The following is a 57,671-nucleotide window of genomic DNA, read 5'->3' as shown; positions in this document are numbered from 1 at the left end:
TGGATGGAATTTATCTGTCAGACGTCCCTTACCCGGGAGGCGTTCGCGCGATCTCCCTGTTAAAAGAAGAACTGCCAGACTTACTGGCGCTGTACAGCATCCCCGGATCTTTGCAAAATCGGCGGCTCAGCATCCGATTGAATCAGTATTATCGCTATCCGCGAGAAGGAGTCTTGCACTTCTTCCGACTGCACGAGAGAACATTCGGCCGATGGTTTCCAGGCGGTTTCCTTAATCAGCTTGCTATATCCGCCGAATTAATGCGTAAAATCATTCTAAAGGTGCTTGTCGCTCAGATGGGGACACAACCTCTGCAAGAGCAGCTCGCCTCCTTACAGACTCTCCTGCAGGATTTGGAGGAGACTGAATGGCGAATTGCCGATTCCCTACGCTGCATTCACCGATCCATTCCATAGCAGGCCAGCCGTTGGCCGTATAAAATACGACTCCCGCGATGCGAGGAGTCGTATTTTATACGGCTATGGACGGGAGATTGGCCTGACTTGGGGGAAGAGATATTCGTCATGGTCCCGGACTAATGTATATTGGCCGCCCCATACCATAACTTCCCGAGGCAATCGATGGCTCAAGAATAGAACCGGACTAGCGGTCAAACCATAAGCGCCTGCTCTGCGAATACGAACAAGGTCTCCCTTCTGAAGTCGTGGCATCTCGACCTGTCTCCCCAGTAAGTCTTCAGGTGTACATAACGGTCCTGCCAGCATTTGAAGCGCTAATTCACGCCGCTCTTCAACTACGGCATCAATCGGGAAATTTTTTTTCAGAAGACTGCCCGCTCCCCCTCCTGCAGCAAAATGATGCGTCCCTCCGTCCAGAATCACGTAATGCGCGCCTTTGGACGTCTTCGTACTCACCACTTTAGCAATATACTCTCCTGCCTCTGCAACCAAGAAGCGGCCTGATTCCATCATAAATTTGATCGGCCCGAACGACGCGATAAAACGGGATACTCGTTCATTGATGCCAGCAACCAGCTTCCGGCTGTCCAGCTTCTGCTCGGCTGCAAAGTATGGGACACCCATTCCTCCTCCGATTCCGAGGTATTGCAGTCTGATCCCGTACTTACGCATGAAGCGACCCGCTATGTCGAGCACGCTCTCTGTGTTGCTTATAATCACGTCTGCATCCAGTATCCGTGTTCCGTAATAGACATGCAGCCCGTATATGTGTACTCTCCCAGTACACTGCGCTCGTTCAACTGCCTTGTCTAGTACGTCTTCATCTATACCGAACTGCCTGGAGATTCCGCCCATCTTCAGCTTCGATCCCTGAATCGTTTGGCTCGGATTTACACGCAAGCCTATGCCCACCTGCTTCCCCGTAGCTGCTGACCATTCATTCACGACATCAAGCTCGTCAAGTGATTCCACGATAAAATACCCGACTCCCCCATCCAGTGCTTCCACTATATCCTCAGTGCGCTTGCCTGGACCCAAATACATCATCTCCCCGGGCTTGGCCCCGCACCTAATGGCTGTCCGATATTCGTATGGAGAACACACTTCAAGCTGCACGCCGCTCTTATGTATCTCATGCACAAGCGTCGCATTCGGATTCGCTTTCAACGAATAAAAGAGTTGAATGGCAGCGTGTAAGTGGGAGACCAGATCCCGAATCCGCTCGTGCACGACAGTCAGATCGTATACAAACAGGGGGGTATCGTATTTACTGACCAGATCCCGGATGAGCATGTTGTTATCCATTGTACTCCTCCCCCCTATGCATGTCTGTCGACTTCATGCATACCGCACAACCGGCGATGCCTTTCGAACCCAGACATAAAAGAATGTATTTATCGTTTGGCTTCAGAAGCCCCTTGCGATTTGCCGATACATAATTCACAACGATATCATTGACGAACTGGTGGCCAACTTCGTCCTCCCCGCTATAAAATAGCTGCTCGGAAACCCGGAGAAGCTTGGCCAGAAACCCCCACACATTGGATGGAGTACGATTCACGATAATAAGCTTGATTTCCCCGATGCTGCTGCCCGATTCCCTCAGTACATGGTCAATCACCTTTTTCATGGAGACAAGATAGGATATATCCCAGGGATCCGAGGTTTGATTCGGAAGAACACGGGTATCCATACTATTTCGAACAGATAGTATTGGATCGCCCTCTATGTTAGATAGTAAGAATGCCCCCGCGCCGTCGCCCGAGAAAAAATCGTTCTCGATTCTTGAGAACGGTAAGAGATACCTGCCTACCGAAACAATGATCGCCAAGTCATCCTTGTTGCGCGACTCCCGGGACAGTACCTGCACGATTCCCAAAGACATGAGGGAAGCCGTACAATAGACATCCCTCACGGAAAAACCGTTCGCCTGATGAAAACTAAAGTACTCCCTGATTTCCCCGAATAGATCAACCTCGCTAGGAAAGCAAGATACGTGATAAGCTAGTATCACATATTTGACTTTCGCGGGGTCGAAGGAGCATTTCTGTTGCAGGCCGACTATCGCTTTTTTCATGAGCCCTATCCCCGAATCCGGCGAAGCGTCGTAATACCATTCATTCATGCGCTTCTCATAAAAGGCTGCAATATCTGGATAAATGGCAGATTGCCTAGCCAATTCGCTGGCTTCGAGTCTTGCTTCAGGTAAGACGTAATAAGTCTGCCGAATGCGTCTCATCAGGGGAGCTTCCTACCGATTTGAGCTTCGTATATAAACGCTGCAAGTTCTGCCATACTCGTCAAGTGCTCAGGCAATACAGTCGTCATATCAAAAGAAGTTTCTGACTCCAAAGCCAACAGTAGCTCAATCATCTTGAAGGAATCCATCTCATAATGGTCAGCTAATGGTGCCGAGTCATCCCATTCCACTTGGTCGGACGACTTATCGATTACGATACACAGCTTTTCTCTGATCAGCTCCATGATTTGCTCTCTTTCCATGTGTCAACCTCCTTGTTTGTTCACCTTTTACGCTGCCGACAGTAACAGACAACCCACAGCCTTGTGGTCGGCAAAATTTAACAGGATATAAGGCCAATCCTTCCCTATACCTCTTTCATTTATATCTTCCAACGAATAGAACGGGTCGGCAGTCAGGAGGTTTTCTTGGCTGCTATGAGTATAAATATGGGGTAGGGCTGCTCCAATCCTCTCCTCATAATGAATGCTCAGTCTCTGGGGCACGACCAGCGTTTGTTCGGGCTTTACACCCGCCTGAGCCAGCATATCCTGCATCAACTGGATGGAGCGATCTGCGATCTGGACATAAGAGGCAGGCTGAGTTTGCAATTGGCGAAGGAACCCTTCCACCTTCCATTTCCCCGAATCTGGCGATAGCTGGAACAGCGCAGCGGCCTCACTTTTTGGATAACCGCGCCCCTCATCCCAGCTCTCCGACATTCCGTACAGCTCCTCCATGCATATGACAATTGTATTGCAGCGATAGAGAGAAGCTAATTCAATAGCGAGAATCGGGCAGACTACTCCTTGATCGCATAAAGAAAAGACCGTGGCGTCACGGAAACCAAGTGCTTTTTTGTTATGCAACGCCGTGCTTACTTTTGAAGACGGATAGGTATCGTAGCAATTGATGACATACGACGGACTTTCAAGTTTTTCTGTCTGTTTCTTATAGAGCTCTTGCGTATATTCGTAGGGTTCTCTCTCAAAAAAAGGCCGATGCCTAAAATCCGATGGCACGGAAGAGCGTATGATATGATTGGCCTTCTCTATCTCCTTGTGAATATGAGACATGGAAATAGATCGAACCATCGGCAAATGCCTCTCTCGATCCCAATAACAAGACGGGACACTCATGTACAATTCAACTTCTCCGGCAAACAGCACAACCAATCCCTCCATATAAACCTAAGGTTAACAATGCAAAGTACTCCCCCTTCGCAATATACTCTGCGCGAATGAAAGCTGTATAATTAATGAATGCATCCGTCATCTCCAAAGGTCCGTGGCGATTGTTTCTCTCTTTGAAGAATAGCTCGAGGGGTAACTTTGCCGTTTTGGCGACCGCTGACCACACCCCGGAATTGGCATTGCTCGTCACGATTTTTTTTAGGTCGCTTACAGAGACACCGGCTGCTTTCGTTGTTCGGTGAAGCAGTTTCGTTAAGTTGATCGATGTAAAATAGTCACCATAAGGTGTATTAATATCCATCGTCGTCTCGTGCAGGACGGCTGCAATGGTGTCTCCTTCGCCAGCTTTGCTTAATAGAACCGCAATAGCGGAGTCGCCGGTTACAAAGTAGTCATCGAATCGCTGCTGAACCGTGGGGCTTCTTTCCGCAACAATTAATACAATTTGATCCCCATCATTCCCGGCTGCCAGCAAATCCTTGCAGATTTTAAGCCCCATGATAGAAGTGGAGCAGTATAACTCCCTGACCGCGAACACCTGAGTATGATCTAACTGGTAACGGTTTGTCATTAATTGATTGAGCGTGTAGGTGTGGGGCACAAAGACATCGCCGTAACAAATAACGATGTAGGTTATGCGAGCTCTGTTGACCGTGGAATCTTCCATTAGCTTATCCATGGAAGCGAGAATCAGATCAAGACCGCTAATAGACGGGTCATAGCGAACCATCTCTCCATGCGTTCCCGCGATCCGATCGTATTGCTCCGCAGTCATAATACCCGCTTCAACAAATCGGCTGATCGCCATTTCACTCTTCGGTATTGTGATTGCCACTTTGTTCACAATCATAGCGGGAGAATCTCCTCTTGCTCACAAATTAGTTTCGCAACGCTCCGTCTGTCAATCTTGCCGCTGGTTGTAAGCAGCATATCCCTCCCGATCAGGAACCGCTCAGGTTGCTTCCATAACTCCAGCCTATCCTTCGCGACCGATCTTGCGCGTTGAATACAGGCCGCTTCGTCTGTTCCCTCTCTCAGCACCATGTAAACGCCGATCTTATGACCCGCATGCCGGTCGGGTATGCCAACAGCCACAACCTCGATGATTTCATTAAGATGCGCCGATAATGTGTTCTCAATCTCCAGAGGATCGATTCGGAAGCCGCGCGACTTGAACATGCTGTCCTTGCGACCTAGAAAATAGAGAAAACCATCGGAGTCTTTACAGAATAGATCTCCTGTCCGAAGTCCGCGAATGCCGTTCCGGTTCAAGAAGACCTCCTGTGTCCTTCTCTCATCCATCCAATATCCCATACAGACATGCTCGCCCCATACAACAAGCTCCCCGGCAGCATCCGGCGGGCATTCTTCCCCATTCTCATCCATAACGACGGCTTCTGTCCCATTCAGTGGAACTCCCGTCGAATTCCTATGCGAGGCAACTAAGGATGGCGGAAGATAAGAAACTCTCTTGCACTCTGTCACCCCGTACATCAGAAACAACTCTGCATTCGGAAAACGATCGATTAGACGCCCAATGGTCGCATCTGGCAAAAAATCTCCCGTATTCGTCAAATAACGGATGTTCTCATAGATGGCATCATTGAACTCCGTTATCCCTGCAAATAAAGCTCGAAGACCCGGAAAACCCGTTATACCCACATTCATCAACTGCTTTCGAACATCCATAGCGATATACCGGCCACCATTTCGCAAATGCAAGCTAGCCCCTCTGGATAAGGTCAGAAAAAGCTGATAGAGTCCATAATCGAATGAAAGAGGTAGATAACTCAATACCCTATCCTCTGGACGATGAACCAGAAAATGGTTAATGGCATCCGTTGTAAACCGGATATTCGCGTGGGAGCTCATGACCCCTTTCGGCTTCCCCGTGCTACCGGAGGTGTAGATCAGCGCGGCCAACTCTCCTGTCTGCGTATAGGTCCGATCTTCCGGCTCTCCCGCAGAGAGCCACGTACCGAAAGACATTGCCGGTCTAGGCGTTCCCTTATCCACTGCCTCATCATTGCCTTGAGAGCCGTCCCCCGTATATAGTACAAGTCGGACAGATCGAATATGCAGCCACGAAGGATACGTGACAGAAGAGACGACCATAGAAGCCTGAGCATCGTGAATAATTTCCGCTGCCTTGACCCAGGGGGTATCCGGATGGATACACAGAAATACGGCCCCTCTCTTTAATGAACCCAATATTGCAATGACAGCCTCCGCGCTATTGGGACCATATATCGCGATACGTTCTCCACTGCGTATTCCCCAATTGCTGCATTGGTTGGCGAACCGCCTGGCTTGGGCATCCAACTGACCATAGGTCAACCGTTGTTGTTCTGTAACAAGCGCTTCTCTCTCCTGCCAGGTTGAACATGCCTCCGCAAGCCAACTTGCGACATTGTTCATACTCTCACCTCGATTGCTGCGATTACTGAGCCGTATCACATGCGCAGCAACATCTGGGTCAATGTGCTGACGTTTACAAAATCCTCAGGAGACATTTCCTCTAAGCGGAACGATATAGCCAGCTTCTGCTCAAGCAGCATCAGAAATTCAATCATCGCCGTCGAATCGATTGCCAGGTTCTCGAACAGGAGAGGGTCGAGCCAATCAATCCTCGTTTCAGCGTCTGAGCCACCTATGACCGATAGAACAGATTCCTGGATTGCCGTTAATATATGTTCCTCCGTCATATTTCCACCTCTTCTTCTTCGCATAAGATAATACCTTCGGCCTCAATTTCTACTTTCCACTCTGGCCTAATAAACCGGCTGACTTCCATCACGGTGCACACAGGCTGTATCTCGCCCAACATCTGTCTATGGATGTCGCAAACCTGTTTCCAATCCTCTATATCTGTCAACAAAATACGTGTGCGCGTGATGTCCCTAAAGGACAAGCCCAGATCGGCTAAGGCACTGCCGATAATCTGCATACATTGTCTGGTTTGTCCCGCAACATCGTCCGGGCTTACCGTATGTCCGTCTCTGCCGATTGATGCCGTACCGGCGACAAAAAAATGCCGGCCTCTTCGTATCGCTCTGGAAAATCCAATCTCCCTTTCGTATGGAGACCACGAATAGGATTTGTTATCGCTCATGATTCCCCTCCTGATTCCGTCTGATATGCTCCCGTTTTATACACCGGGAGATTCATCCCGTTCAGCATGTAAGAATAATCCTTTGCCAGGCTCACGAGAAACATGGCGACCTCCTCAGGTTCCATCCACTCCGTAGCTCCAGGATGCATCTCCCGCAGCATCTTGGTATTTACCATACCAGGCGACAGACAGACTGAACGTATACCATACGGCATCCCTTCGCTGGCGATGTTCTCAGCCAGCCCTGCACATGCGTATTTTGAAGCCGTGTAGGCAGAGAAGCCCGGAAACTTCTCCTGCATAGGGATCGAAGCTAAAGACCCCATCTGGACGATCAATCCTCCTGTTCCTTTCGCCCGCATCGAACGAAAAGCCCATTGAGACAGCATAAACGAAGCCGTTACGTTCACCTTAAAGAGTTGTTCCCATTGATCGACTGAGACCTCACCGAAAGGCAGCCTAAATGCAAGCGCGGCATTATTAATGAGCAAATCAATAGAAACCGCTTGTAATTCGTTCCCGATCCAATGCCGTACAGCCTCTGTATCGCTTAAATCGCAGACATGAACCTGTAGCTTTTCCTCTTTTGCCATATTGGCAAGCATCGTCTTGTCCATCTCTTTTCTGACATGAGCATGAACGTTGTAGCCATTCGACAGCAGTGCCATGACGACCGCCTGTCCGATTCCACCCGAGGCCCCCGTCACCAATGCATTAAGACGATTTATCTTCGGCATAGAGTTCCCCCATTCATCGACGTCTGGTACCATTATCATCTCATATCGAAATTACTTATCGCTCTGCTTCCCTTTCTCAAATTTCTAAAGCATCCAAGCAGGAATTGAATGGTTTTTGTTGAATTATGTAGGTTATGAGGGTGTAAATTACATCATTGAAGCACATAATCATTGCTCCTCAGTAAAACTATCTATGTTAAAGGAGAGAGCGCAATGTCAGATTGGAAAACCTCCATTATGGATTTGGAAAAAACAGATATATCGAGGTCTAAATTCCAGGAAGTGAAGGCAGAACAGCTTCATTTTGATAATGTTAGTTTGGCAGAAACCAAAATTAATAATGCTAACATGTCTGGAACGGTTATTAACGATGCAAATATCGGCGGTGCGAACATTAGTAATGTCAATCTCTCCGGCACGACTATTCAGAACGCAAATATGACCGGGGTCACTATAGACCATATTCACTTGTTCGGCTCGGCTTTCCGCAATATCGTTCTACCAGTGGAAGGCGACTCCAACTACGATCCGGAACAAAACTACGCCCCTGTCCGGTTCGAGAATTGCAATCTAGCTGGTGCAATCTTGACGGGAAGTGATTTATCGAACATCGAAATCAAGGATTGCAATATTAAAGGTTTGAAAATCAACGGTATCCTAATTGAGGACTTGCTTAATAAGAAGTAACGTATTAGTCGTCAGCCTATAAGGATCATGCTGAGGACCGGCGCCCTGTAGCCTGAGCAATTAGCTTCCAGATAAGATGATTATCGAAGGGAAAACTATGGAGCATATTATTATTCGAGGTGCCCGTATTCATCATTTAAAAAACCTAAATCTCGAAATTCCGAAAGGGAAATTTGTCGTTTTTACAGGGGTCAGTGGTTCCGGCAAATCGAGCCTAGCGTTTGATTTATTGTTCGAAGAAGGTCGTAAGCGCTATCTGAATTCGATTGGATTAAGCGCTAGTGGTAGCCTCCGTGAGAACGAGCCCTTCGACCATATCCTTGGTCTGCCGCCAGCGATCTCTGTTGCGCAACAGACGATTCGCCAGACAAACCCGAGAAGCAGCGTCGGGACGAAAACAAAGTCGATCGACATGCTGTGTCGGTTATACGCGTTGGAAAGCCGCGACGCATGTGGTCATGTCTCCAGGCTCAGACCGGAAATGTTCGCTTACAACCGACCTGAAGGGATGTGCCCCTACTGTTTCGGCTTTGGTTACCGCATGGAGGTGGATATCCGAAAGCTGGTGCCGCAGACAGACTGGACACTAGAGAAAGTTTGTAAAAATTTCGGTGACCTTCTCACCCGCCAGTTGCCTCGGCTCGAAGAAGCGATCGGCGTCGATTGGCGCACAACGCCTTATCCCCTGTTAGATGCGAGCCATCAACACGATTTTTTACATGGCATTTCTGGTGTATTTGAAGGAGCAATTCCTTTTCTGGAAGCCCGGCGAGCTACGTCGCCGATTTCTCGAGCTCTTTTCGAAAGACGCTTTTTCAGTCCGATTAAATGTAAGCGTTGCAATGGATTCCGCATTACGGAACAGGCCAAGCAATATGAAATAAACGGAACCCATATCGGTCGGCTTATGTTACTGACAGTGAGTGATATGCGTACTACATTGCAAGCATGGATGAACCAAGATGCTTCAATCCAACCCGAGAGCAAAATTATTCTTCAATCATTGCTTGCCGTATGCGATCGACTGCATCATGTCGGATTATCATATTTATCGTTGGTTCGCTCCATTCCGTCATTAAGCGGCGGTGAATTGCAACGATTATTCCTGATGCTGCATCTTCAAAGCGATTTTGACTCCCTGCTTTATATTTTCGATGAGCCGACAGCCGGACTGCATGAGGCCGAGAAAGAAGATATCATTCAACAGATCAGAGTGCTCTCTAGTAGCGGAAACAGTGTAATCGTTGTCGAGCATGATGACTCTGTTATACGTGCCGCCGATTATGTTGTAGAACTGGGTCCGGTAGCAGGAAAACACGGGGGCAGTATTATATTTTCTGGCACACCCGATGGGCTAATGGATTCACCAAGTTCTGTTATCGGCCCATACCTGACCGGCCATAGAGCGTTTCCACCTAAGCTTACCCGGAAGCCTCCGATTGGAATGATGCTCTCCATTCGTGATGCGGCGCTTCACAATTTAAAAAAGGTGACAGTCGATATTCCTTTGGGCATCCTGGTCGGCATTGCCGGAAAATCCGGAAGCGGCAAAAGCTCGCTCATTTCTGGCACACTGGTTCCGCTGTTACAATATTATTTTGATTCGAACCAGGATGAAGGAGATGAAGATGCTCGTTACCGAGAGGGTCAGATACTTGACGGAGTACAGGGATTAGGCAGCTTAAGTGGCTGGGAAAACCTGAAAAAATGTGTTGTTGTCAATCAGGCGCCCATAGGGCGCACACGAATGTCAACGCCGGCAACCTATGTCGCAGTCTGGGATAAATTACGTAAGCTATTTGCTAATCTGCCCGAATCGGTTAGCCGCGATTATACGCCGTCTCACTTCTCATTCAATACAGAGCAGGGGGCATGCCCTCACTGCAAAGGAGACGGCACGATTCCTTTGGACTTGGGACCCCTCGGTTCGATCAACCAGACTTGTCCTGAATGTAACGGAACACGCTATAAGGCTGAGATTTTGGAGATTCTCTACAAGGGCTATTCTATTTACGATGTGCTCAATGCCGAAGCAGAAGAAGCGCTGAATTTGTTATCCGACCATAAAAGCATTACCAAAATGCTTGAAACGCTCGTGAAAGTAGGGCTTGGTTACCTCTCATTGGGACAGCCAGCCCCCACCCTGAGTGGTGGTGAGGCACAGCGCATCAAGCTGGCTCGAGAACTCGGTAAAACGAATAAAAAGGGGACGTTATACGTTCTAGATGAACCGACGACCGGACTTGGTCCTACCGACATCGAGAAGCTGCTCCTTCTATTGGAGGAACTCGTTGAACAAGGCAACTCTGTCGTCATTACCGAACATAAAGCTGCTGTTCTTGCACAATGCGACTGGATCATTGAAATGGGTCCTCACGGTGGAATTGAGGGGGGGCGTGTCATTGCGAAGGGGACGCCCGAACAATTAGCCGATCATCCTGACTCACACATCGGTATGTATCTGCGCAACCCTGTATCCCCTATATAAATAGTTATAAGGCTGTGTCCGCATGACAGGGAACAGCCTTATAACCACTCAATTCCAATGTAATTAGGAAGAATAAATATACTTAATGACATCTTCGATCCGAATATTACCGACATTGATGTCCATAACTGGATACCTCTCGAAAATATTCGTTACATGCTGCTTAATATCTCTATCGCCTAGCTGTACTTCAATCTTGGCTGTTAAGCTTTGATAGGAAAGGACTTTATAGGGATGAAGCTTCTCAAGCGGCACAGGCTCGAGGAAGGTAATATCGATCACCTTACGGTCACGGAAAAATGAGCTCAGGCTGAGCATCGAATTGTCGAATACGACATGTCCATTGTTGATAATGGTGACCTTCTCACATAAATCCTCAAGATCGGATACATCGTGGGTCGTAATGATAAACGTCGTTCGCAGTTCTCGGTTTGCAAGGCGAATAAAATTGCGGATCGTTTCTTTGGAGATAATATCGAGACCGATCGTCGGTTCGTCCAGAAATATGAGTGTCGGCTCATGAAGTAGCGCACACACCAATTCGCACTTCATCCGCTCGCCCAGAGAAAGTAATCTCACCGGCTTGTGTATGACTTCCCCAATCTTCAACAGATCATTAAAATATTCGATACGCTCGCGATAACGTGCCATGGGAATGTTGTAGATTTCACGGTTCAATGCAAACGTGTCAACAGCGGGGAGATCCCATTGCAACTGCGATTTTTGACCAAAGAGCACGCCAAGGTTTTTGACATACTTTTTACGGTCCTTCCAAGGTGTCATCCCCATGATCTCCACCTTTCCCTCGGTCGGATGCAGAATGCCGGACATAATTTTGATCGTCGTTGACTTGCCCGCACCATTGGGACCGATTAAGCCGCGGATTTCACCCTTATTCACACTTAAATTAATCCCGTCTATCGCAAGAACACTCTCACTCTTCCGCCCCCAGTAGCCTTGAATACTGGATAACAGCCCCTCCTTCTTCTTGTACACCTTGAATGACTTCCGCAATCCTTCAATATTGATGATGACTTCGCTCAATACTTATCCCCCCGCACTGGTATATTGATACAGACACCTCTTCCAGCATTGCAAGCTTAGCCAGAATAAAATCACGCTGCTTCCGGCAGCAATCCACATGCCCGAGTCAGACCGGTCAAGCAAGATTTGTGCAGGATAGAATGTCCATACGGCAATCGGCAGCAGAGTTACGAGTATGGAGGATATAGCCGACGGAAATATATTGACCGGATAGTCCGCAAAACCGAGTAACCGGTTGATAATGAGCTCTATCCCCCTCGTTTGGATAAGCATAATCGTCACAGCGCTGAATAAGATTGTAATCGCCAGAAATAAAATGAGCCCCGCGGCAAACATAACCACCAGCAACCCCGCCATTTTCCACGAAAAGATCAAGTTAAGACGGTGCCACGCCATAGATAGGATGAAGATACCCGTGACACAAGGTCCAATGCTGCTGAGAGAAAAGCCGCTGACGAGCAACACGCCTATAGGCGAATAAGGTTTTACGAGAAGCCTGTCGAAATCACCCGTTCGGATCAGCTTCATGACGTACTCCTGAATATTGCCGAATAATAGATCCCTAATCCCGAACCAAAGCAGTAACAGACCTTGGAACAGCAGAATCTCGTTTAATGTCCACCCTGGATAACCACTTGCTTCAATGAAATATAAGTAATGCAAGTAGGGACCAATACCCGAGAATAGAATTGAAATTAAAAGGCTCAAGATAAAATCGAATCGGTAGGCCATCATCCTTTGCACGCCTAGCTTCATATTCCAAACATATAGCCGCAACAATCCGCGTAATGCTTCCATGCGCCTTTACCCCCCAACAACGACGATCCGTTTCATTAACAACCGCCAGGACACCATACATAATGCGAACAAAATGCCTACCCAGACGAGTTGGTACCCTAAGGTTTGGAGCCAAAAAGCCGTACCTGCTCCCCCTCCCCGATTAAGAAAAAACTGTATAGGAACATAGAAAATATATTTAAACGGGAGCGCATCGCATACAGAACGAAGCTTAGCCGGGAAGAAATCCAATGGAATCATGCCACCCCCAAGCAAAGAAGCCACGGTGAATACAGTTCTTCGCACGCTGCTGTTACTGTGTATAATAACGGCGCTTAGCCCGATGAGATAGCTGATCAGAAAGTAAATCAGGAACGACAGGAACACTACGGGAATGAATCGGATAACAGAAGGGAGCTCTAGAAAGACAGGAGGATATATTAACATGAATATGAAAAAATCAGGAATAACCTCAAATAGCAGCCCTCCGATACGGAGCGTAACGGCATTATAAAATTCAAACCGGAAGAGTGACAACGGTCGAAGTAAAGCGTTGCCCAAATCCCCTGATAAAATCTGCCCGGATAATCTGCGATCCGTATTATTCCATATGAGTATCGTAATCAGATGCACGACATTGAAATACCATATCATCTGCGTCAACGTATATCCTTGTATCATCAGCTCGCCATGGTGATTAAATATGCTATAGAAAACAAGAATATTGAGTAGCAGAATTAACGGATGGACGATAAAGGAAATAACTAGAGCCTTGGGGTGTACCCAAAATAATCTAATGCTGATAAGTAATGTCTGCACCATCACGCGCATTACAGTATGCCCCCCTATACAGTCAAACGGCTGGTCTCGACCGGGTTATCCTAGCGCCGGCAATATGGACCCGATTATCGCTTGTTGGCTGTCAACAATAACTCGATCTCCTTCTCTCCGAGCCTCGACCTTCGCAATATGTCGGTTAACTTTGCCTCGGCCTCCGCCGCTTTGATCGCAGCGTGTTGTAAATAAGCATTCAGCATGCGTTTCATTCCCTGGTACGGGGGCGGTAGATCCTCCCCCTGCGAGACCAACAGGTAATCCATCAACAACGCTCTCTCGTATTTAGCCGTCTGGACGTGTTTCCCTTCGGAAACGAAGCTATAGCGCGGATCGATATAATTTTTGTAATAACTGGCTCCGCCGAAATGATAAACCGCCCTGTTATCCTTACGGTTGACGGGGAGCTTCTGAATCCGATAGCCCTCGTAATAGGCAAGAAGCTGAAACAAGACAAGTGTATCAATGAATCTGGTTTCAACACCGGAATGAATGGCTGATTCTACTGGATATGGCTCAATGTCGGGGGGGAATGAAGGAAGTTGGAACAGGTTCTGAAGTAGCTGCTCGTGAGACTTGTCAAGTAAGCTCCGGTGACGGGAGTGCATAACGGCTTCGTTGCTTCTACTCAGCAAATAGGGCCGGGGCGAGATGTCGGTATGCTGGCGCAGCGCATTCACCGCTTCCATGTTCACATAAAGCAAGTAGGTATTCGCGATTTCTGGTTGAAGCTTATGGCCTCGCTTATCGATAGCTTCACTGTCGATCCGGTATGTCCAGGCTGCCGACAACACAGCATCGCCTACCCGGGTCAAGTCCGTGAGCACTTCTGGATTAAATACAAAACAATCGATATCGATCCAACCGAAATGGGTTCGATTCACGCGAAATAGAAAATCCCAAATGGTATGATCTGTGTAAGACCTCTCCAAATATACCGCAGGTCTTCGTGCCTGAGAGCTTACCCATTCTTTCTCGGCTGGAACAAGTCCGGCCCCAATCAGAACAACGTTCATATCGGGTGGTATGAATTGGAGTGCCTTGCGTACCCACTGCAATAAACCTGTAGAGAAGAACATATAGTAGATGTCCTTCTTCTCTGCCAGAGATTCGTAAAAATCATGAAAAATTCGAAAATCCTTATATTCTTGTTGAGCTTGCAAGGAATAGAACGAAGCGTAGTCTATGCTCATCTAGCCCCTCCCCTTCTCCTGAAGTTTTCTCTGAATCCCCGCTACGATAATGGCTATCGTTGCAAAGTTCCCCAGCAGCAGCTCGTCATCGTTATATTCAATCTCATATTGTTTCTCAATCTCGACTACCAATGTAATGGCAGCGATAGAGTGCAGACCAAGCTCCCTTAGATCATCCTCAGGCCCAAATTCTGCGTGGATTGCAACAACGTCCCGAATCATTGCGCTTACCGCTTTGACCGTATCCTCATAAGTACTAATCAAGCAAATTCCCCCTCACTATGAAGTCAACGAATAGAACATTTTTCCCCAGCGGGCGATTTTTCTAGCGATTTGTTCGTCTTGAAGAGTTACAATGTTGATCGCATCGGCTTCCCATACGAAATAATTGGCTATCGACTCATGCGATACTTCATAAGGATTCAACTCCCGCCATACTGCATCGAGCTCTTCCTTCGCCATTGTACCAGATACTAAAAATGGTTTACGGGGGTGAGGCTTGGTGGCCGGGTAGCGTTCATGATCTGACAGCTCTATTCGTTCTCCATTTATATGCAATGCGCTGATCCCTTTACGAAGAGCGAAGTTCAATGCTTCATCCACACGGTTAATAATGGGTTCTTCATTATCATTAAGCGAGGTATTACATAAGAGAGGCACACCCGTTCTACGATAGAACGCAAGCAGCAGTCCATAAAGAATCGGGTTGGTTTCCGAATTTACGGTCTGCACCCTTGCCGTGTAGTCCAAGTGGGCAATCGCGGGGACAAGCTCTCGCTTGTCTGCCTTAATCGTAAACGTATGCAGCATATACGGGGAAGGATATGCATCTTCAAACCATTCCTGAACATGCTCTTCCATAATGACTGGAGCCACAGGCCGCCACCATTGGCGTTTCTTCATTAGATTGAGTATCTCCTTCGTCCGATTCGTCCGAGGATCGCCCAAGATAGATCGGTTTCCAAGCGCACGCGGGCCTATCTCGGCTGAGCCCTGAAACCAGACAACAGGACTCTGAATAATATCATCAACGGCTTGATCCTCGTCTGCCGGGCCTGTGCTCTTCACATGTGAGGCAAAGGGAGACTGCCGGATGGAAGTCCGGACTGAATGATCCGTCTCGCCAAACGATGGGTGGCTAAGCTGGAATCGTATTCTCCCTTTGTGTTTCTTATAGAAAGCGTATAACCCTATACCAAGCGATATGCCTCCGTCATTTACACATGGCGGCGCAATCAATCCTTTGAATCCGAACTTGCCCATGATGTGGCTGTTGGTCGGACAATTAAGCGCGTATCCGCCCGACATCGCCACATACGTATCTTGAGGGTGAATGTTATAGCGCTCTATTGCACCTTCAATCGTCTCATCAACCATCTCAAGTGATCGTTGCTGGACCTTCTTCATCACCATACTCATTTTACGTTCATGATCTGAGAAATTCGGGTCTGCGTCCGAGCAGGATGGGTCTGACTGTTGCGATGCGAGGTCTTCAACAGCATCAATATAGTGTTTCAGATGACTCCGCATCCACTGATTGAACCCCCAGCCACTCATTGGAATCTCCGGTGGCATATCCATATCGGACTCGCTCTGGCAAGCCGACGCGAGAGCCATCAAGGTGCCTTCCCTCATCCTATAATGCTGCGCCACCCAAAACCACATACAGCCCGGCGATTCCACAGGAAACAGCTCCATATGACCTTCGCGGACGAAGCAGCCGGCAAATTGGATTTTTTTACGGGAATTGTGGTCTAAGAGTATGTCAGGTCCTGCATCCAATGCCAGAGCGAGTATAGTCGAGTGATAAAACTTCTCCGAATCCAACATGATTGCCGAGAAGAGATGCGCAATATTGTGATAGCTATAATCTGGGAAATCATGAATGGAATGATAGTCATCATGCGTTTGAAGGCCCGGTGTTCCCCAAATTTCATTGATGTCTGCCAACGACAAATGCAGCGGCTGCAGCAATTCATTAATAAAGTCTCTGGCTTGTTCCTGACTGTAAAAGGCTATATTATGATTTTTCACACCTGTGATTCGCTCTAACTCCCAGTAACGAATTAGTTCCACCTGGTCACCGGTTTTTTTGAATAACGACAGATTATGATCATGGCGAGCAGATGATTTCAATAAATGCCGCAAACGATCGATTTCCAGGTAAGTCGAGAGATAATATCCGTCCTTCATATGTCCCCCTTGAGCTTGTAGATAGGCAAACTTTATTGCTCGATGACGCTGTGCAGCGGCAATTCCAATACTGTCAGGTACGGCTGTGCATTCATCGTATCAAATATTAGAAACGAATAATCAGCCATCATTGATGCTATCTCAGGGAAACTTGCACAAATAGTCGGCTCAGCACACACTTCAGCCGCACATCAAACAAAAATAACCGATTAATCTAGCGATCCGATAAGTAGAATGGGACAAGAAAGAATAGATAGCGTAAACATGCGATCTGCTCTTATCTTTCAGAATGACAGGAGAGAATGTGTAGATGAGACGGGGCTTTAAATCTGTAAATGTAATGATGGTTGCGCTGCTTGTACTGATGACTGCAGCATGTGGGGATGGAGCATCCAAAGACAGCCGAGTCAAAAATGTTATCGTTATGGTTCCCGACGGTTTCTCTGCCGCGTATGCAACAAATTACCGAAACTATATTGGCGGGCAAGCAAGCACCCTCGATGAAATCCTAGTAGGTATGGCCAAGACGCGATCATTGGATCATTTCATTACCGATTCGGCTGCTGCCGCTTCCGCTATGGCGACAGGAAACAAAGTGCAGAACGGCGCGATCAGTATGACAGCGGACGGCAAGGCTCTGAAGACTGTCCTTGAGGGCGCCATAGAGGCGAACAAGGCCACCGGAATGGTCGTCACATCGACGCTCAGCCATGCGACTCCGGGGGCATTCTCTTCGCATGCTAACTCGAGGGTTCAGGAACTGGAAATTGCCGCTCAACTGATTGGGAAGGTAGATGTGTTATTAGGAGGAGGTAAGAATCTATATTCACCGGAGGATAAGAAGAGAGCAGAGGAGTTGGGCTATCTCTATCTAGAAAACCGCGATCAGTTGCTCGAAGCCAATCATGATAAACTATTCGGACTGTTTGCAGGAGAGAGCATGACTCCAGAAATCGATAGAGATGCTATGACCGAACCCAGTCTGGAAGAAATGACGAACAAGGCGCTCGAGGTACTGGCTCCCAATAAGAACGGCTTCTTTTTATTAGTCGAGGGGAGTCAAATTGATTATGCCGGCCATGTGAATGATGCGGCATGGGCAATGCGGGAAATTGAAGCCTTCGAGCGGGCTGTGAAAAGCGCATTGGAATTCGCGAAGGAGAACGGCGATACCTTGCTAATTATAGCTGGTGACCACGATACCGGGGGAATGACAGTAGGCAATGTGGACAGCTCATACTCTATTGACCTTCTTCATCATGTCAAAGCCTCCGGTGCGGCAATGATCAACTATTGGAAACGGCAAGGCCAGGACCTGAAAGAGGTTGTGCACGAGTATGCTCAGGTGGAACTGAATGATGACGAAATCAGAGCAATTGAGGAAAGCCATTATTATGAGGCAACCCTGAATCAGATCATTAGTGACCGGGCCGGTATTATATGGATCACCCTCTACCATACTGGAGTTGATGTACCCGTCTATGCTTATGGTCCCGGTTCCTCGAAGCTCTTCGGAGTGATTGATAATACGGACATAGCCAAGGTCATTGCACAGTCTATCGGCTTTGATCTCGAGTCCGCTGAGGGAGTTGAATGATCCCGGTCAATAACTCAGAAGCACTAGATCAACGTTAATAAGCGGCCTTACTCCTGATCCACAGGACTAAGGCCGCTTTATTGTGCCTCCAGTATAGCATCATCAATTGCCAAGAGCACTATAATCAGACAAACCTAACACAGAGCCCCGAGTCTTCAAACAGGGGCGACCCGCAACAGGAGCTTTCGGTAGCCCGCGTTATATACCGGGTTGCAGACCCGATGCTAGAACAACTCCAGTTGCTCCGGCTTCTCTTGTCCGGGGAGCACGGGAGCGAAGGTGCCGCGCGGCGGCACCTTCCCCAGCAGCGCGAGCATCTGCTTGCCATTATCCGCTGCATCTCCACCGGAGTTATTGTTGAAGATGACACACAGACGAGCCGTCTGCTGCGCAAGCCGCTGCAGGCGTTCCGCCCACTCCAGCAGCTCCGCCTCGCTGTAGCGGTACAGATAACGCACCTCGCGCCAGTTCGGCTGACCCGATGATTGCCAGCCCTTCTCATTGCGGCCATGCAGCCGCACCACCGTCAGCTCGCTATGCGTAACCTCCTCCACGATCGGCACGCACCCTGCACCCACCTGTGGCTCATCGCACAAGCTATGTATCCAGCCTTCTTCACGCATGAAGTGAAGAGTGCGCTGCCGCATCTGCGGCTCGAACCAACTGCGATGCCGGAATTCCAGCGCACACGGCACATCGCCCATTCGCCGCTTGGCCTCGCGCAGGATGCCTACATGCTCCCGCTTGCAATCGAACCACGGCGGGAACTGGAACAGCACCGCCTCCAGCTTGCCTGCCTCCTGCATCGGCTGCAGCGACGCATGGAACGCCGTATACATGGCCTCCTCCGAGTCGAAGGGAAGCTTGCCTCTGGAATGCCCGGTCATGCCCTGATACGCCTTAACCAGGAAGCGGAACGAGTCAGGCGTCTCCTCTGTCCATTTCTGCATATTCTTTTGCGGCTGCACCGCATAGAACATGCTATCCACTTCGACCGTCTCGAACCATTCGCTGTAGGTCTTCAGCTTGTTGGCAGCCGCCTCCCTGTCGGGATACAGCGATACGTGGTCGCCCCAGCCGGTCAATCCGATCCGAATCACTGCTTGCTCCTCCCTTGCGTCAGTTTGGCTGCCTGAGCGCAATGCACGACAACTGATCTTCATTGAAGTACAGGAAGAAATTCAGATTCTCTCCTGTCATATAACTCCATAGGGTCTCCGTCTGCAGATTGGGCTTGCCCAGACGATCAAGCACCTGCTGCCTGGTTAGCCCCGGATAGACGTCATCCTTAGTACGATGCTCCCCACTCATAAAAATAATCAGGTTGCTCTGCTCATAGACGCCCTTCTCATAATGACGCATGTATTGCACCTTGCCATACTCGTCCGAATAGAACGGTGTCTGAGATAGAGGCTTCGCCTGCTCCAGTTCCTTGCGCCATCCCTCATAGTCTTTACCATCTACGAGCAGCCTGGCAGCTTCATAGCGCACAGCCTCGTCAATATTCGGCTCTTCCTGCTCCAGCTCTGCGCGTGCCTGCTCCAGCAGGTTCTCCAGCTCTGCCAACTGGCTATCTGGCCTCAATAGCTCATTCACTAACAGATATACCTGATCATCTGCATAATAAGCCCGTCCATCCGCTTCAATGGTGTTGCTGCCCAGATCATAGGGAAGCTCATAGGTCTCATTCTTCACCTGAAACCGCAGCTTGGCCTCTTCCTTCCCGGCAGGTGTGGGAACCCCCTGCGCTGCAGCCGCCCTCATATTCAGCCAGGCCAGATTTTGCAGAATCACATATCTGCGCGTATCGGGCACCTCAATCTCTGCCTCGGAATCCGGCGGCTGCACCGAGATCGCCCTTACCTCCTCCTGGTCAAAAGGCAGCTTGTCCAGCAGGTACACCGCCTCATCATCTCCAGCCGACACGAAGTCCGAGCCTGTCGTCTTCTCCACAGAGGGCCTGGTCGAGGTCATCTGAATGGCAATCCAAACCGATACAAGCAGCACAAGAAATCCGCCGATAACCATGCTCGCCTTGGATAGTTTCATATCGTTCCACCGCCTGTTAGCAATATAAAAAAACGAATCATACGTTCGATTATACCACACGGCGCTTAACAAAGTTTGAAACCTGGATCACAATTCTCGCAAATTGGGAATAAGGTAGCACCTCATCCACCGATAGTCAGGAGAAAAGATAGAGGGGCAACAGGGGAATTCCGACCTGTATCCCCCTGTTGCCCTTAGTTGTTCACGATTGATCGGCACTCAGACCGTCGCTGAGCACGGAATAGCCGATCAACTAACCGGCCCCCTCATTATGCTGTGAATCTTCTATATAGCTTGATGCTCATCATCTCATGACCGGCTCTCCTGGGCCCGGGAACGGCTCTCCGCCTGGGTTCCCCCCGCCTGGCTGTGGGGCCTCCTTGTAGTAAGCGAAGGCTGGATCATAGTTCTGACGCTGAATGATACAGCCGATCGGCTCCCCTGTATGATCATACAGGGTGACATAGATATACTGATCGTAGGTTCTAGACCCCATCGCCCATACCAGCATCGAGTCCGACAACATTCCATTGAGGATCGGCTTGGTGACCCCGGCGGCTTGGCGCACGAGCGTGCTTGGGGGAGCACCCTCTATATAGACCGGAATGATCGTGCTGGAATAATAGGCCGCTCGGCCAGCAAGCGCTGGCTCCAGAGTCGAGAGATTCCATTCAAACTCCCAGCCATAGAAGGTGAATCCACCTGGCAAACCCCGCTGCTCCAGCTCGGCAACTGTCAGCCGTTTCACAGGCAGCTCCTTCGTTATATTCAGCGGTGCAATCCGGGTCAGATCATAGGTGAACCGCTTCTTCTCCCCCTCCTGCCCAGATCGCACGAGGGCATGATAGAACTTACCTTTACCGCCTACATTCAGCATTTCCTCTGGCAACGTACAGTAGCCGACGCACTGCATAACCGCTTCTGTATCCTCTTTATTCTTATAGATGCGACGCACATCCCCGTCCTGGTAATCGAACATATAACTGAACAGATACGTCATTTTATTCTGGCCTTCGTGCGGATAATAGTTCACATTCAACATGCCCGACCAGTAACCGGAGGTTCCCTCCACCATGATCGTATAAGACGCCGTGTATATATCGACCTGCGAGACCACTGTAAGCGAGACAATCTCACGGTTTTGCGGCAAAGTGATCGTATTACCTGTCACCTGCTGCCATTCCTCTGGCAATGTCTGACCTTCATAATGTACTTGATAGCGAAGCTTCGCGTGGGGAGAACGGGCTGCTACACGAACAGTAGCCCCCAGCAATTGGTCTGCCTCCTCCTGCAAGAGCACATATAGATAGTGATTCGGATGGAATTCCTGCGTCCAACCCATCTCATTATAGAAGCTCACCCCGTCAATCGCTAGCTGGGACAGACTCGCATCCAGATAATCCTTATAATCTGAACCCGGCTTCGTATTGCCCAGTGCGATTCCTGCCAGCACATGCTCCTGATCGTATGGAACCAGTTGCACCATGTATGCCAGCGGATTACCCTGTTCATCATAGAAGACAATATATAACTGCTGGTCATAGATAAGGCGAGAGCCCTCTTCCGAGAGTGAATACGGCTGGTAATAGTCCTGACCGATGGGCCTTAATGTAAAACCCTTCCCCTTCGCATCCTCCGCCCGCATACCGTACACCGCTGGAGCAGTTCCATACGCTGTACGTTCGATGACATCATAGTAGGCTGCCCCAGGCGGCACATCCTTCAAGGCTTGGGTGCTCCATCCCAGCTTATATCCATAGTGGAATGCTCCAGCTTGTTCCCCGTACTCAAGGGTAATCTGCTCCAGCTCATCCTTCGTCAGTTGCCTTGCCGACAGATCCGTAGTCGATTCGATATAGGGCAGCTTGGTGCCATTGTAGTCATACGTGTAGCGCTCTATTTCCCCGTTATATTTCGTCAGTTGGAATTCCAACTGCAGCTTCTCCGCGGGCAGCACCTGCTTTTGATAGATGCTCATGTCGCAATATAATAAGGAATAGTTCTCGTCCTTGCACACATACAGCTCACGTCCCGCATAGGTAACGCGCAGCTCGTCCCCTGCATCGACGACGCTGGTTCGGAGCGATTGATATTCTCCCCTGATACTCCCATCGTCCACATTCACATCAGGATAAGTTTTTATGGAGGTACCGTGCTGCATATCCGTATTGTGCACCCACACCTGATACTTCTTCGTGACCGTTCCTGTCTGTACGACCACATCCACCTGCACATCCTCATTCGGCACCAACTGGATGTCCATACTATATGCCGCGGCTCCCGAGAAGCTCTGCTCCTCCTCTAACGGACGGAATATAGTCACCTTGGCTGTCGCCCCGGACTCAGCGGGTGCGAAGCTAAGCTTCAGCTTCTTGCTGCGATCGCTCTCCTTCACCCGCAGCTTATATTTCTGCACCTCACTGGAGAAGCCCGTGCCGACAATCGGCCCCCACTGATCAGACAGTCGATGCAGCGTGTAGCCCTCGACCGCCAGCGAGCTCAACAGCGCGCTTCGCGTCTCGGTGCCAGAACCCGGCCCATTGCCTGGCGCTCCGCCCCCGCCGCCTCCACCGCCTCCGAACCCGCCTCCGCCAAGGCCGCTCTCACGCTCCACCCGTCCTGGCTTCACCGCGAAGGTTGTACTCTCCGCCGCCTTGCTCAGCTTCGCCTTATCGATCTTGCCGTCGCCGCTGAACGACGACTTCGCGTTCAGCTCCAGGCTCTCGATTCGTGACCCCTTGTCCAGCTTGAACGTTCCGTCCTTCGCTTCCGCGTCCACGATCATCTGCCCGATCGTCGCTCCGCGCGCACTTAGCTGTACGCCCGCGGCTCGTATCCGCAGCTTGCCCGCATGTCGGCTCAGCTCCAGCTCTCCGCCCGCAGGGAACTGCGGCGCAACCTCGATCGAGCGAATGCCGCCTGTCGCTGTCTCCAGTCCCTCGATTCGCGCTGGCGACTGCACCCGCAGTTGCTCGACGCGCGTCGTTCCCGCAGCAGCCAAGCGCACCGCACTGCCTGCCTTGTTCACCACGACCGTACCCAGCGTTGAATCTTGCACATGCACCGAATTCACTCCGCCGCCCTCAATCGTTGTGACACCGCTTACCGTCACGCCCTTCAGCGTCACATCACCCTCGCCTACCTCCGGGCCGATCAGCAGCTTGCCCGTCACCTGCACATGCTGCAGCGTCACGCCTGCCGCGCGGATCGCGATGTCTCCGCTCACCTTGTTCCCTGCCGCCGTACCGCCATATACACCCGGCTGATCGATCGTCCATAGCGCCACAGCATTGCCGCTATCCTGGCGCACCGCCAGCGCATTCCCGATCGCCACCACCGCCTCGGCGCGAGTCAGCGAGGCCAGCGGTCGGAAGTTGCCTGCCGGGTCGCCCTTCATGATCCCCTTGCTCACCAGCAGTGCGACCGCCTCCCGGCTCCAGCTCGCGAGCTGCTCCGCATCCTTGAAGGCAGGCGGCTCCAGGATCGGGGCAGCCTCAGCCGCCTCTGCCATGCTTGTGGAGGACGCTCCCTCCGAGCTGGCCGCATCCGCGGTCGTCGCAGTGCCAGCCCCTGCAGCTCCTGTAGTTCCTGCAGCCGCTGTAGCTTCAGCAGTGACGCCCGCCTCCGTCTTAGGGCTTGTCGCATCCGTCTCCGTCTTCGTGTCTGCTGACACTGACTCCGCCCCAGGCTCTCCACGCACCAGCGCGGCCAGCATCACGGCCGCCTCCTGCCGTGCCGCAGGACGATTCGGGGACACCTTGTTGTCACCTGTGCCCTTCATATATCCCTGCTCCAGCGCAGTGCTGATTGCATTCCGTGCCCAATGCCCGGCGGGCAGATCGCTGAACTCCGCCTGCTTCCCGCTTCCCTGAAGCCCGAATGCCTTATTGATCATCGCCGCCAGCTCCGCCCGCGTCACCGGTTGGTTCGGTCTCACCATGCCGTCCCCGTACCCGCTAATCCAGCCCTTGTCCAGCCACTCCATTAACGCCTTCTCTGCCCAGTGACCCTGCACATCCGAACCGATTGACGCTGCCGACATCGGTGCCACAGACACTAGTGCCGGCACATTACCCGCCATCAATGCCAATGCAAGTGTTGCCGTCGCTGCCCATCTTTGTATACTCTGCAACGCTATCCCTCTCCCTTATTCTCGCTTATCATCCATCTACCGTTAAATATAGTATAAAAGCACTATAGCCTAACTAGTATATCATGCAGAGGTAAAAAATTCCTAGACTTCAGAGCCGTCAACACAACGAAAAAAAGCCCCCGCGAGTACACCTACATGTACCGCGGGAGCCTGAATGCTATTCGTCTCGCTCATTTCTCAGGGTTAACCTATCATCCCCTCAAGAACGGCCAGCCCATCCTCTACCTTCTTATTGAACGTGTCCCGATATTCCTGAATCACTGCCGTGCTATAGCCATTGCTTTTCAACTGCTGCTCCGCATCGCTGACGATATTGTCGAACTTGGCCTTGCACTCCGCCAGCTTCTCGTTGCCCTTTGTCTTGGCCTGTGCTTTAGTCAGCTTGCCAGCGATGTAGTCTCCGGCAATCGCCATCATCGTCTGTTCACACGTTTCCTCCAGCGCCTCCAGTTTGCTCTTCGTGCTTGATGTGATCGACTCGTAACTTGGCTTGGTCGGGGTGCTACCGCCACCGCCACCACCAGCACCTCCGCCGCCACCTGCTCCGCCGCTGGAGCCTCCACTGGTAACAGGCGTGGTGCCGCCTCCACTGCTGGAGCCTGTAGATGGATCAAGCGGAGTCGTCACACCACCACCGCTAGGCGTTTTACCGTCTGTGGTCGCCGGAGTGGTCGCCGTAATCTGCTTGCTCTGTTGGTTCCATGTAATCTTCACACCGGAGGACTCCGACATGAAGCGAACAGGCACATAGAGCGAGCCATTCAGAATGTATGCCGCTTGTCCAGCGGGCAGCTTGGCTACCTTGCCGTCAAAGACGAACGTGGCCGACTTCTCCGTCAGCTTCTTGGATACGCCCACCTCGGATGCCCTCTCGCCACTTTTGGTCACCATAGATTTCAGGTAGCTCTGCAGATTCTTCAGTTGCTCGTCCGTCGGGCTGCTTACTGAGACCGTAGAGCTCGCATTGTCCCAATCCACATTCTTCTGCAAGGCATACGATACGAATCGTACCGGAACATATGTCGTTCCCTTCACTACAAATACATATTGTCCCTCTGGCATCTTCAATGTCTGCCCGTCAAATACCAGTTGTACCTCAGCAGACTTCGCGCTTACCGTATGAGCTGCCGCAGCGGACGCTACGCTAGACAATGTCATCATCAATACAATAAGAACCGCCAACACCTTGAATTTCATAGAATGCATCGAATCCCTCATTTCGTATTCAATAAGTACGCCTATCGCGATCCACAATGGGACAACACAGCTTCGCGTCAATTCGTAGCATAATCGGGCATTAATTGATCATGGACTGTAATTGCTCCATCGCCTTATTGTAGCTCTCCTGCCGGGTTTCATTGTACTCCTGCTTCCAGCCCTTGATCACATCAGTCGAGATGCCCTGCTTGGCAAAATCTCCCGAGGCGTCCGCTACAATCTGATCAAAATCACTCTTGCAGCTTCCCTCCGCATCGATCACCGAGGCCAACAACTGCTTCTTCGCCTGACCTGCCGCTGCCTCATCGCCATCCTGCTGCGCCTGCTCGATGCTCTGCTTCGCTTGTCCAAGCAAGGAGCTGACACTGGACTTGCATCTGGACTTGAGCGCAGACAGCTTCTTATAATGCGCCGAGATGGTCGCCTGCTGCTCCTGCTCGCTCGGCACGCTATCTGGATCGGCATCCTCCAGGTTCGTTGCCGCGCCGCCCGGCTCCTTCGTGGCCTGATCCGGTGACGAGGACATGTTATCCTCCCCGCTCTCCCCAATGGCCGAAGCCTTGTCCGCTTCACTGCCTGAGGCAGTCACTCCATCGTCAGTCGCGGCAGGATCAGAATCGGAGCTTCCATCTGCCGAGCGGCTGCTTCCGACGTTAGTGCTCGTGCTGTCCACTGTACCATCGGGTGGCGTATCGACTTCGGCTTCCGGTTCGGTACGGGCGATGTCGCCCGTCTGCTCGTTACGATGCGCATCCGAGTCCGCAGCCTCTGGGGCGCTCGTCTGACTGAAGGGAAGGCTTCCGCTCCAATACAGGCCGCCCGCTACAATGCCCAGGCATACGATAATTGACGCGCCCCATAGCCTCCAGGATGGCCTAGTGCGCTTCACTCTAGGGGATGGTTGATTCATAGTCACCCTCCTAATATTGGTTACTCTAGCTTAGACGCATATGGCGTCGGCATTGTTGCAGTTTTGGGTGAATTACCCAATCCGATTCCGTTCCTTATCTGTCAATGCGAGCAGATAATTCAAAAATTCATCTCGCAAGTCGCCGCGGCGCAGCGCGAACTCCACTGTAGCCTGCAGGAAGCCTTGCTTGTCCCCTACATCGTAGCGCTGTCCCTCAAATTTATACGCGTACATCGCTTCCTTCTGCGCCAGCTCCCTGAGCGCATCCGTAAGCTGGATCTCATCCCCCTTGCCGGGTGCTGTATGCTCCAGAATCTCAAAGATCGCGGGATTGATGATATAGCGACCCAGAATCGCAATATTCGACGGGGCCTCCTCCACCTGCGGCTTCTCGATCAGATTCCTTACTTTATACACCCGATCCTCAATATGCTTGCCTTCCACCACGCCATACTTGCTCACATCCTGTAGCGGCACCTCCTGCACACCGAGCACCGTCGTCTTGTACTCCTCGTACACCTCGATCATCTGCTTGAGGCAGGGCTTGTCCGAGTAGACAATATCATCGCCGAGCAGCACCGCGAACGGCTCCTGCCCGATGAAGCTCTTGGCGCAATGGATCGCATGCCCCAGGCCGCGCGGCTCCTTCTGTCGGATATAGTGAATGTTCACCATATTGGAGATTTTGCGAACCTCCTCGAGCAGATCCAGCTTGCCCTTGGACTCCAGCTCCAGTTCCAGCTCCACGGACTTATCAAAGTGATCCTCGATCGACTTCTTGTTCCTGCCGGTAATGACCAGAATCTCCTCGATTCCGGAATCCACCGCTTCCTCAATAATGTATTGCAGCGTAGGCTTATCTACGATCGGCAGCATTTCCTTCGGCTGCGCCTTGGTCGCAGGCAAAAAGCGCGTGCCCAGACCAGCGGCCGGGATGATGGCTTTGCGGACTAGCATGGGATGGCCTCCATTTATTTAGAAAATAGTCTCATCCGATTTCTTACCATTTGCTTCAACAAATTAACCTCTTCGACTTTAAATAAGAAAATCAGAGTAGAATAAAATAATAATCCAACAATAATGCTTACAAGAACAGAAATCAAATTAGATGATAAGGTAGCATAAAAGAACTCATAGCAGAAATGAACTGCAACCCCCATAACGAGACTGGCGGAGCTTACCTTCAAAAAGGTGATTTTAATATTGGAGAGACCAAAATCTCCTATTTTCTTACGCAAATTATACATAAGTAACAAGGTTCCTACAGTAGCAGAGATTGATGTTCCCAGCGCTAAACCACCAATGCCCATGTAAGGAACTAACAGAATGGAGAGAACAATATTTAAGATGACCGCAATAGATCCATTAATCATTGCCGTTTTGGTATCTTTGATTGCATAAAAAGCTCTACTTATAACATCGCGCAACAAAAACCCAGCCAGACCTATTGTATAAAACAGCAAAGCTATAGCTGTTATCTCACTTGCTGAGCGGTCAAACATTCCTCTCTCAAAAACTAATTGCACTATCGGTAATCGAAGAATTATAAAACCAACTGAAGCGGGAATCGTCACCAGAACTGATACATTAATAGTATTTCTAAGTAATCTTTTGAACAATTCATCTTTTCCCGCAGAAAAGTAATTAGACATTGAAGTGTAGAATATGGATGCTATAGCTGCTGACAACAATCCGATAATAAATACACTCAAACGGTTAGAAAAATTTAAAGCTGCTATACTCCCTTCAGGTAACCCTGAAGCCATAATTCGATCAACCATTGTATTTATTTGTTGAATCCCTGATCCAATCATAATAGGCACTATTAACAATCCAATACGGCGTAGCCCTTCCTCCTTGAAATCATAGTCAAGCTTAAATTTATAACCTAGTTTTCTTGAGAATGGATATAGTAAAAAAACTTGCCCTAACGTCGCGGCAACAAGAGAAAATGCTAATCCTTCAACGCCAAAGTGGTCGGTAATATAAAGCATGGAGATGATTAATACAAAATTCAAAGGAAAACCAATAGATGCCGGAATCACAAAGCTTCCATGATTCTGTAGTTTAGCACTGCTTAACGTTACAATTGCACTTAACATAATGATTGGAAGCATAATTTTTGTTAGCTTCACTGTGAGTGCTAATGCTTCTTCTGTAAAATTAGGAGCAAATATTGTGACTAGATTTTCTGCAAAGAGAAAACCAAGAACGCTAATTACAATTGTCAAACTAATTGTTATAGTATAAACCACATTAAGGAACTTATTTGTTTCCTGCTTTGTTTTATGAAGAATATAATCAGACATTACTGGAATAAAAGTTGTACCCAATGCTGCTAACACAAGTCCAGTAATTACATTAATAATAGATTGAGCCATCAGAAATGTATCTGAGTATACTGTCGTTCCATAAGTTGCGGCCAAAACTACATCCCTTAGAAAGCCTGTTAATTTGCTTAAGAAAGTTACAATTGTTATCAGAATGGCTGTATTTAGAATTTTTTTCGACATTGTTGCTCCTGTAATGATCCTAACACTCTAGTAAGGTGCTGAGATGTTTCAGAATTTTATTTGCTGCCCTGTTAGCACCTTGACCATCAATAACCAGAGCATTATTAGAATCTTGAGGTGTGAAGCATTTCTGCTTTAAATAGTTTTTAAGCAATTGGCAATTTAAATTAGGATACTTACCTATACAAGCCAAACCTTGCTTAAAGCAGTAGTTATATATTCTATCTTGATTATCAGCCATGCTAAAAACTATAGGCATTGTTCCTTGGGAGAGAACCTCGTACACAGTGCTCCCCGCAGCAGTCACAACACATTGAGAGGATTGAATGTACTGCTTCAAACTGCTAGGTCTATAAATCAAGTTAATGTACTGGTCTTGTAATGTTTGTAATGCGTATACAAGTTCTTCATTGTAGCCCGGTCCTATAATTATAGATATAGGTATCTTATCATCTTTCAAGCTGCTAGCTAATTTCAATGAGATTTCATATGAATCAGTTCCACCAGTAGTAATTAGAACCCCTTGTTTTGGCGCTTCTTCTCTGTACTCATTTTCCCAGTATTCTTCCTTCATAAGCAAATACTCTGCTCCTAACAAAGCAAGACAATCAGAGCTTAATCCGTATTGCAATGTGTGAGCATATACATTGCCGTTAAGAATTATATTTGCTAATGAATAATCATATATATCATTATTATCATCAATAAGCATTAAGTTAGAGTGTTTTTTTATCTCTTGTAAGTAATTATTATTCGCTATATACGAATCTAGTATTACTAGAGCAGGTTTAAGCTCCACGAGTAATGGAATATCCGAAGAAAAAGACGGACTCACATAATAATAAAATCCAGATTGACTTACCATTTCAGAAAGTTGATCATTTATAATAAATATTACTTTCAAAGTAGGGGCATTTCTTTTAAATGCTTTTGCAAGTGAATAGGTTCTAAAGAAATGACCATAACCAATATTCTGTCCCCCTAACACTCGAAATACGATCGTCTTCAATTGAAAAGTCCCCACTCTGCCGGTGTTCCTTTTTCAATATCTCTAGTTGCCCTTTTACCTAGAATATGTGAATAATATCTTGGATGCAAACCATGACCTGGTCTAACAGATCTCAGATTAACCTCTGTAATAACTTCTCCCAGTTTCACATCCTCGCTAAAAAACAATGATCTTGCAAAATTACGATTCTTTTTGGTTTTTTCATTCAGGTCGTAACATACCTTTCCCAATGCTCGTTCAAGCTTTCTGATCTCTTCTACCATCTGTCTAAATTCTTCAATTTCCATTGAGAACTCGGCATCTGGACCACCGATCTTTCTATCCAATATTACATGTTTTTCGATTACCTTTGCTCCTAAAGCTACTGCTCCTAAAGCTACTGTGCTTCCTAAGGAATGATCAGACAATCCTACTCTCACTCCAAATGTATCTCTTAGATTAGGAATCGTTATTAGATTCATTTCCTCGTAAGGTGCAGGGTAGGAACTTGTACACTTTAAAAGAGTAATGTCCTCATTCCCTTCAATTTTACAGGCGTCAACTGCTTCCTTTATTTCCCCTAGCTCTGCAATCCCCGTCGAGATAATAACAGGCTTACCTTTTGAAGCTACATATCGTATAAGGGGTATATCTGTTATTTCAAATGATGCAATTTTATACATTGGAGTATTAAGTGATTCAAGCAGATCAACTGCTGTATGATCAAATGGTGAAGAAAATAGTGTAATTCCTATTTCCTTAGCATATTCAAATAGTTCCTCATGCCATTCCCAAGGAGTATAAGCTTCCTGATACAACTTATAAAGTGTTGTGCCGTCCCATATTGTCCCCTGTTTAATTTGAAAATACTCAGTTTCACAGTTTAAAGTTATAGTATCAGGAGTATAAGTCTGAATTTTGACAGCGTCCGCCCCTGCTTGTTTGGATGCTCTGATCGTTTCCTTTGCTATTTGGATATCTTGACCATGATTAGCTGAAACTTCAGCAATAATAAATACACCTTCGTTTTTCATATACATCCTTATCCTTCCTCAATACTACTGGTTGAATGAAACTCAATAATTTCGCCTGATTGCTTGAGTGAATAGTCTGCTTTTTGGAATGCTTTGATTGATCCGATATTGTGCGCTTTGACCTTTCCAATTAAATTTAAGGGATAATATTCAGTCTTAATCATCCTTAAAAGGGTAGTTGCATAGCCTTTACCACGATGATTTTTATCAATGCTATAATTAATCAATATTGAGGTTTCATTCATTCTTTCCAGTCTTACAATGCCTACATCATGACCATTCACTTGAAGTATTTTAAGCTGAGTATTAGGAGACATGAGTCTTTCCTCAAACCAGTTTACATGATCCTCATATTGAATCACATTAGTATTGAAAGAATTCTCTCGCACTTCCTCGTCATTGGCCCAATTAAAAACCAAGTTACAATCTTGTAGAGTAACATTTCTAAAACTCACAATGATACTCATGATTTTCAAGCCTCTAACTCTTTCTGTACAATTTTTTTATTGATTTCTACAACTTCTGAGTTACTTTTTAGAAAGTGAATTAATTCATTATAAGAGTAGTGTTCGCCTAAAGATTCCATAGTAATTTTGAGGAATTCAAAGTCTTCTATTGTATCCAAAGTACATCTAAACATGGAGTTGTTTTCTTGATCTTCAAAATGTTTTATTGTGAAACTGTCTGGATTTTCATAAATATATGGGGTAACATGCTCTCTTTGATGCGGTCTCTGCGCCTCCAAATAACACCTTTCAAGTGCATCAAAACTAAACACTTCACAGTCCAACCCTCTCGGGTAGGTTCTTGATAAAGTATTACTTAAATAGTCACATGTCTGTGATTTAAAAGCTTTCACCATGGTATCCAATAGCACTGGATCAATCATAGGGCAATCCGAAGTTATCCGAATGATTATATCCGCATTAAATTTTTGAGCCGCGTGATAGTATCTAGACAACACATCGCCTTCAGAACCAATGAATGAATGAACTCCAAGACGGTCAGCCTCTTTAATGATTACTTCGTCTTCCTGCTTTATAGTAGTAGCTATGACAACTCCATTGATTTCATTGGCATCTTGAACTCGTCTCACCACGTACTCAAGAATTGTTGTATCCTGAATTTTTAGCATTACTTTCCCTGGGAGTCTAGTCGAGCCCATTCTAGCTTGTATAATCGCTACAATATTCATGATAACCACTACTTTCTGAAGTAGTTTATTATTTTATAGAATCCTTTTAATACATCATCAACATCTTCATCTGACATAGCTGGGAACAGTGGAACAGTAAGCATAGATTCATACAATTCTTCAGCATTCGGGCATAGCCCTTTATTATACCCAAGCTGTTGATAGTATGGGTGCCAGTACACAGGAATATAATGAACATGTACACCTATGTTTTCAGCTATCAATGCTTCATATATCTCTTTTCTTCCTACTTTTAACTTTGACAAATCAAGTTTAATTACATATAGGTGATTTGAAGTGTCGGAGTAATCTTCATTTTTTTGCAGGATAACCCCTGGCAAATCTCCAAGAACCGCATTGTATTTACTGACAATCTCTTTTCTTCTTGAAATAAACCAATCCAACTTCTTCATCTGACTGATACCTAATGCGCATTGAAAATCTGTTATTCGGTAATTGAATCCTAAACCAAGTTGCTCATAGTACCAGCCTCCACCGTCCTTATTTTGCAGTTGGCTGATATCTCGAGTTATGTTGTGAGATCTAAAATTTATAAGTTTAGTGTAGTATTCTTTATTATTGGTGGTAATTATTCCACCCTCGCCAGTTGTGATTGTTTTAACGGGATGAAAGCTGAATTCTGTCATATCTGACAAAGCACCAACAGGTGCCCCCTTATACTTAGTACCTAGAGCATGAGCAGAATCTTCGATAACCACAATGTTTGTACCTTTAACCAAATCATTTATGGCGTCAATATCCACGGCTTGTCCAGTGTAATCTACAGGGATGATGGCTTTCGTCTTATTCGTTATCTTTTTTTCTATTTCTGTTACAGAGATATTAAAGTTATCTTTATCTATATCAGCAAACACTGGAGTTGCCCCCATATATAAAACACAATTTGACGAAGCAGCAAACGTAATGGGTGTCGTAATCACTTCATCGCCTGGCTCTATCCCCGCCGCGTAACATGCAGCATGCAGCGCGGCAGTGCCATTTGCAAATGTTACAGCATACTCTGCTCCAACATACTCTGCTAAAATATTTTCAAACTCTTTAGCCGTTGGACCGGTTGTTAAAAAATCACTTTTCAATACCTGGGTTACAGCCTCACAATCACTATCATCAATATATTGTTTTGCATATGGCAATGGGTTTGTACGTACAGGCTTTCCGCCTAAGATTGCAGGGATCACGGTTATTCCTCCACATTCAAATTAGCTTGTAATATTTCAGTTAAATCATTTGAATTTTCCGGCATTGCAATTTTCAAATTTTCAAATACTTCACACAGATTCTCATCATTAATATCTAACAATTTCATAATACTAATCAATTTTGCTTGGCTCATTAATTTACGAGCGGTTATCAAACAAGTTGAAATACTTGAAAAAATTACAGTTTCCTCATCGCAATTGGAAATCAAAGCCTCACTTGGTATATTATTATCTATTACTGTAACATTTCTCTTAAGAATATTATCTATATAAAAGTTGCTCTCACGAGGGTGATACTTAACATAAACAGGATACTTTAGCACATCTAAATGGTTAATAATTAATTGTAGTATGTCTTTGTATTGATTTTCAAATAAATGAATAAAACTATATATATCTAAAAAAATCAAAACACTTCTCTTATCAAATGATTTTATACCAGTATTCTTATATAAAAAATCTATTCCCAATCTTAAACAATTTGAAGGTATAACTTCTATATTTTTTGTTTTCAAATTAGAATTCACCAATTCCGGATACAGAACCATACATCTATTGATAAAGCCACTCGTTCCAAAAACTGTTACCGGCTCTCCATACTCCCTTAAGCCGAAAAGCAAAGCTTTTATTTTCCATTTCCATTTATACATTTTAGTCGTTTTTACTCCACCATTATATGCAGCAGAACCATCCTCAACATATACAACCTCTGACTGACTAGACTCTCTAATATATTGTATAATTTTTTTTACAAGCAAATAACTATCATTAAAAACATATATCCTTTCAAAAGAAGATTGATTCTCAGTCTCTTTGACTAATGATATATTGTTCCTGTACAAGCTCAAATTATTAAACGTATTCATGCTGTTTTGTATGTCAGTGTTACCACGAAGAATTATAACTTTATTAAATAGAGTTTTTATTTTATTAATATCTATACTATTTATATCAAAATCTCTTACCAGATATAAGGTATTTTTTTTACTATTATTTCCAGTAAATAACACAATACCAATTGCTAGCATTAAATGATATGGTGTATGTACTATAAATAAATTGCTCATACTATATCCTCACTCTTTATTCGCTTCTTTGAAGTAATATGATTAACAAATACCAGTGTTAAATATAAAAAAATAAAAATAATCATCGAGCCGCGAAACAATGTTGATGGGGAATATAGGAACCACCTTGGTACACTAATGATAATTGAAGCAAACAATAATTTTTTAAAATCGGAATTTAATGTACGAATATTATTTAAAATTAAAACGATTATTGCACCTATTAATAATACTCCTGGCCATCCAAACCAAAAATAAAAATGGGTTTGCAGGAATCCGCCACCTAAGCTAGAAAAATACTTTGTAGATACAAGAGCAGTCACATTTCCATATATATCTCTATATCCAACGAAAAGGGACTTTATAAACTCCCAAAAAGATCTCCATCTCTCATAATCACCTGCAATTTCAAATGCTGCTACATGTGTTGCAGAGGCGTAGTATGCAAACACCGGGGTATCAAAAACAAAGAAATTATTAAATGTAGTTTTAATTATTCTATAAAAATCAGATATATTTCCCAAAGAACTTCCTCTGTACGCCCCAACAAAACCAATTAAAAAAATTCCCGAGAAACCATAATAAATAATTTTCTTAAAAGTTAATTTATTACCATAAAAAGTTATACATAGTAATATGATTAATTGTAGTGACGTTATCCTTCCTCCATAATAAAAGTCTTGTAAAACAAAAAGAAATAGTATTGTAATAAAAACTCCTTTTCTAATCATACTACCCCCATGATAGTAAAAAGCGAATAAGAATAGGAGCTTTGAATACTCATATAATGAGGTAATACGTACTGAATAAGATTGAAAATCACCATTTCTTTCAACTTGAAATATTAAAATGTAGACTAAGAAAAGTATCAGTGAATAAAAAATAAACAAATTGTCTTTGGGAATGATATTAATAATTCGAGTTTGGTCTTTCTCCACTTTTAGAAATAGAAAAATAACAGCCATAAATAGTAGCAATGTTCTAATAGCAATTCCATAATAGTTAGTATTTTTGACTTCCGTAAAAGGCACACCTAAACTTCCACCAATAAAATACTCCCCCATTATGACACTGTAATTTGAATAAAATATAAATAAAAACAAAATAACAAGCAACATATTTTTCCTGTTTCTAATAAACAAAAAAATCGAAATTATCAATACCGTAATCGCATCGAATACATTTGAAGTTTGACTTATTTCAAAATAATTAATATATATTAACAGAAGTGATAATAATAAAATCTTTGGCACTAGCATGGATCTATATAGCATATAAAATCCTTTCCATCTAAAAATTCACTTCGAAATACGATCATATAATTCAGCGTACTTCTTCACAAAAATTTTACTATCGTACAGTTTTCTAGCGCTTTCCACGCAATACTCTTTATCAATTGATATTTTATTACATTTCATGTCAAATAAAATATCAACTACGGAACTCATATCTCCTTTTCGCACAACAAAACCATTCTTACTATTTATGCTTTCTACGCTTCCTCCAGTATTAAAAGTGATAATAGGAACGCCGCAGGCAAGTGCTTCCAAATTAGTTGTAGGAAAGTTATCCTCAAGTGTTGGATTAAAAAAAACATCTGAAGAAGAATAGATTGCTGCTAGCTCTTCAGCACTACTCGTTTTTGATACTCCAATTATATTACTAGGAAGATCTCGTTTCTGGTTTTCTGATAATCCAACTAAAACAATTATATATCCATCAGGAATCATCTTAGATAATTGCAAAAAATAATCAAACCCTTTTCTTTTTTCCCACACGCTAGCAACACCAAGTATTATAAACTTGTCAACCAATTTGTTTAATTCCCTAAAACTACTAATTGTCGGTTTGAAAACTGATAGATTTATACCATTATTAATTATTTCAATAGAGTGTTTTTTCAAGAATGACTTTTTCACCAATTCTGCCAACCATACTGATGGTGTTACGATTGTTATTTTCTCTGGTAATGTGAAAACATTTTTTTTTAACTCGAAGTTATTAAAAGAATTATCGAATACAATACTGGACGGATAACTTTTAAGCTGCGGGCAACTAAAGCACCCTTCCTGCCAACGATTACAGTCAACATAATCAAAGTAAGCACAGTGCCCTGTAAATGGCCAACAGTCATGTAATGTCCATACTATCGGTTTATTGATCTCTTTTAGGAATTGGAATAATATTTCTATATTAACGTAATAGCCATGAACATTATGCAAATGAATGATATCAGGGTTTAAATTATCTATTTGCTTTATAAAACTTTTTGTCGCTCTTATTGATCCTAAGCCATGCTTATCAAAGATACGAGTTTTTACTACATGTAGATATGTATCTAACTCATTTCCAATTTTCACAATATTCTTATGATTTATATAATTCCCTCTTCCATAAGCAACATAGCTTTCATGTCCGTTTTTTTCTAGAGTACTATGAATATCCATCACAATTCTGCCTGTACTGCCGACCCCACAAACAGAATTGATCTGTAGAACTTTCACACTTATTTCCCCCAAATCACCTTCTGTATAATTTTACTATAACTTTGCATTATTTTAACTACTTTAACAGATACATTATTATCCTTGTAGTCTGTTGCTAGCATTGTTTCCTCCTGATTGTCCCACATATCCCTACATAAAGATACAGATCGAACGATATCTTCTGATTTAATACCACCTATGATGACTGTTCCCTTATCTAAAACCTCGGGCCTTTCTGTAGATGTACGTATAAGTACACCAGGGAACCCTAGAATGGCTGACTCCTCAGATAATGTACCGCTATCTGATAATGTACAAAATGAATTTAATTGCAACTTATTATAATCAAAAAATCCGAACGGTTTTAATTGTCGTACTAACGGATGAAACTTGAATCCCCTTTCCTCAATTTTTTTCCAACTACGAGGATGTGTCGAATATATAACTGGTAATTTATAATGTTCTGCAATTTCATTAATTGCATTCATTAAAGAAAGAAAATTTGTTTCATCATCAATATTCTCTTCCCTATGAGCCGACACAAGAATATATTTACCTTCTTCAAGTTCTAGACTATCGAGTACTTTACTAGCATTAATCTGTAATTTATACTGATTTAGCACCTCTGTCATTGGTGAACCAGTAACGAAAATGTGTTCTTTTCTGATTCCTTCTGACAACAAGTATCTTCTGCTATGCTCTGTATAGGGAAGATTAATATCTGATATATGATCGACGATTTTTCTATTAATCTCTTCAGGAACATTCTGATCAAAACAACGGTTCCCAGCTTCCATATGAAAGATAGGAATCTTTAGTCTTTTCGCCGAAATAGCACAAAGAGCAGAGTTGGTATCACCTAATATTAAAATAGCCTCAGGTTTTTCTTCTAAAAAAACGCTATAGGATTTAGAGATGATATTACCCATTGTTTCTCCCAAATGTTCACCAACAGCATTTAGGTAAAAGTCCGGTTCCCTCAATTCCAACTCATTGAAGAAGACCTCATTCAATGTATAATCCCAGTTCTGTCCTGTATGGACTAGACGATGATCAAAATATTTATCACACGCCTTAATAACCGAGGATAATCTGATGATTTCAGGCCTAGTGCCTACAATCGTCATTACTTTCATTTTAGCAGACATTTTATACCTCCAGCCAATATGTATCTGGTCTTTCAGGGTCGAAGATTTCACACGCCCAGAATAATGTAATGAGTTCCTCTGTACCAGTATTTTCTATAGAGTGAGTATACCCTACTGGTATATCAACTACTTCGGGTATTTCCCCACTTACTCTGTATTCTAAGATCTGATCCGAATTAATATTTCTAAATCTTATTACGGCAGAGCCTTGTATGACAAGAAACTTTTCAACTTTAGTATGATGCCAATGGTTCCCTCTGGTTATTCCAGGCTTAGTCTTAGATACGAAGATTTGACCAAAGCGATCCGACTTTATAAATTCTGCTAGCCAGCCTCTGTTATCAACTTTCTTATTTAAAGAATATGAAAAATCATCTTCTTTCAGATAGGAAAGGTAAGTTGCATACAATGCTTTATCAAACCTACTCTCCAAAAAAGGGATCATTAATGTCTCGCGACTATTTTTGAATGAATATAACTTCTCAGCTAACTCACCAACAGTTATAGGATAAGATAGATCTTGATTGAATTCGCCCAAGTAACTGCTCTCCCTATCCAAATCCTTAATAAAAGTTTCAACCACATCATCTATATAAACCAGTTCGAGCCGCGCATTCGGATCATGAATACTAATCTCATGTCCATTTGCTATATTGTAAGAGAAGGTAGCTACAACAGAATTGTAGTTGGGGCGGCACCATTTACCGAAAATATTAGGCAATCGATACACGGTAACAGGTGCACCAGTATCCTCTCCGTATTTCATTACAATATCTTCGGCTATTTTTTTGCTATTCCCATAATCATTATCTTTTCCGACCTGTATAGACGATGTGTACAAGACTGGAGTCTTCTTGCCCGACTCTTTTAATAGGTTTATAAGTTGTGATGTAAAACCACCATTTCCCTCATAAAATTCCGAACTTGTTCGCGGCCTGTTTACTCCAGCAAGATGATACACAAAATCGCATTGTTGTATATACTGATGAATATCTTCCAGGTCGGTTCCTCTGTGTATTTCAAAAATTTCCTGAAAACCTTTATTTCTCAGCTCAGTAATTAGATTTTTACCAACAAAGCCTTGAGAGCCTGTTACAAGTATTTTCACGACCTATTCCAGCCTTTCAACTCACCTTGTATATAGTCCAACTGTAACAGCTTTTCCTTGATTTGCTCTACATTTAGCCTCAAAGTATTATGTGAGTTATACTCATCTACACTTTCAAGCTCTTTATCTCCTTCAACGAAATACTTATCATAATTTAGATCTCTCTTATCAGCCGGAACACGATAGAAATCCCCAAAATCTTCGGCAACAACCTTTTCTTCTCTCGTCAGTAGCGTCTCAAATAACTTTTCTCCATGTCGCGTACCTATTATGTTGATTTCATTTTTGACCCCGAACAATTCAAGTAGAGCCTGAGCTAAATCACCGATGGTTGAGGCTGGCGATTTTTGAACCATGATATCTCCTGCCTCAGCATTATGGAATCCAAAGAGCACCAGTTCAACGGCCTCTTCCAGACTCATTAAAAATCTAGTCATATTGGGATCAGTAATTGTTAAGGGTAATCCTTTTTTTATTTGCTCTATAAATAAAGGAATTACCGACCCTCTTGAGGCCATTACATTTCCATATCTTGTCCCACTAATAAGCGTTTTGTCTGGAGAGATTGTTTTTGATTTTGCTATATAAACCTTTTCCATCATTGCCTTTGATATCCCCATGGCATTAATCGGATAAGCAGCCTTATCTGTTGATAGACATATTACTTTACTAACTCCACTTTCTATCGATGCCGTCAAAACGTTTTCCGTGCCAATTATATTAGTTTTTACGGCCTCCATGGGAAAAAATTCACACGAAGGCACTTGTTTTAAAGCCGCCGCATGAAATACATAATCTACTCCATATAGTGCATTTTTCACACTGGCTAAGTCCCGCACATCACCAATATAAAACTTAATTTTATCATTTTTATATTGCTTTCTCATATCATCTTGTTTCTTTTCGTCTCTTGAGAATATACGAATTTCTTTTATACTCGTGTCCAAAAATCGCTTGAGAACGGCATTACCAAAAGAGCCGGTTCCCCCTGTAATAAGTAGTGTTTTTCCCTTGAACATAAAGTCCTCCCATAATTCTCATGAATAAACTACTTCACGAATTAGTTCATAGTATTTCCGGGTACAAATCGTTCTGGTATAATGACGCTCAAAAAGCATCCTTGCATTTACTCCATGCTCCAGAACTAATGGTTTATTCGACATATATCTAGCTATAATGCTATGAAGTTCATTATCATCACCTTGAGACACATTGCCACCCGCATGATAGTCAATAAGTTGTCTAGTGATATCCGTATCTTGAGACATAATAGTGATAACTGGTTTACCCGCGGCTAAATAACCATATGTTTTGCTAGGAACCCCTATACCTTCGATCCCTTTTTCTAAACTCACTAAGCATACATCCGATATATTTAATACATCCACATAATCTTGTCCCGTTAAAAAACCATGCACAACAGCATTGTCTATCTTATTATCAAATATAAACTTTTTAATATACTCGACCTTACTTCCATGTCCAGTAAACACAAAGAGTATTTCATTATTATTTCTAAATCGATTAATACAATGTAATATGGTATCCATGTCTTGGCAAACCCCCATATTCCCACTGTATAAAACAATAAGTGAATATTTTTCTCTATAATTTCTATATAATTCATTATGAATTAATTTATCCTTACTCATTAACTCGTCATTATACCAGTTAGGTATCACCTCAATTTGAGTTTCTCTAGAGTAGCTCTTATTTTCAATGATGTATTGTTTCATCTCATTCCCAAGAACAACTACTTTGGATGCAGAATTATATACTAGTTTATTAATTTGATTCATTATTTTCTCAAGAAGACTTCCTTTATTTATAGCCCCCATTATTAAAGCATTATCAGGATACACATCAAAAGAAACAAAAATAAATTTTGTCTTCGTCAATTTTGATATGACATACGGAACAAGCGGTAAAATGGGAGGATTAGAATAAACCAAAATACATTTGTACTGCAGTAACAATGGAATCCTAAGAAAGACAGGTAGAAAAAAAGAAAAGAAATTTATTAATCTCCCAACTCTACTCTTATTATTTAATTTGGCATACTTTACTCTGCTGATGCGGATACCTTTATATACTTCTTTGGCTTTCACTTTTTCTCCATCATAATACTCTTGGGGATTTGCACAAACCACATCTACACTTAGCCCCATTTTAGCTAAATCCTCAGCTAACTGAGTAGGTAAAGTAGCTGAGGATACATATTCCGGGTGAAAATATTGGCATAAAAAGAGTATATCTTTTTTCATTGTGTATCCCCTGAATTTAAATTCTCTTCGCAGAGCGTTATAGATTGTTCGAAATTGTAGATGCAGTATTTAAAGTTGTTATATGCAGACATTTTCTTATCAACTATTAGATTGCCAAAAACCTTTTGTTTCACACCATTTGGAATAAAATTTAAAAAAGGGCGCAGTAAGCCTGAAACAAACACCGTCTTATGGTGATTTTTTCTTATTTCTTTTATTAATGAAATTGTACTTACATATTCTTGATCTTGCGGAATAAATAAGCCACTCTCTTGTTTCAATATGATTTGCTTAATAAATTCGCATAAATTGTAGATAAAAATCATGCTTCGCTCATTTTGTACCTGTGGGAATACTGGGAGCTTTAGCGCAAAATTTCTAAGTCTGGTATAATTCCCAGGACATCTCGGGCCATATATCATGGGTACTCTCAATATAGTGACCTTAAAATCAGGGGTTTCGATATTCCGTAATTTCATCTCAGCTTCCAATTTGCTACGTCCATATGCTGTTTTAGGGTTCAAAGGCGTTTGAGCATCAATGATTGCATCCCTATTAAAGTCACCATCTAATCCATAAACGGATAGGGTACTCAAGAAAATATATTGTTTAATACCAGCTTTTTGCGCCTTACCTGCTATATCTAATGCTAAATCTCTATTAACATTAAAATAATCTGCCTCGGAGTAATTCTTGTTGTGGGCATGTACTATTGCTGCCGTGTTAATGAGCACATCATATTTCGTAAAGTCATGGTTTTTCCAGTCTTTATTTCTCACAGAAATAAAATCAATAACAAAATCAGATGCGCCTTTACCTAGCCACTCTTTTAGTGATAGACCAACATAACTTTTTTTTCCTGTAATTAATATCCTCATTTAAGCACCACTTTTTCAGACAGTCTTAGTATTCTTACTCCCTTCTTGAACCCCTTCACTTTTACTAACACTAATTATCGTCAAAATAATAACCCTAATATCAAAAACTACGTTGTTTAGTTCCACATACTCCCCATCAAACCGCGCCTTCACCTCAATCGGCAGCTCATCCCTGCCGTTAACCTGCGCCCAGCCGGTCAAGCCCGGCAGAATATCGTTCGCACCGTACTTGTCTCGCTCTGCGATCAGATCATATTGGTTCCACAGTGCAGGGCGCGGGCCGACGATGCTCATTTCTCCCTTGAGGATATTGATGATCTGCGGCAGCTCATCCAGACTGCTCTTACGTAAGAACTTTCCGACTCGGGTAATGCAGGCCTCAGGATTCTGTAGTAGATGCGTTGGCATATCACTTGGTGTATCTGTACGCATCGTCCTGAATTTCAATATATTAAAGTGCTGCTTGTTCTTCCCTACCCGCTTCTGCTTAAATAAAACCGGACCCTTGGAGTCCAGTTTAATCAGTACAATCAGAATGATGAAGACAGGGGAAAGCACAATCAAAGCCAGCAATGACAAGATAAAATCCAACATTCTCTTATATGTTGTATATTGCAGCATTGTAAGCATCATCCTTTACTACTTCTCATCTTTTACCTCATCATAACTACGCCCCTGGCTCACGCCGTATTTCTTCGCGATTGCTATTAACTCGTTATACTCATCCTCCGACAGCTTCTCCAGAAGCAATGTTCTGGCTTCCTTCTTCTTATCCACGCTCAGCCCGCCGCTAGCTAGCTGCTGTAGCGTCTTCATATCATCCAGACTGAGCTTCGACAGCAGGATAGATGTCACCTTTGCCTTCTCAGTCACCGTGGCGGTTTCCTGGATTTCCTTCGCTTTATCTACAGAGACCTCTGGGTTGTATTTCTTCCCGCTCCCTGATCCAGCAGGAGCCTTCTTGTCGGTCTCGTTCTTATCATCTTTATCGGTTGTCCCATTGCCCTGCTCTGCTGGTGCAGTCGCAGGCTTGCTTGGGTCTGTCGGTGCTTGCCCTGTCTCCTCCTGCTGCGCAGGAGCTGTGTCTTCCTTCTCCCCCTCTTCATCCGCCTGCTTGCCCTGATCAGCCGTCTCCGGCTGCCGGGATGCCTCGGCGTCTGTTATGACCGTGCGCTCCATATCGGCCATGAGGCTGTTGGAGAAGGAAGCCAACATCTTATCAATCATGTAGTTTGCTGTAATCAGACCGCCAATCCCTAGAACCAGTGCGATAGAGAACACAACGATGAATATTTTTTGCCAACGCTTCATGCCCGGTGCACTCCTTCATCATTTCGTCTCGGTAGCTCGGCTTGTGATACATCCTAAGACACATGCTGATACATCGGCACCAGCTTCTCAATCACATCCCGAACCGCTCCTTGATCATCCAGGACGACCTTTTCCAATCGCTTGAATTCGAGCTCCAGATGAGCCCGGTTAATCTCTACAGGCTTGCCTATGTATATTCTGTCATGGTGTGTGGCGTCCACTGACTCCTCGCTGGTTAACAGCTCCTCGAACAGCTTCTCGCCTTCGCGTATGCCTGTGAATTCTATTGGAATCTCTGTATAAGGCTCATAACCCGACAGCCGGATCAGATCCTCTGCCAAGGTCACTATCCTGACGGGCTTGCCCATATCGAGCACGAAGATCTCGCCGCCCTTGGCGAATGATCCTGCCTGGATCACCAACTGTACCGCCTCCGGGATCGTCATGAAGTACCGGATCATCTCCGGATGCGTCACGGTCACCGGCCCGCCGCGCAGGATCTGCTCTCTGAATCGTGGAATCACACTGCCGCGGCTACCTAACACATTACCGAACCGGACAGCGACGAATTTCGTCTTGCTCATCGTATCCAGACTCTGCACATACATCTCCGCGATACGTTTCGTAGCTCCCATAACACTGGTCGGATTAACCGCCTTATCTGATGAGATCATCACGAAACGCTCGGTCTCATATTTATCTGCACAGTCCGCTACATTCTTCGTACCGAACACATTATTCTTCACCGCTTCGGACGGATTGCGCTCCATTAGAGGTACATGCTTATGCGCCGCGGCATGGAATACCACCTGCGGCCGGAACCGCTTGAACACTTCATCCATCCGCGACCTGTCCTGAATATCTGCGATGATTGTCTCCAGATCAAGCCATGGGAACTTGGTGCGCAGCTCCATCTCAATCAGGTAGATGCTATTCTCCCCATGCCCCAATAGCAGCAGCTTGTCCGGTGAGAAGGACGCGATCTGTCGGCACAGCTCCGAGCCGATCGAACCACCCGCGCCTGTAACCAGCACCACCTTGTTCTGCACATAATTGGCGATGCCATCCAGATCAATCTTGACCGCATCACGACCTAGAAGATCCTCCACCTCGACATCCCGGATCGCTTTGACGGATACCTTGCCTGTGATCAGATCGTTGATCGCCGGAATCATCTTCACTTTGGCGCCTGTCGCCAAGGCGATATTGATGATCTCCGAGATCTCCTTCTTAGGCGCGGAAGGCATCGCAATAATAAACTGATGTACCTTGTGCTTTTTCACAATCGCCTGAATATCTCCCCGCGCGCCGAGCACAGGGACACCCAGTATCTGCATCCGCAGCTTCTCCGGTGCATCATCCACGAAGCCGACCAACTTCCAATCTGTGAAGGCAGGGCTGGTGAGCTCCCTGGCGATCAGCACGCCACAGTCGCCAGCCCCTACGATGACTACCCTTAGCTGTCCATCATCCTTATTGAACCAGTTCGATCGCACCAGCCGCCAGCCGAACCTCGAGCCGCCCATCAGGATAAACATCGTCTCCAGCGTGCGGATCATGATCGCCATCGACACCATTTCCTGCAATAGCACCATGGGTGCCAGCCAGGAGAGTAGGCCTCCGATCAACACCGCCTTGGCGATCGCGATAATCTCTCCGATGCTGGCATACTTCCACATCCGGTGATATAGCCGGAAGTAGTAGAGGCTGCCGCCACACAGCAGGGTAGAGCCCACTCCATATACCACCATTTGGTTGTAATATTCGCTAGGAATATTACCATCGAATCGCAGTACATAGGAGATCAGAATGCTAAACCATATTATGAATATATCCAAGACAAACAATACTGAGAGTCTCCACCTCGTGTTCATGGCTTCCCCCTAACCTATGCAATAACAGCTCCTAGCTATGCTTTGTCATCCTGACCATAGTAATAATAATAGTAGCCGTCGTCCCCATTTTTCCGCTTGACATTATTCATAACAACCCCGAGGATGCGGGCATTGACATTATCGAGATTAGCCTTGGCCTTCATAGCGGCATCCTTCTTCACCTTGCCGTGGTCGATGACCATGATGACTCCGTCGCTCTTGGAGGCAATGATCTGCGGATCAGTAACGGCAAGCAGCGGCGGGGCGTCGATGAGTATAATATCGAACTGACCGCGCAGCTCCTCCAGGAATGCGCTCATGCGCTTGGAGGCCATCATCTCTGCCGGATTCGGAGGAATCGGCCCTGATGTAATAATCTGAAGATTGGGAATATCGGTTTCTTGAATGACCTCCTGATAGGTGGCCCGTTGGGATAGAATCGTGGAGAGACCATGACGGTTAGACATCTGAAAGGTATGATGCGCTGTAGGCCGCCTCATGTCCGCATCGATCAGCACGACTCGCCGTTCGGTCTGGGCATAGGTTACAGCCAGGTTGCTGATGGTTGTCGACTTCCCCTCACCTGGGCCGGCAGAGGTTACCATAATAATCTGCACCCGCTCGTCGATGGAGGAAAAGTCAATGTTCGTGCGCAATGTGCGGTACGATTCCGATATAGGGGAACGCGGGTTGAAGATTGTGATAAGGTTGCGTCCACTCCTGCTTTTACTTTCCGATCGTGACACGTTCCAATTCACCTGCCTTCTTGTAGCTCTGCGATGAAGCCTTAGTGCTTGCGGTCTTTATATCTTCCTGATCCATACGTGTGATGACACCCAGCGTCGGCAGCCCAAGGTAACGTTGAACATCCTCCTCCGTCTTCACCGTATCATCGAGAAATTCGAGCAGGAACGACACACCGATGCCCAGCATAAGCGCCACAACAAAGCTGATCGCAATATTAAGCGGAATATTCGGAGATACCGGATCAGGTGTGGCATCTACTTTCGCTTCATTGAGGATCGAGACGTTCTCGATATTGAACAATGTTGGAATCTCCTGCTGGAAGATCAGCGAGACGGCGTTGACGATCTCTGCTGCCTGTCTGTAGGAGAGATCCTGCACGGCCAATGTCATGACCTGCGTATTATTAACCGAGCTCACCTTCACCTTGTCCGCGAGCTGCTCTGTGGTCAACCCGAATTGGGGGTATCTCTCTACCACTTTATCCAGAATAGCCGGTGTCTTGATGATCTCCTTGTAGGTATCGATCATCCGAATATTCGAGTTGATCTGGTTCAGGTCAAGCTGCTGCAGCATCGCCTGCGAGGCAGTCTGATTGACGATGATCTTGGTAGAGGCCTCATAGACCGGCTTTTGAAAATACATACTAAAGGCGCCTGCCAGGAGACAGGCCGCGACGACGATCGCGACGATCATCCATAGTCTCTTGCGAATGATTCGGACGTAATCGCGCAAATCCAACTCATTAGACACATTAATTCCCTCCACACTGCTTTACATTAAAGGACACCAAGCTACAAGCTTCACCATTTTTCTACAACATGCGGACAATAGAAACCACTCTCCCCGCATCTGCATGAGAGGAGAGTGGCGCTAAGGGCAGATGGATTATTCAGTGTAATTGAATGCGCGATAGATAATGACTGCTGCCTCAGCACGATTAGCTGTATCGTTCGGACGGAACTTGCCGTTCGACCCGATGATCAGCTCTTTGCTCGAAGCCAGAGCGACACCTGCTTCAAGTGTAGCATGAACAGATGAAGCATCGGAGAAACCAGCCAGAGCAGCCTTCACATCTTCAACATCCTTCAAGCCCGCTGTTGCTTTCAATGCGCGAGCGACCATCGTAGCCATCTCTGCACGGGTAATTGTAGCATTCGGAACGAATGTTGTTGCCGTGCGTCCGTTGATAATGCCCTTCTCTGCTGCAGCCGCAACATAAGGAGCGAACCAGTCGCCAGCCTTCACATCGCTGAACTTGTTCGTTGCTGTCTCGCTATCCAGATCCAGCGCTTCGATCAGCATCTTCGCGAATTCTGCACGAGTTACATTATCCTGTGGTGCAAATACGCCGTCTTTCTTGCCGTTGATGATACCCTTGGCAGCAAGCACTTGAATCTGACGTCCTGCCCAGGATTGTACGCTCGACGTATCACCGAAGGAAACCTTATTCTCAACAACCACATAGGACGAGAACTTATGGCGAGTCTCAGTGATTACACCACCTGAAACCTTGCCGCCCACAAATTGCAGTTTGCCCTCGATAATTTTGGCCAGCGTCAGCAGATCAGCGTCCAGACCCGTTGTGTTCTTGACAGGAACCGTAATCTGAATTGGAGCTGGCAGTACAGAAGTCACTTGTCCACCAAGCTTCAATTCAAAATCGTATACATCAGAGGCAACCGGCAACGTCGTCAGATCTGTTGCTGCTTCGCTCTTCTTCACTGTAAATCCAACACCGTTCGCGAACCCGCTCGCAGTTGGCAGCTTCGCCTTAAAGCCAGATACGACCGTATTGACCGCAGAAATACCAACTGCAGCAAGCTCCTTAACCAGATCGGCCGACAGCTCGATCGTTGCACCAGCCGCTGTCACTGTACCAAAATCAACCGTTGCTTCCAGTACAGGCAGTTGAGCCTCTGCGCCAGGAGCGATCTCCTTCAGCTTGTCCACTACCTTCTTCGTGCCGGAGGTCAGCGCGTTCAGATCGGACTTGTTCAATACCAGCTTCGCAGTGCCTTCGCTCACAGTCACCTTGCTCGAAGCCTTGAAGAGCAGGGTCTCATTCAGCGCCTTCACAGCCGTGTCGACAGCCTTCTGTACCAGGGCATCCTTGTCGGCGCCTGTTGCATTAGCGATCTGGGACTTCAGATTGTTCAGATCCTGAACAGCCTGGTCAGCCGGAGCGCTGATTCCACCGCCGACAAAGCCGCCACTGGATGGATAGGAATTGCCTAGCGTTACACTCTTCTCAAATACAACTACACCCGACAATGTGGCTTTGATTGTTGTAGTAGCTGGAGCCTTGATTGTTACCTTGCCTCTGTTTTCAGCCGTATTATCGATCACAATATCCGTATTCGAGGATTCCCATTGCAGCAGGGAGGTAATGTTTTTGCCAAACACGCTAAACGATGCTGCCGTGTTGCTTACACTGCCTGTACCCTCAGCGCGAATGTATGCGAGCGTCAACGCCTTCGCTGCTGCCTCGAAATTAACATCGTCAGCGTTCAGAGCCGCTACGAAGCTGTTGTAGACATCCAGCAAGTCATCTGTTGTCACATCATTTGCAGAGCCATCATTCTTATCCCAGCCTTGAAGCACCAGGCTGAACTTGTTCGTTGTGTTGGCACGAACCTTGGCCAGCACGCCTTTAAGCAGATCATTGCGCTCGTTATGTTCGTTTTTCAGGATCAGGCCCAGTTCTATAGTCGATTTAGCTGTCAGTTCGCTGCTAATTGTCTTCTCAACCAGCAGACCAAAGTCCACCAGGTCGTTAACGGTCAAGCCGTCTACATCAACCTTCTCAGCCAGACCTTTCAGGAAATCCTCATGCTCTTCCTTCAGCGCCTCAAGCTCCGAGAACGTCGGATCATAAGTCAGGCTGAACACGGCCTTGAAGATGTCAAACAACTTTATTTTATCGTTAGCACCAAGCTGTTGCCCGGAGGAAATCTTGCTCCATACAGGATCAATAATGTTGCCATAGCTTGCAAATGTGAACTCATCGCTTGCGATAAAATCTCTTACCGCTCTCACCGAAGCTTGTCCACTCTCATTCTTCTCCAGTGCAGCATGAATCTTGTTCACCTTGGATACAAATGTCGGGTTACTAAATGTAGCAGCTTCAGCCACCTGAACAATACCAATCTTCTCAGCCAGCCCTTTGGTGCTGAGAGGAATCCCTGCAAATGCAGTCATTGCCATACTCGCCGCAATCGTCGAAACTACCAACTTCTTCTTGAATGTCACTAATCTCTCACCTCGTTCAGTATTTTAGAAATTGTTGCCTAAACATCCCGAATTATGTATCTCCCCTCAAGATTCTAGCATGGTCGCTACAAATGCGTCAATTAGTGTCGGAAAATATTGGAAATCTTTCGCCAAATCTTAAGAGTTTCTTTAACTTTAACTTCCGGCATATTTTCCAGGGGATGACCACTAATCAATTGTTCTGCGTTACGTTCAAAGTACACTCTCCAGGATATTCCCAATTCCCTCTCAACCTTCTCATACGCTTCTCGCAGCCGAAAGTTGCGCCGCTCGATATGATGAGCATCCGAAGAAACGACATGGATGAGTCCTTTTTGACATAACTGCCACGCAACTCTCTCAATCTGACGACCAAATCCACCTAGCAGAGAATGCGTCGTCACCTGTCCGTAAGCCCCTGCATCCACCAGCTCCGCAAGCAAGCTAGGATCGCTTGCAACCTCGCGGTTGCGTTCGGGATGAGCGATGATGGTGCGCAGGCCTAATATCCTTAGCTCATGGATCAGCTCTGCCATACCCTTGGGAATCGAGGAAGAGGGCATCTCCAGCAACACACAGTCGGAGCCGCCGAGTGTCAGCAGCTCTCCTCGCGACCAGGCCTCCAGCAGCTCATCGTACACCCGAATCTCCTGTCCGGGCAGCACTGTCAATTCGATCCCTTCGGCGGTCAGCCGCTCATTGACCTGAGCAGTAAGCTCCTTAACCTCCGAGGCATAATTCCAATACTTAGGATTGGCATGATGAGGAGTTGCGACGATTGTCCTAATCCCATCCGAAGCCGCTGCCCGTGCAAGCGCCAGCGTCTCCTCCCAATCTGCCGCTCCATCGTCCACCCCCGGCAGGATATGACTGTGAATATCGATCATAACTGTGTTCCCTTTCTATCACCGATATGGATTATACCAGCATCCTATCGGGCATATTGCTATTACGGGCACTCGTCAACGCTGAGCGGACGTTCAGTCCGATCAGCCGTACAGACGCGTTCTCTCAAGCAGCATGCTGGAAAAACTCTGCTTTAATCGTACCCCTTTAAATAGCAAAACTCAACTCTTTTTACCCTCTTGGTCACAAGTTGACACATTTTTGGGGAAATTACGATAACACTATATCAAATGAAAGCACTTACTATCTATAAATTACCTAATCGTTCACAGAATCTTATGATTTCCTTTGTTCGTTGGGCTGCCTATTCCTATCTATAAATAAAAAACCCTATGTATTAGTGGCATACATAGAGTCGTCCGGGCTACTAGCGAATAGAGCTCCAACCAGAGGGAGAGCCTCAGGGGAGCCGAAGGACGCGCCCCTGCGCAAGAGCGCCAGACAGGCTTCTATACCTGTTCCTCCTGGAGGAGTGCTGGCGACCCTCGCAGCATTGTCTACCGTATACACTGACCTGCCCACAGCCTCGCCACAGCCACCTTCGAGACAGAATAGGTCTGGATGCTTTAGTCTATGTCAGCGCTTCCTTTGGACAATAATTTACGTGGTCTTTTTCCAAACTTAATCCATAGCTGGCCCTGCTCATCTCTCATGAAACGGATGCCCAGCAAAATTAACGGTGTCTTGATTTCCCGATAGTAATAGTACGGCATGCGCATCACTCCTTGATTTCATCATAGATGGAGTGATGCGGAAGAACTAGTGTAGAATGTCATACTTTTGTCATATGACAAGCTACAGCTCCCCCAGCCGCATCAGCTTCACGATCGCCTCCGCCCGGCTGGTCACCTCCAGCTTGCCGTATATTACGCTAATATAATTACGAACCGTACCATCCGAGAGGGAGAGCTGCCTACCGATCTCCTGATTATTCATCCCCTTCACCAGCAGACTCGCCACCTCCTCCTCGCGCTCCGTCATCCGCGGCAATCTCGGCTCCGGGGCAGCAGCGGCCTTGCGCCCCAGCTCGCGCATCCTGACAGCCAGCTTCTCCGCTACAACCCCTTGCAGCAGGAACCGTCCTGCTGCCGCATCGCGCACCGCAGCGATCAGCTTATCCCCGTCGATATCCTTCAGAACATAGCCGCTTGCCCCGCTGGCCATGCCCTCGATAATATATTCATCCTCCATGAAGGTCGTCAGGATCATGACGGGGACGCGCGGGCAGCTCTGCTTGATCTTCTGCAGCGCAGTCAAGCCATCCATCAATGGCATCTGCACATCCATCAGCACCAGATCCGGGGCAAGCGCACATGCTTGCTCATACGCCTCCAGCCCGTTTTTGGCCAGACCGATGACCTCCATATCCTCCTCCGATTCCAATATCAGCTTCAGCCCCTCGCGCGTAGGGAGCTGATCGTCGGCAATCACCAGGCGATAGCGCCGCCGTTCACTAGATGACATGTTTAGGCTGCTCCTTTTCATTAATATACGGGATATGAAGACTCAGACGGCATCCCCGTGCCGGCAGCACCTCGATGGACAGCCGTCCGCCCAGTCCGTTGGCTCGCTCCTTCATCGCATTCAGGCCGAAACCATAGACGATCGGCTCTACGCCATGACCATTGTCCTCCAGGATGAATTCCAGCTTGCCATCCAGCCGCCTCAGCGTGAAGGAGAACCAGGTAGCGCCGCCATGGCGGATGCCATTGGTCAGCCCCTCCTTCAAGGCGTAATACAATACATGCTGACAGCTCTGATCGACTCGAATCAGTGGCTCGATCTCGGTGTTCACTATAATGCCGGTATGCTGCTCTGTCGTTGCAATGAGCTGCTGCAGCGACTGCACCAGATTATCCTCTCGGCTCCCCTTCAGCATATGGATGGAACCTCGAATCTCATTGAGTCCGTCACGCAGCATATCCTGCACGCCCTGGAGCCGGTCTCTGGCCTCCTCCGGCTTCCGACTCATCTGCCGCTTGGCCGCCTCGATCTGCAGCAGGGTTGAGGTAATGGTATGACCAACGATGTCATGGACATCCGCGGCAATCCGATTGCGATCCAATTGAATCGAAGCCTCCGCTAGCGCAGCCGCCGTCTCGCGGATCGATAGCTCCAGCGAATGGGTGCGCTCCTTGACCTGTTCCTCCAGCACCTGCTTCAGCCGTTCCGAGCTCATGTACAACTGGGCATTGTCGATCGAGATCGCACATTGCGCGCACAGCAGCTTCAGCGCATCAAGCCGCTCCGGCGAGAATACACCGGCCGCCAGATTGTTCTCCAGATAGACCACGCTGATTAACCGGTCATTCTTCATCATCGGAATGCAGAGCATCGACTTCACCCCGTTGTCCCGAATATACGGCACATTGACGAAGATGCCCTCACGACACGCATAATCGAGTGCCACCTGCTCTTTCGTTCGGGATACATAGCTGATGATCGCATGCGGCAGCTCCGTCTCCTCCAACGGAAGGCGGGCGAGCTGCACCTCGCTGCCGGAGGCCGCCTGCGCCTCCACATACAGCCGACCCTTGTCCTCAATAACGAGCGCGCCTTTCTCTGCGCCCGCATTGACGATCAAGATGCGCATCAGGCGGACGAGCAGACGATCCAGACGCATCTCCTCCGAGATGGCCTGCGCGGAATTCATCACCGACTGATAATCGATGCCGTTCCAGGCAGCAACCGGATCAACGAACAGCAGATGGCGGTACTGCTGCGCCATCTGCGACGCTTTTTCCGCTGCGCCCCACTGAGTATACGCCTGATAGGATTGCGTAATATAAGCTCTGGCCAGGTGCATTCGTCCTTGATCGATATTGTGACGGCACGCATTCTCCGAGGCAATCGCCAGATCATGAATGAAGCCGTTCTCCCGTGCGCACTGGCAAGCCAGCTCATAGAGCCTGTCTGCCCTGCGCGGCTTGCCGATAATTCGGGCATACTCCGCTGCCATCATCAGATATTTATGACGGGTGGTGCGCGGGGCGCGTGCCGCCTTGCGCTTCATCATCTGCAGCTCCTTGCGCATGATGGCGATGAAGGAGCGGCGCTCGGATGCTGTCACGATCGGGTACAGCTCCGCCATCGCCAGATGAAGGTACATATCGTGACCGGCCGTAACACGATTCGGCTTCTCATTATAGTCTCCCTGCCCCATGTTCATCAGACGCACCGCATAGTTGTATGCATCCTCATATTGGCCGAAAATATAGGAGACCGTACTGCCGCACGCACAGACCGCCCACTCGATGGACGGCATAAACTTGCCTTCCTGGTTCAACAAGAACTCCGGCGCCTGCGTATCCAACCGGACAAAGGGGTCGCCCTGCGCCTGCCTGCCAATCAAGCGTCGCAGCGCGGTCGACATCACAGCGCCAAGCTTCCAATGCTCCATATCCTGGCTTCCTATTAATAATCCCGCATTTTGGATAAGCAGACTGTAGGCTTCACCCAACGGGCGGCTGAGGTGGAACATCATTCCCACCGTAAACAGCACGCTCTGCTCCGCCTGCCATAGACTGAAGGGCTCAACGCCCGCCTGCTGGGCATTATGCACCATGACCTCCATGAAGCCGGGATCGAAGGCTAGCCAGCTATCCACACAGAGTGCATAGGTATTCAGCACTACGACCCTGACCTCTGCCTTGCTGTTCCCGATCTCCTTCGCCACCGTCCCCCACTCATAGGCGGCCCGATAATTGCGAGTCAATGAATTATGTACCAGCGCCATGCCGATATAGGCATTGGCTGACTCCGGCGCTTGACCATACCGTAATGTAAGCGACATCATCTCCAGCATCGCATTGAACCAGTGCAGACCTCCAACCGAGAACCTGGCATTGCTCGAATGATGCAGAACGTTCAGTATCGCATGCACTCTCTTGTCCACGATCTGTGGCAGCTTCAACAGCGACCGTCTTCCGCCGCGCGCCTTAATCCTCCACTGTACTCTGATCCAGCGCTGCGCAACCTGCAGCAGGCTCGGATCAGAAGGGAGCTTTACGCCGAGCAGGCGCAGCGCCGCCTCTGCCAGCTCCATGGCCTTGGTATGGTTGCTGCAGTTGGATTCCAGCCGAATCATCATAATATAGATGTCGACCCGGGTCATCTCGCTGGGCGACTGGACCAGCAGCAGCTCGAACAGCTCATAAGCCTTCTCGCGGTCTCCACACAAAAATTCGCAGATCACACGCTGCCTGCTTATCTCAAAAGTCAGCTCATTGCTATCCTCCCACCCGGCTGCACCAGCGAAGCTCGCTGCCTCGCAGATATAACGAAGGGCCGCGGCCCACGCAGTGGATTGCATCGCCCGTTGTCCGGCCTGATAGTTCATCCTCGCCAGCTCCAACTGCTCGCTGCGCTCCCTGATCATCACCCGTGCCTGATTGAGGTGGATGAGCGCCTCGAACAGTGAGGCTTCGTGGTCGCCGGCTTCCCTCCACAGATGACCCAGCCTGTAATGATAGCCTGTCAGCTCACCCTCGGGGATACGGGACAGGCAAGCCTGGCGCAATCGGTCATGGAGGAATATGAAGCCGATCTGCTCCCCTTCCTCGATATACTGCAGCACACCTTGGCGTACCGCATCCATGAGCAGCAGCAGCACCTCCTCGCGCGGTCGTCCTACTGCCCGGACGAGCATACCGAGCTCGAAGCGGCGGCCGATCAGGGCCGCCCATGCGAGCAGCTCCAGCACCGACGACCCGAGCACCGCCATCCGGTCAGCCGCCATAGCCGTGGTCGAGTAGAGCGGGTCATCCATTTTGGCTAGCGCCCTAAGCTCCCAATCCCAGACCTTGGCCTGTCGCCTATAACGGAACGCTCCCTGTGCATAGGCATACTGAAGGAAGGAATGGATGAGCAGCGGATTGCCCCCCGTCTTGTCCACAATCAGCCCTGCCAGCTCTGCCAGCTCCTCCAGCCGGGAAGACGCGCCGCCCAACATAGACGCAAGCCACTGGGCTATGGTCTCCTTGCCTAGCGGGTCCAAGGTAAGCTGCCGCTGCACGAGTCCCATGTCTTGCTCGCTATGTCCAGAACTCCAGGATAGCCAGGCCGCTCCCGCCTCTTCACGTGGACGGCATGTCCCGATAATCTGCAAGCCATCTGCCCGCCCATCCAGCAGATGCTCGATCAGCAGCAGCGACGCTTCGTCCGCCCATTGCAGATCATCCAGGAAGACGATGAGCCGAGTTGAACCGTCGGCAAATAGTTGAATAAATGCGTACAATATCTGCTGAAACCTCTGCTTCTCCTCCATCGGCGGGAGCGATTGCAGCGTACCGCCGCTCAGTATCATGCCCAGCTTCGGAGCCCAGTTGATGAGCAGTTGCTCATATCCGCCAATCTGCCGCTCGATTCGCTTGCGCCACATGGCCAGCTCATACTCTGGCTGCATCAGCAGCCAGGACACCAGCGCCTCCACCGCCTGTATCCAGGCAGAATACGGAATCTCTGTCGCATCCAGCTCGAATTTGCCGCTGATCACTAGCGCCGCGTCGCCTCTGCGCTGCAGCGTCTCCCGAACAAATGCCGTCTTGCCGATTCCCGCTGGGCCGTTCACCAGCACTAGAGCCGCACCCTCATTCAGCATCCACAGCAGCCTGCGACTGTCCTCCTCCCGTCCATAGAGAACACTGGGAATGAACCAATTCTCGGACACCGTCTCACCTGCCGCGTCCAGGTTCGACAGCTCCCCTCCACTGCGCAACTGCTCCAGGCAGCGGGCGAGATCCTCATAGACCGCCTGCGCGCTTGCGTATCTTTGTTGCGGCTCCTTCTCCATACATTGCCGGACAATAGCGGATAGCGGCTGGGGTATCGTTACCTGCACCGAGCCGAGCGGCTGCGGCTGGCCGGCCAGATGCGCATAGATGAGCTCCAGCGCATCCTCCGTATCGAATGGCCGCCTGCCGCTAATCCACTCATACAGACAGACGCCCATACTGTAGATATCCGACCTTGTATCAGGGCGGATCGTAGTTCGTCCCGTCTGCTCGGGAGCAATGTATACCAGGTGGCTGCCGCCCCTGGCAACCGAAGGCGCCGTATGCCCCTGCCCCGTCAGGAATGCATACTGAAAGCCGATCAGCCGCACCTCCCTCGTGCGGGGGTGAACCAGTATATGCGCTGGCGTTACCGCCTGGTGTACAATCCCCTGACGGTGCACCTGCGCCAGACATCGGGCGATCTGCATCGCCACCTCAAGCAGATGGGGCAGTCCGCGCCCTGGCAGCAGCGCTAGCGGCACCCCTCCGAAGTCCTCCACCATCAGCAGCGGCCGTCCATCGTCCTCGGTCAGCTCCAACGGGCGTACAGCTCCCCGCCCCCCGGCGAGCTGCAATAACTCATACTCCTGTTTATAGCGCGCTCTGGCCGCATCGCCAGGATGCTCCTCCCGTGTCGTCATGCATAGGACGGCGCGACCACTGCCTTGCTGCCGCATCCTGTACAGCACATTCTCTCCGGTATCCCCCAGCCGTTCCAGCAACTGATACCCTGGCAGCTCCATTGTCCTCCCCCTCTGACTGTGCATTAGTTGTATGCCGCGCATCCGTGCATGATTTGTTGATGTTCTTATTTTATATGAATTGCCACGTTCTGTCGCTATCAGAAAACCCCCTGCGCCGCCAGACGCCGACAGGGCGATCCAGACGAAACAGGGGGTTCTATGCTTAACATGAGCGGCGCCTCCAAGAGCGTCACTCTGCTATATCAGCCGTTATCCCTTCGGATTGAAGGAGCTCTTCAGAGATACGATACGGTTGAATACGAGCTGACCCGCATCTGCAAAGCGCGGATCGACATTGAAGTAGCCATGACGGAAGAACTGGA

At 47.1% G+C, this 57,671-nt stretch carries 49 protein-coding genes (2 of these 49 running past the window's edge); 4 read left to right on the top strand and 45 right to left on the bottom strand.

Annotated features, from left to right (window positions below; translation table 11 throughout):
* Window positions 1–416, top strand: the final stretch of a protein-coding gene (locus ACY1JZ_RS06485) for a hypothetical protein (RefSeq protein WP_462628555.1). It extends 583 nt beyond the left edge of the window; only the last 416 of its 999 coding nucleotides appear in the window; the start codon falls outside the window, past its left edge; its stop codon occupies window positions 414–416.
* 63 nt (window positions 417–479) lie between these two features.
* On the opposite strand, the gene ACY1JZ_RS06480 is transcribed toward ACY1JZ_RS06485, so the two are convergent.
* From ACY1JZ_RS06480 to ACY1JZ_RS06440, 9 genes are read right to left on the bottom strand one after another with little or no spacing between them, the layout of a single operon-like run.
* Complete coding sequence (locus ACY1JZ_RS06480) at window positions 480–1,724, bottom strand: type III PLP-dependent enzyme domain-containing protein (protein WP_462628554.1); 1,245 nt, start codon at window positions 1,722–1,724, stop codon at window positions 480–482.
* Window positions 1,717–2,658, bottom strand: a complete 942-nt coding sequence (locus tag ACY1JZ_RS06475; RefSeq protein ID WP_462628553.1) for a beta-ketoacyl-[acyl-carrier-protein] synthase family protein — start codon at window positions 2,656–2,658, stop codon at window positions 1,717–1,719. The genes ACY1JZ_RS06480 and ACY1JZ_RS06475 overlap by 8 nt, the downstream gene beginning before the upstream one ends.
* Entirely contained in the window at window positions 2,658–2,921 is a 264-nt protein-coding gene (locus ACY1JZ_RS06470; RefSeq protein WP_462628552.1) for an acyl carrier protein, read from the bottom strand. Before ACY1JZ_RS06470 ends, ACY1JZ_RS06475 begins: the two co-directional genes overlap by 1 nt.
* 27 nt (window positions 2,922–2,948) lie before the next feature.
* A complete protein-coding gene (locus ACY1JZ_RS06465; protein WP_462628551.1) occupies window positions 2,949–3,752 on the bottom strand; it encodes a hypothetical protein in 804 nt (267 codons plus the stop codon).
* A gap of 52 nt (window positions 3,753–3,804) precedes the next feature.
* Complete coding sequence (locus ACY1JZ_RS06460; protein WP_462628550.1) at window positions 3,805–4,701, bottom strand: hypothetical protein; 897 nt, start codon at window positions 4,699–4,701, stop codon at window positions 3,805–3,807.
* Entirely contained in the window at window positions 4,698–6,269 is a 1,572-nt protein-coding gene (locus ACY1JZ_RS06455; RefSeq protein WP_462628549.1) for a class I adenylate-forming enzyme family protein, read from the bottom strand. Before ACY1JZ_RS06455 ends, ACY1JZ_RS06460 begins: the two co-directional genes overlap by 4 nt.
* Before the next feature lie 35 nt (window positions 6,270–6,304).
* Complete coding sequence (locus ACY1JZ_RS06450; RefSeq protein WP_462628548.1) at window positions 6,305–6,556, bottom strand: hypothetical protein; 252 nt, start codon at window positions 6,554–6,556, stop codon at window positions 6,305–6,307.
* Window positions 6,553–6,963, bottom strand: coding sequence for a RidA family protein (locus ACY1JZ_RS06445; RefSeq protein ID WP_462628547.1), 411 nt, complete (start codon window positions 6,961–6,963; stop codon window positions 6,553–6,555). Before ACY1JZ_RS06445 ends, ACY1JZ_RS06450 begins: the two co-directional genes overlap by 4 nt.
* Window positions 6,960–7,700 (bottom strand): SDR family oxidoreductase, encoded by a 741-nt coding sequence (locus ACY1JZ_RS06440; protein WP_462628546.1) that lies wholly within the window; start codon window positions 7,698–7,700, stop codon window positions 6,960–6,962. Before ACY1JZ_RS06440 ends, ACY1JZ_RS06445 begins: the two co-directional genes overlap by 4 nt.
* A 213-nt stretch (window positions 7,701–7,913) precedes the next feature.
* On the opposite strand from ACY1JZ_RS06440, the gene ACY1JZ_RS06435 reads away from it, so the two are divergent.
* Both ACY1JZ_RS06435 and ACY1JZ_RS06430 read left to right on the top strand, forming a co-directional pair.
* Window positions 7,914–8,387 (top strand): pentapeptide repeat-containing protein, encoded by a 474-nt coding sequence (locus tag ACY1JZ_RS06435; RefSeq protein WP_462628545.1) that lies wholly within the window; start codon window positions 7,914–7,916, stop codon window positions 8,385–8,387.
* Window positions 8,388–8,484: 97 nt separating this feature from the next.
* Window positions 8,485–10,875 carry an excinuclease ABC subunit UvrA gene (locus ACY1JZ_RS06430; protein WP_462628544.1) on the top strand — a complete coding sequence of 797 codons (2,391 nt, stop codon included), beginning with the start codon at window positions 8,485–8,487 and terminating at the stop codon, window positions 10,873–10,875.
* 63 nt (window positions 10,876–10,938) lie between these two features.
* On the opposite strand, the gene ACY1JZ_RS06425 is transcribed toward ACY1JZ_RS06430, so the two are convergent.
* The 6 genes from ACY1JZ_RS06425 to ACY1JZ_RS06400 all read right to left on the bottom strand — a co-directional run bounded on the left by ACY1JZ_RS06425 (window position 10,939) and on the right by ACY1JZ_RS06400 (window position 16,916).
* Window positions 10,939–11,919, bottom strand: coding sequence for an ABC transporter ATP-binding protein (locus tag ACY1JZ_RS06425; RefSeq protein WP_270166500.1), 981 nt, complete (start codon window positions 11,917–11,919; stop codon window positions 10,939–10,941).
* A 3-nt stretch (window positions 11,920–11,922) separates the two neighbouring features.
* A complete protein-coding gene (locus tag ACY1JZ_RS06420) occupies window positions 11,923–12,717 on the bottom strand; it encodes an ABC transporter permease (RefSeq protein WP_462628543.1) in 795 nt (264 codons plus the stop codon).
* 6 nt (window positions 12,718–12,723) lie between these two features.
* On the bottom strand, window positions 12,724–13,527 hold the full coding sequence (locus tag ACY1JZ_RS06415) for an ABC transporter permease (protein ID WP_462628542.1): 804 nt from the start codon (window positions 13,525–13,527) through the stop codon (window positions 12,724–12,726).
* Between the two features lie 74 nt (window positions 13,528–13,601).
* The gene (locus ACY1JZ_RS06410) at window positions 13,602–14,723 is read right to left on the bottom strand and encodes a hypothetical protein (RefSeq protein WP_462628541.1); all 1,122 of its coding nucleotides are present in this window, start codon (window positions 14,721–14,723) and stop codon (window positions 13,602–13,604) included.
* On the bottom strand, window positions 14,724–14,987 hold the full coding sequence (locus ACY1JZ_RS06405) for an acyl carrier protein (RefSeq protein ID WP_270166507.1): 264 nt from the start codon (window positions 14,985–14,987) through the stop codon (window positions 14,724–14,726).
* 15 nt (window positions 14,988–15,002) lie between these two features.
* Window positions 15,003–16,916, bottom strand: a complete 1,914-nt coding sequence (locus ACY1JZ_RS06400; protein ID WP_462628540.1) for a carbamoyltransferase C-terminal domain-containing protein — start codon at window positions 16,914–16,916, stop codon at window positions 15,003–15,005.
* Window positions 16,917–17,226: 310 nt separating this feature from the next.
* Here ACY1JZ_RS06400 and ACY1JZ_RS06395 point away from each other — a divergent pair, with 310 nt between their 5' ends.
* Window positions 17,227–18,513, top strand: a complete 1,287-nt coding sequence (locus tag ACY1JZ_RS06395; RefSeq protein WP_462628539.1) for an alkaline phosphatase — start codon at window positions 17,227–17,229, stop codon at window positions 18,511–18,513.
* Window positions 18,514–18,737: 224 nt separating this feature from the next.
* Here ACY1JZ_RS06395 and ACY1JZ_RS06390 read toward each other — a convergent pair whose 3' ends face one another.
* The 30 genes from ACY1JZ_RS06390 to ACY1JZ_RS06245 form a co-directional block, all read right to left on the bottom strand.
* Window positions 18,738–19,613 (bottom strand): DUF72 domain-containing protein, encoded by an 876-nt coding sequence (locus ACY1JZ_RS06390; protein WP_270166510.1) that lies wholly within the window; start codon window positions 19,611–19,613, stop codon window positions 18,738–18,740.
* A gap of 19 nt (window positions 19,614–19,632) precedes the next feature.
* Complete coding sequence (locus tag ACY1JZ_RS06385) at window positions 19,633–20,562, bottom strand: hypothetical protein (RefSeq protein ID WP_462628538.1); 930 nt, start codon at window positions 20,560–20,562, stop codon at window positions 19,633–19,635.
* A gap of 304 nt (window positions 20,563–20,866) precedes the next feature.
* Window positions 20,867–24,694, bottom strand: a complete 3,828-nt coding sequence (locus tag ACY1JZ_RS06380; protein WP_462628537.1) for an S-layer homology domain-containing protein — start codon at window positions 24,692–24,694, stop codon at window positions 20,867–20,869.
* A gap of 204 nt (window positions 24,695–24,898) precedes the next feature.
* The gene (locus ACY1JZ_RS06375) at window positions 24,899–25,921 is read right to left on the bottom strand and encodes a copper amine oxidase N-terminal domain-containing protein (protein ID WP_462628536.1); all 1,023 of its coding nucleotides are present in this window, start codon (window positions 25,919–25,921) and stop codon (window positions 24,899–24,901) included.
* Between the two features lie 91 nt (window positions 25,922–26,012).
* A complete protein-coding gene (locus tag ACY1JZ_RS06370) occupies window positions 26,013–26,843 on the bottom strand; it encodes a hypothetical protein (protein WP_462628535.1) in 831 nt (276 codons plus the stop codon).
* Between the two features lie 72 nt (window positions 26,844–26,915).
* Window positions 26,916–27,800, bottom strand: a complete 885-nt coding sequence (galU, locus tag ACY1JZ_RS06365; protein WP_270166525.1) for a UTP--glucose-1-phosphate uridylyltransferase GalU — start codon at window positions 27,798–27,800, stop codon at window positions 26,916–26,918.
* Window positions 27,801–27,814: 14 nt separating this feature from the next.
* Window positions 27,815–29,356, bottom strand: coding sequence for a murein biosynthesis integral membrane protein MurJ (murJ, locus tag ACY1JZ_RS06360; protein WP_462628534.1), 1,542 nt, complete (start codon window positions 29,354–29,356; stop codon window positions 27,815–27,817).
* Between the two features lie 19 nt (window positions 29,357–29,375).
* Window positions 29,376–30,365, bottom strand: a complete 990-nt coding sequence (locus tag ACY1JZ_RS06355) for a hypothetical protein (protein WP_462628533.1) — start codon at window positions 30,363–30,365, stop codon at window positions 29,376–29,378.
* Window positions 30,362–31,384 carry a pseudaminic acid synthase gene (gene pseI, locus ACY1JZ_RS06350; RefSeq protein WP_462628532.1) on the bottom strand — a complete coding sequence of 341 codons (1,023 nt, stop codon included), beginning with the start codon at window positions 31,382–31,384 and terminating at the stop codon, window positions 30,362–30,364. Before pseI ends, ACY1JZ_RS06355 begins: the two co-directional genes overlap by 4 nt.
* A 2-nt stretch (window positions 31,385–31,386) precedes the next feature.
* Window positions 31,387–31,845 carry a GNAT family N-acetyltransferase gene (locus ACY1JZ_RS06345; protein WP_462628531.1) on the bottom strand — a complete coding sequence of 153 codons (459 nt, stop codon included), beginning with the start codon at window positions 31,843–31,845 and terminating at the stop codon, window positions 31,387–31,389.
* A gap of 5 nt (window positions 31,846–31,850) precedes the next feature.
* Window positions 31,851–32,573 (bottom strand): cytidylyltransferase domain-containing protein, encoded by a 723-nt coding sequence (locus ACY1JZ_RS06340; protein WP_462628530.1) that lies wholly within the window; start codon window positions 32,571–32,573, stop codon window positions 31,851–31,853.
* Between the two features lie 8 nt (window positions 32,574–32,581).
* Window positions 32,582–33,772 (bottom strand): UDP-4-amino-4,6-dideoxy-N-acetyl-beta-L-altrosamine transaminase, encoded by a 1,191-nt coding sequence (gene pseC, locus ACY1JZ_RS06335; RefSeq protein WP_462628529.1) that lies wholly within the window; start codon window positions 33,770–33,772, stop codon window positions 32,582–32,584.
* 2 nt (window positions 33,773–33,774) lie between these two features.
* Window positions 33,775–34,860 (bottom strand): polysialyltransferase family glycosyltransferase, encoded by a 1,086-nt coding sequence (locus ACY1JZ_RS06330; protein ID WP_462628528.1) that lies wholly within the window; start codon window positions 34,858–34,860, stop codon window positions 33,775–33,777.
* Window positions 34,857–35,978 (bottom strand): O-antigen polymerase, encoded by a 1,122-nt coding sequence (locus ACY1JZ_RS06325; RefSeq protein WP_462628527.1) that lies wholly within the window; start codon window positions 35,976–35,978, stop codon window positions 34,857–34,859. Before ACY1JZ_RS06325 ends, ACY1JZ_RS06330 begins: the two co-directional genes overlap by 4 nt.
* A 180-nt stretch (window positions 35,979–36,158) precedes the next feature.
* On the bottom strand, window positions 36,159–37,364 hold the full coding sequence (locus ACY1JZ_RS06320; protein ID WP_462628526.1) for a glycosyltransferase: 1,206 nt from the start codon (window positions 37,362–37,364) through the stop codon (window positions 36,159–36,161).
* Between the two features lie 2 nt (window positions 37,365–37,366).
* The gene (gene wecB / locus ACY1JZ_RS06315; RefSeq protein WP_462628525.1) at window positions 37,367–38,494 is read right to left on the bottom strand and encodes a non-hydrolyzing UDP-N-acetylglucosamine 2-epimerase; all 1,128 of its coding nucleotides are present in this window, start codon (window positions 38,492–38,494) and stop codon (window positions 37,367–37,369) included.
* A gap of 1 nt (window position 38,495) precedes the next feature.
* Window positions 38,496–39,602, bottom strand: coding sequence for a polysaccharide biosynthesis C-terminal domain-containing protein (locus ACY1JZ_RS06310; RefSeq protein ID WP_462628524.1), 1,107 nt, complete (start codon window positions 39,600–39,602; stop codon window positions 38,496–38,498).
* On the bottom strand, window positions 39,599–40,621 hold the full coding sequence (locus ACY1JZ_RS06305) for a polysaccharide biosynthesis protein (protein ID WP_462628523.1): 1,023 nt from the start codon (window positions 40,619–40,621) through the stop codon (window positions 39,599–39,601). The genes ACY1JZ_RS06310 and ACY1JZ_RS06305 overlap by 4 nt, the downstream gene beginning before the upstream one ends.
* Window positions 40,622–40,639: 18 nt before the next feature.
* A complete protein-coding gene (locus ACY1JZ_RS06300; RefSeq protein ID WP_462628522.1) occupies window positions 40,640–41,866 on the bottom strand; it encodes a glycosyltransferase family 4 protein in 1,227 nt (408 codons plus the stop codon).
* On the bottom strand, window positions 41,863–42,744 hold the full coding sequence (locus ACY1JZ_RS06295) for an NAD-dependent epimerase/dehydratase family protein (protein ID WP_462628521.1): 882 nt from the start codon (window positions 42,742–42,744) through the stop codon (window positions 41,863–41,865). Before ACY1JZ_RS06295 ends, ACY1JZ_RS06300 begins: the two co-directional genes overlap by 4 nt.
* A 15-nt stretch (window positions 42,745–42,759) precedes the next feature.
* Window positions 42,760–43,365: a sugar transferase gene (locus ACY1JZ_RS06290; RefSeq protein ID WP_462628520.1), complete on the bottom strand. Its 606-nt coding sequence runs from the start codon at window positions 43,363–43,365 to the stop codon at window positions 42,760–42,762.
* Between the two features lie 18 nt (window positions 43,366–43,383).
* Window positions 43,384–44,055, bottom strand: coding sequence for a hypothetical protein (locus ACY1JZ_RS06285; RefSeq protein ID WP_462628519.1), 672 nt, complete (start codon window positions 44,053–44,055; stop codon window positions 43,384–43,386).
* A 53-nt stretch (window positions 44,056–44,108) separates the two neighbouring features.
* On the bottom strand, window positions 44,109–45,929 hold the full coding sequence (locus ACY1JZ_RS06280; protein WP_270166537.1) for a polysaccharide biosynthesis protein: 1,821 nt from the start codon (window positions 45,927–45,929) through the stop codon (window positions 44,109–44,111).
* 35 nt (window positions 45,930–45,964) lie between these two features.
* On the bottom strand, window positions 45,965–46,675 hold the full coding sequence (locus ACY1JZ_RS06275; protein ID WP_270166538.1) for a CpsD/CapB family tyrosine-protein kinase: 711 nt from the start codon (window positions 46,673–46,675) through the stop codon (window positions 45,965–45,967).
* Window positions 46,656–47,426, bottom strand: a complete 771-nt coding sequence (locus ACY1JZ_RS06270) for a YveK family protein (RefSeq protein ID WP_270166539.1) — start codon at window positions 47,424–47,426, stop codon at window positions 46,656–46,658. The genes ACY1JZ_RS06275 and ACY1JZ_RS06270 overlap by 20 nt, the downstream gene beginning before the upstream one ends.
* 135 nt (window positions 47,427–47,561) lie before the next feature.
* A complete protein-coding gene (locus ACY1JZ_RS06265) occupies window positions 47,562–49,925 on the bottom strand; it encodes an S-layer homology domain-containing protein (protein ID WP_462628518.1) in 2,364 nt (787 codons plus the stop codon).
* 101 nt (window positions 49,926–50,026) lie between these two features.
* The gene (locus ACY1JZ_RS06260; protein WP_462628517.1) at window positions 50,027–50,812 is read right to left on the bottom strand and encodes a tyrosine-protein phosphatase; all 786 of its coding nucleotides are present in this window, start codon (window positions 50,810–50,812) and stop codon (window positions 50,027–50,029) included.
* 814 nt (window positions 50,813–51,626) lie between these two features.
* Window positions 51,627–52,295 carry a response regulator transcription factor gene (locus tag ACY1JZ_RS06255; RefSeq protein WP_270166542.1) on the bottom strand — a complete coding sequence of 223 codons (669 nt, stop codon included), beginning with the start codon at window positions 52,293–52,295 and terminating at the stop codon, window positions 51,627–51,629.
* Window positions 52,285–57,348, bottom strand: coding sequence for an AAA family ATPase (locus tag ACY1JZ_RS06250; RefSeq protein WP_462628516.1), 5,064 nt, complete (start codon window positions 57,346–57,348; stop codon window positions 52,285–52,287). The genes ACY1JZ_RS06255 and ACY1JZ_RS06250 overlap by 11 nt, the downstream gene beginning before the upstream one ends.
* 210 nt (window positions 57,349–57,558) lie before the next feature.
* A protein-coding gene (locus tag ACY1JZ_RS06245) for a glutamine--tRNA ligase/YqeY domain fusion protein (RefSeq protein ID WP_270166544.1) crosses the window boundary here: on the bottom strand, window positions 57,559–57,671 show its end. Its footprint extends 1,546 nt past the window's final position; 113 of the gene's 1,659 nt are visible here — the last part of the coding sequence; its start codon lies off the right edge, out of view — the gene reads right to left on this strand; its stop codon occupies window positions 57,559–57,561.

This window comes from Paenibacillus sp. J5 (genome assembly GCF_054955055.1).
Note: the sequence above shows the minus strand (reverse complement) of the source record. Positions and strands in the feature narration are given on the sequence as shown.

Excerpts from the sequence above, each read along its gene's own strand:
- ACY1JZ_RS06260 (WP_462628517.1), bottom strand. The coding sequence starts at position 50,812 with ATGATCGATATTCACAGTCATATCCTGCCGGGGGTGGACGATGGAGCG.
- pseI (WP_462628532.1), bottom strand. The coding sequence starts at position 31,384 with ATGTATATGAAAAACGAAGGTGTATTTATTATTGCTGAAGTTTCAGCT.
- ACY1JZ_RS06385 (WP_462628538.1), bottom strand. The coding sequence starts at position 20,562 with ATGAAACTATCCAAGGCGAGCATGGTTATCGGCGGATTTCTTGTGCTG.
- ACY1JZ_RS06475 (WP_462628553.1), bottom strand. The coding sequence starts at position 2,658 with ATGAGACGCATTCGGCAGACTTATTACGTCTTACCTGAAGCAAGACTC.
- ACY1JZ_RS06300 (WP_462628522.1), bottom strand. The coding sequence starts at position 41,866 with ATGAAAAAAGATATACTCTTTTTATGCCAATATTTTCACCCGGAATAT.
- ACY1JZ_RS06440 (WP_462628546.1), bottom strand. The coding sequence starts at position 7,700 with ATGCCGAAGATAAATCGTCTTAATGCATTGGTGACGGGGGCCTCGGGT.
- ACY1JZ_RS06250 (WP_462628516.1), bottom strand. The coding sequence starts at position 57,348 with ATGGAGCTGCCAGGGTATCAGTTGCTGGAACGGCTGGGGGATACCGGA.
- ACY1JZ_RS06370 (WP_462628535.1), bottom strand. The coding sequence starts at position 26,843 with ATGAATCAACCATCCCCTAGAGTGAAGCGCACTAGGCCATCCTGGAGG.
- ACY1JZ_RS06470 (WP_462628552.1), bottom strand. The coding sequence starts at position 2,921 with ATGGAAAGAGAGCAAATCATGGAGCTGATCAGAGAAAAGCTGTGTATC.
- murJ (WP_462628534.1), bottom strand. The coding sequence starts at position 29,356 with ATGTCGAAAAAAATTCTAAATACAGCCATTCTGATAACAATTGTAACT.
- ACY1JZ_RS06430 (WP_462628544.1), top strand. The coding sequence starts at position 8,485 with ATGGAGCATATTATTATTCGAGGTGCCCGTATTCATCATTTAAAAAAC.
- ACY1JZ_RS06305 (WP_462628523.1), bottom strand. The coding sequence starts at position 40,621 with ATGTTCAAGGGAAAAACACTACTTATTACAGGGGGAACCGGCTCTTTT.
- ACY1JZ_RS06280 (WP_270166537.1), bottom strand. The coding sequence starts at position 45,929 with ATGAACACGAGGTGGAGACTCTCAGTATTGTTTGTCTTGGATATATTC.
- ACY1JZ_RS06330 (WP_462628528.1), bottom strand. The coding sequence starts at position 34,860 with ATGAGCAATTTATTTATAGTACATACACCATATCATTTAATGCTAGCA.
- ACY1JZ_RS06285 (WP_462628519.1), bottom strand. The coding sequence starts at position 44,055 with ATGAAGCGTTGGCAAAAAATATTCATCGTTGTGTTCTCTATCGCACTG.
- ACY1JZ_RS06340 (WP_462628530.1), bottom strand. The coding sequence starts at position 32,573 with ATGAATATTGTAGCGATTATACAAGCTAGAATGGGCTCGACTAGACTC.
- ACY1JZ_RS06455 (WP_462628549.1), bottom strand. The coding sequence starts at position 6,269 with ATGAACAATGTCGCAAGTTGGCTTGCGGAGGCATGTTCAACCTGGCAG.
- ACY1JZ_RS06295 (WP_462628521.1), bottom strand. The coding sequence starts at position 42,744 with ATGAGGATATTAATTACAGGAAAAAAAAGTTATGTTGGTCTATCACTA.
- ACY1JZ_RS06415 (WP_462628542.1), bottom strand. The coding sequence starts at position 13,527 with ATGCGCGTGATGGTGCAGACATTACTTATCAGCATTAGATTATTTTGG.
- ACY1JZ_RS06375 (WP_462628536.1), bottom strand. The coding sequence starts at position 25,921 with ATGCATTCTATGAAATTCAAGGTGTTGGCGGTTCTTATTGTATTGATG.
- ACY1JZ_RS06465 (WP_462628551.1), bottom strand. The coding sequence starts at position 3,752 with ATGGTTCGATCTATTTCCATGTCTCATATTCACAAGGAGATAGAGAAG.
- wecB (WP_462628525.1), bottom strand. The coding sequence starts at position 38,494 with ATGTCTGCTAAAATGAAAGTAATGACGATTGTAGGCACTAGGCCTGAA.
- ACY1JZ_RS06450 (WP_462628548.1), bottom strand. The coding sequence starts at position 6,556 with ATGACGGAGGAACATATATTAACGGCAATCCAGGAATCTGTTCTATCG.
- galU (WP_270166525.1), bottom strand. The coding sequence starts at position 27,800 with ATGCTAGTCCGCAAAGCCATCATCCCGGCCGCTGGTCTGGGCACGCGC.
- ACY1JZ_RS06325 (WP_462628527.1), bottom strand. The coding sequence starts at position 35,978 with ATGTTGCTTGTTATTTTGTTTTTATTTATATTTTATTCAAATTACAGT.
- ACY1JZ_RS06445 (WP_462628547.1), bottom strand. The coding sequence starts at position 6,963 with ATGAGCGATAACAAATCCTATTCGTGGTCTCCATACGAAAGGGAGATT.
- ACY1JZ_RS06435 (WP_462628545.1), top strand. The coding sequence starts at position 7,914 with ATGTCAGATTGGAAAACCTCCATTATGGATTTGGAAAAAACAGATATA.
- ACY1JZ_RS06400 (WP_462628540.1), bottom strand. The coding sequence starts at position 16,916 with ATGAAGGACGGATATTATCTCTCGACTTACCTGGAAATCGATCGTTTG.
- ACY1JZ_RS06255 (WP_270166542.1), bottom strand. The coding sequence starts at position 52,295 with ATGTCATCTAGTGAACGGCGGCGCTATCGCCTGGTGATTGCCGACGAT.
- ACY1JZ_RS06395 (WP_462628539.1), top strand. The coding sequence starts at position 17,227 with ATGAGACGGGGCTTTAAATCTGTAAATGTAATGATGGTTGCGCTGCTT.
- ACY1JZ_RS06410 (WP_462628541.1), bottom strand. The coding sequence starts at position 14,723 with ATGAGCATAGACTACGCTTCGTTCTATTCCTTGCAAGCTCAACAAGAA.
- ACY1JZ_RS06480 (WP_462628554.1), bottom strand. The coding sequence starts at position 1,724 with ATGGATAACAACATGCTCATCCGGGATCTGGTCAGTAAATACGATACC.
- ACY1JZ_RS06345 (WP_462628531.1), bottom strand. The coding sequence starts at position 31,845 with ATGAGTATCATTGTGAGTTTTAGAAATGTTACTCTACAAGATTGTAAC.
- ACY1JZ_RS06420 (WP_462628543.1), bottom strand. The coding sequence starts at position 12,717 with ATGGAAGCATTACGCGGATTGTTGCGGCTATATGTTTGGAATATGAAG.
- ACY1JZ_RS06460 (WP_462628550.1), bottom strand. The coding sequence starts at position 4,701 with ATGATTGTGAACAAAGTGGCAATCACAATACCGAAGAGTGAAATGGCG.
- ACY1JZ_RS06290 (WP_462628520.1), bottom strand. The coding sequence starts at position 43,365 with ATGCTGCAATATACAACATATAAGAGAATGTTGGATTTTATCTTGTCA.